This is a genomic window from Pseudomonas sp. B15(2017) (genome assembly GCF_002113215.1).
Taxonomy (GTDB): domain Bacteria; phylum Pseudomonadota; class Gammaproteobacteria; order Pseudomonadales; family Pseudomonadaceae; genus Aquipseudomonas.
This window is the reverse complement of record NZ_NEJZ01000022.1, coordinates 1-57,148: the sequence shown is the minus strand read 5'-3', so window position 1 is coordinate 57,148 and position 57,148 is coordinate 1. Positions and strand designations below refer to the sequence as shown.

51 protein-coding genes (1 of these 51 cut by a window edge) are annotated in these 57,148 nt (G+C 62.4%); 16 read left to right on the top strand and 35 right to left on the bottom strand.

The genetic code is table 11. The features are described 5' to 3' along the window. From CAF73_RS26550 to CAF73_RS26535, 4 genes are all read left to right on the top strand, one after another. Positions 1 to 371 carry the 3' portion of a GNAT family N-acetyltransferase gene (locus tag CAF73_RS26550; RefSeq protein ID WP_085698906.1) on the top strand. It extends 319 nt beyond the left edge of the window, so 371 of the gene's 690 nt are visible here — the last part of the coding sequence; its start codon lies off the left edge, out of view; it ends in the stop codon at positions 369 to 371. Positions 372 to 375: 4 nt separating this feature from the next. Continuing rightward, complete coding sequence (locus CAF73_RS26545; RefSeq protein WP_085704869.1) at positions 376 to 1,563, top strand: GNAT family N-acetyltransferase; 1,188 nt, start codon at positions 376 to 378, stop codon at positions 1,561 to 1,563. Continuing rightward, complete coding sequence (locus tag CAF73_RS26540; protein WP_085704867.1) at positions 1,535 to 2,323, top strand: ChbG/HpnK family deacetylase; 789 nt, start codon at positions 1,535 to 1,537, stop codon at positions 2,321 to 2,323. The genes CAF73_RS26545 and CAF73_RS26540 overlap by 29 nt, the downstream gene beginning before the upstream one ends. Positions 2,324 to 2,441: 118 nt before the next feature. Further along, entirely contained in the window at positions 2,442 to 3,134 is a 693-nt protein-coding gene (locus CAF73_RS26535; RefSeq protein WP_085698904.1) for a GNAT family N-acetyltransferase, read from the top strand. A 163-nt stretch (positions 3,135 to 3,297) separates the two neighbouring features. On the opposite strand, the gene CAF73_RS26530 is transcribed toward CAF73_RS26535, so the two are convergent. Beyond that, positions 3,298 to 4,104 carry a class I SAM-dependent methyltransferase gene (locus CAF73_RS26530; RefSeq protein ID WP_085704865.1) on the bottom strand — a complete coding sequence of 269 codons (807 nt, stop codon included), beginning with the start codon at positions 4,102 to 4,104 and terminating at the stop codon, positions 3,298 to 3,300. Between the two features lie 163 nt (positions 4,105 to 4,267). On the opposite strand from CAF73_RS26530, the gene CAF73_RS26525 reads away from it, so the two are divergent. Then, positions 4,268 to 4,636 (top strand): hypothetical protein, encoded by a 369-nt coding sequence (locus tag CAF73_RS26525; protein WP_085698607.1) that lies wholly within the window; start codon positions 4,268 to 4,270, stop codon positions 4,634 to 4,636. Here CAF73_RS26525 and CAF73_RS26520 read toward each other — a convergent pair. The 5 genes from CAF73_RS26520 to CAF73_RS26500 all read right to left on the bottom strand — a co-directional run bounded on the left by CAF73_RS26520 (position 4,627) and on the right by CAF73_RS26500 (position 13,127). After that, entirely contained in the window at positions 4,627 to 6,057 is a 1,431-nt protein-coding gene (locus CAF73_RS26520; RefSeq protein ID WP_085698606.1) for a sigma-54 dependent transcriptional regulator, read from the bottom strand. The genes CAF73_RS26525 and CAF73_RS26520 overlap by 10 nt on opposite strands. Further along, complete coding sequence (locus CAF73_RS26515) at positions 6,026 to 7,519, bottom strand: ATP-binding protein (RefSeq protein ID WP_085704863.1); 1,494 nt, start codon at positions 7,517 to 7,519, stop codon at positions 6,026 to 6,028. Before CAF73_RS26515 ends, CAF73_RS26520 begins: the two co-directional genes overlap by 32 nt. A 104-nt stretch (positions 7,520 to 7,623) precedes the next feature. Then, on the bottom strand, positions 7,624 to 8,694 hold the full coding sequence (locus tag CAF73_RS26510; RefSeq protein ID WP_371918984.1) for an SCO family protein: 1,071 nt from the start codon (positions 8,692 to 8,694) through the stop codon (positions 7,624 to 7,626). A gap of 17 nt (positions 8,695 to 8,711) precedes the next feature. After that, complete coding sequence (locus CAF73_RS26505) at positions 8,712 to 11,519, bottom strand: multicopper oxidase domain-containing protein (protein ID WP_085698603.1); 2,808 nt, start codon at positions 11,517 to 11,519, stop codon at positions 8,712 to 8,714. 159 nt (positions 11,520 to 11,678) lie between these two features. Next, a complete protein-coding gene (locus CAF73_RS26500; protein ID WP_085698602.1) occupies positions 11,679 to 13,127 on the bottom strand; it encodes a sensor histidine kinase in 1,449 nt (482 codons plus the stop codon). Positions 13,128 to 13,414: 287 nt separating this feature from the next. Here CAF73_RS26500 and CAF73_RS26495 point away from each other — a divergent pair, with 287 nt between their 5' ends. The 6 genes from CAF73_RS26495 to CAF73_RS26470 all read left to right on the top strand — a co-directional run bounded on the left by CAF73_RS26495 (position 13,415) and on the right by CAF73_RS26470 (position 19,819). After that, positions 13,415 to 14,761 carry a hypothetical protein gene (locus CAF73_RS26495; protein WP_085698601.1) on the top strand — a complete coding sequence of 449 codons (1,347 nt, stop codon included), beginning with the start codon at positions 13,415 to 13,417 and terminating at the stop codon, positions 14,759 to 14,761. A 35-nt stretch (positions 14,762 to 14,796) separates the two neighbouring features. Further along, on the top strand, positions 14,797 to 17,031 hold the full coding sequence (locus tag CAF73_RS26490) for an Ig-like domain-containing protein (RefSeq protein ID WP_085704859.1): 2,235 nt from the start codon (positions 14,797 to 14,799) through the stop codon (positions 17,029 to 17,031). A gap of 93 nt (positions 17,032 to 17,124) precedes the next feature. Then, positions 17,125 to 17,589, top strand: coding sequence for a curlin (locus CAF73_RS26485; RefSeq protein ID WP_064595177.1), 465 nt, complete (start codon positions 17,125 to 17,127; stop codon positions 17,587 to 17,589). 26 nt (positions 17,590 to 17,615) lie between these two features. Continuing rightward, positions 17,616 to 19,067 (top strand): curlin, encoded by a 1,452-nt coding sequence (locus tag CAF73_RS26480; protein ID WP_085704857.1) that lies wholly within the window; start codon positions 17,616 to 17,618, stop codon positions 19,065 to 19,067. 271 nt (positions 19,068 to 19,338) lie between these two features. Continuing rightward, positions 19,339 to 19,545 (top strand): hypothetical protein, encoded by a 207-nt coding sequence (locus tag CAF73_RS26475; RefSeq protein ID WP_039767856.1) that lies wholly within the window; start codon positions 19,339 to 19,341, stop codon positions 19,543 to 19,545. Then, positions 19,535 to 19,819 (top strand): type II toxin-antitoxin system RelE/ParE family toxin, encoded by a 285-nt coding sequence (locus tag CAF73_RS26470; RefSeq protein ID WP_080770598.1) that lies wholly within the window; start codon positions 19,535 to 19,537, stop codon positions 19,817 to 19,819. Before CAF73_RS26475 ends, CAF73_RS26470 begins: the two co-directional genes overlap by 11 nt. A 140-nt stretch (positions 19,820 to 19,959) precedes the next feature. On the opposite strand, the gene CAF73_RS26465 is transcribed toward CAF73_RS26470, so the two are convergent. From CAF73_RS26465 to CAF73_RS26360, 22 genes are all read right to left on the bottom strand, one after another. Continuing rightward, a complete protein-coding gene (locus CAF73_RS26465) occupies positions 19,960 to 20,151 on the bottom strand; it encodes an antitoxin (protein WP_085698598.1) in 192 nt (63 codons plus the stop codon). A 73-nt stretch (positions 20,152 to 20,224) separates the two neighbouring features. Further along, positions 20,225 to 20,605 (bottom strand): DUF6124 family protein, encoded by a 381-nt coding sequence (locus tag CAF73_RS26460; protein ID WP_085704922.1) that lies wholly within the window; start codon positions 20,603 to 20,605, stop codon positions 20,225 to 20,227. An 884-nt stretch (positions 20,606 to 21,489) separates the two neighbouring features. Further along, on the bottom strand, positions 21,490 to 22,350 hold the full coding sequence (locus CAF73_RS26455) for a CsgG/HfaB family protein (RefSeq protein ID WP_085704855.1): 861 nt from the start codon (positions 22,348 to 22,350) through the stop codon (positions 21,490 to 21,492). A 29-nt stretch (positions 22,351 to 22,379) separates the two neighbouring features. Then, positions 22,380 to 22,811 carry a curli assembly protein CsgF gene (locus CAF73_RS26450; RefSeq protein ID WP_007956141.1) on the bottom strand — a complete coding sequence of 144 codons (432 nt, stop codon included), beginning with the start codon at positions 22,809 to 22,811 and terminating at the stop codon, positions 22,380 to 22,382. Beyond that, a complete protein-coding gene (gene csgE / locus CAF73_RS26445) occupies positions 22,808 to 23,200 on the bottom strand; it encodes a curli production assembly/transport protein CsgE (protein WP_085698595.1) in 393 nt (130 codons plus the stop codon). Before csgE ends, CAF73_RS26450 begins: the two co-directional genes overlap by 4 nt. Further along, positions 23,197 to 23,748: a type II secretion system protein gene (locus CAF73_RS26440; protein WP_085704853.1), complete on the bottom strand. Its 552-nt coding sequence runs from the start codon at positions 23,746 to 23,748 to the stop codon at positions 23,197 to 23,199. Before CAF73_RS26440 ends, csgE begins: the two co-directional genes overlap by 4 nt. Next, on the bottom strand, positions 23,723 to 24,097 hold the full coding sequence (locus tag CAF73_RS26435; RefSeq protein WP_011333435.1) for a type II secretion system protein: 375 nt from the start codon (positions 24,095 to 24,097) through the stop codon (positions 23,723 to 23,725). Before CAF73_RS26435 ends, CAF73_RS26440 begins: the two co-directional genes overlap by 26 nt. Before the next feature lie 5 nt (positions 24,098 to 24,102). Further along, a complete protein-coding gene (locus tag CAF73_RS26430; RefSeq protein ID WP_007956136.1) occupies positions 24,103 to 24,576 on the bottom strand; it encodes a type II secretion system protein in 474 nt (157 codons plus the stop codon). A gap of 2 nt (positions 24,577 to 24,578) precedes the next feature. Beyond that, positions 24,579 to 26,426 (bottom strand): secretin N-terminal domain-containing protein, encoded by a 1,848-nt coding sequence (locus CAF73_RS26425; RefSeq protein ID WP_085704851.1) that lies wholly within the window; start codon positions 26,424 to 26,426, stop codon positions 24,579 to 24,581. Next, positions 26,423 to 26,941, bottom strand: coding sequence for a hypothetical protein (locus CAF73_RS26420; protein WP_085704849.1), 519 nt, complete (start codon positions 26,939 to 26,941; stop codon positions 26,423 to 26,425). Before CAF73_RS26420 ends, CAF73_RS26425 begins: the two co-directional genes overlap by 4 nt. Further along, on the bottom strand, positions 26,941 to 27,489 hold the full coding sequence (locus CAF73_RS26415; protein ID WP_085698590.1) for a GspMb/PilO family protein: 549 nt from the start codon (positions 27,487 to 27,489) through the stop codon (positions 26,941 to 26,943). The genes CAF73_RS26420 and CAF73_RS26415 overlap by 1 nt, the downstream gene beginning before the upstream one ends. Beyond that, positions 27,476 to 28,021 carry a PilN domain-containing protein gene (locus tag CAF73_RS26410; RefSeq protein WP_085704847.1) on the bottom strand — a complete coding sequence of 182 codons (546 nt, stop codon included), beginning with the start codon at positions 28,019 to 28,021 and terminating at the stop codon, positions 27,476 to 27,478. Before CAF73_RS26410 ends, CAF73_RS26415 begins: the two co-directional genes overlap by 14 nt. A gap of 1 nt (position 28,022) precedes the next feature. Then, positions 28,023 to 28,826 (bottom strand): hypothetical protein, encoded by an 804-nt coding sequence (locus CAF73_RS26405; protein ID WP_085704845.1) that lies wholly within the window; start codon positions 28,824 to 28,826, stop codon positions 28,023 to 28,025. Next, complete coding sequence (locus CAF73_RS26400) at positions 28,807 to 30,528, bottom strand: GspE/PulE family protein (protein WP_085704843.1); 1,722 nt, start codon at positions 30,526 to 30,528, stop codon at positions 28,807 to 28,809. The genes CAF73_RS26405 and CAF73_RS26400 overlap by 20 nt, the downstream gene beginning before the upstream one ends. Before the next feature lie 83 nt (positions 30,529 to 30,611). Further along, on the bottom strand, positions 30,612 to 31,145 hold the full coding sequence (locus CAF73_RS26395) for a response regulator (protein WP_085698586.1): 534 nt from the start codon (positions 31,143 to 31,145) through the stop codon (positions 30,612 to 30,614). 236 nt (positions 31,146 to 31,381) lie between these two features. After that, entirely contained in the window at positions 31,382 to 32,335 is a 954-nt protein-coding gene (locus tag CAF73_RS26390) for a peptidylprolyl isomerase (RefSeq protein WP_085698585.1), read from the bottom strand. A gap of 15 nt (positions 32,336 to 32,350) precedes the next feature. Then, positions 32,351 to 33,901, bottom strand: coding sequence for an ABC transporter substrate-binding protein (locus CAF73_RS26385; protein WP_085704841.1), 1,551 nt, complete (start codon positions 33,899 to 33,901; stop codon positions 32,351 to 32,353). A 9-nt stretch (positions 33,902 to 33,910) separates the two neighbouring features. Further along, complete coding sequence (locus CAF73_RS26380; protein WP_085704839.1) at positions 33,911 to 34,537, bottom strand: SCO family protein; 627 nt, start codon at positions 34,535 to 34,537, stop codon at positions 33,911 to 33,913. Continuing rightward, on the bottom strand, positions 34,534 to 35,184 hold the full coding sequence (locus CAF73_RS26375) for an SCO family protein (RefSeq protein ID WP_085704838.1): 651 nt from the start codon (positions 35,182 to 35,184) through the stop codon (positions 34,534 to 34,536). Before CAF73_RS26375 ends, CAF73_RS26380 begins: the two co-directional genes overlap by 4 nt. A 13-nt stretch (positions 35,185 to 35,197) precedes the next feature. Continuing rightward, positions 35,198 to 37,120 carry a cytochrome D1 domain-containing protein gene (locus tag CAF73_RS26370; RefSeq protein WP_085704836.1) on the bottom strand — a complete coding sequence of 641 codons (1,923 nt, stop codon included), beginning with the start codon at positions 37,118 to 37,120 and terminating at the stop codon, positions 35,198 to 35,200. Positions 37,121 to 37,294: 174 nt separating this feature from the next. Further along, positions 37,295 to 43,138, bottom strand: coding sequence for a manganese-oxidizing multicopper oxidase MnxG (gene mnxG, locus CAF73_RS26365; RefSeq protein WP_085704834.1), 5,844 nt, complete (start codon positions 43,136 to 43,138; stop codon positions 37,295 to 37,297). Between the two features lie 202 nt (positions 43,139 to 43,340). Then, positions 43,341 to 43,952, bottom strand: a complete 612-nt coding sequence (locus tag CAF73_RS26360) for a lytic transglycosylase domain-containing protein (RefSeq protein WP_085704832.1) — start codon at positions 43,950 to 43,952, stop codon at positions 43,341 to 43,343. A 203-nt stretch (positions 43,953 to 44,155) separates the two neighbouring features. Here CAF73_RS26360 and gspG point away from each other — a divergent pair, with 203 nt between their 5' ends. The 3 genes from gspG (at position 44,156) to CAF73_RS30605 (ending at position 46,504) form a co-directional block, all read left to right on the top strand. Beyond that, positions 44,156 to 44,584 (top strand): type II secretion system major pseudopilin GspG, encoded by a 429-nt coding sequence (gene gspG, locus CAF73_RS26355; protein WP_085698578.1) that lies wholly within the window; start codon positions 44,156 to 44,158, stop codon positions 44,582 to 44,584. A 14-nt stretch (positions 44,585 to 44,598) separates the two neighbouring features. After that, complete coding sequence (locus CAF73_RS26350; RefSeq protein ID WP_085704830.1) at positions 44,599 to 45,786, top strand: type II secretion system F family protein; 1,188 nt, start codon at positions 44,599 to 44,601, stop codon at positions 45,784 to 45,786. Between the two features lie 79 nt (positions 45,787 to 45,865). Then, the gene (locus tag CAF73_RS30605) at positions 45,866 to 46,504 is read left to right on the top strand and encodes a hypothetical protein (RefSeq protein ID WP_085704828.1); all 639 of its coding nucleotides are present in this window, start codon (positions 45,866 to 45,868) and stop codon (positions 46,502 to 46,504) included. Positions 46,505 to 46,656: 152 nt separating this feature from the next. Here the strand turns inward: CAF73_RS30605 and CAF73_RS26340 are convergent, their stop codons facing one another. Beyond that, positions 46,657 to 47,556, bottom strand: a complete 900-nt coding sequence (locus CAF73_RS26340; protein ID WP_085704826.1) for a LysR family transcriptional regulator — start codon at positions 47,554 to 47,556, stop codon at positions 46,657 to 46,659. 162 nt (positions 47,557 to 47,718) lie between these two features. Here CAF73_RS26340 and CAF73_RS26335 point away from each other — a divergent pair, with 162 nt between their 5' ends. Next, positions 47,719 to 48,735: an alpha/beta hydrolase gene (locus tag CAF73_RS26335; protein WP_085704824.1), complete on the top strand. Its 1,017-nt coding sequence runs from the start codon at positions 47,719 to 47,721 to the stop codon at positions 48,733 to 48,735. A 63-nt stretch (positions 48,736 to 48,798) separates the two neighbouring features. Continuing rightward, a complete protein-coding gene (locus tag CAF73_RS26330) occupies positions 48,799 to 50,226 on the top strand; it encodes a mechanosensitive ion channel family protein (protein WP_085704822.1) in 1,428 nt (475 codons plus the stop codon). Between the two features lie 58 nt (positions 50,227 to 50,284). Here CAF73_RS26330 and ycaC read toward each other — a convergent pair whose 3' ends face one another. The 6 genes from ycaC to CAF73_RS30290 form a co-directional block, all read right to left on the bottom strand. Then, entirely contained in the window at positions 50,285 to 50,911 is a 627-nt protein-coding gene (gene ycaC / locus CAF73_RS26325) for an isochorismate family cysteine hydrolase YcaC (RefSeq protein WP_011333417.1), read from the bottom strand. A 66-nt stretch (positions 50,912 to 50,977) separates the two neighbouring features. Next, positions 50,978 to 52,816: an amidohydrolase gene (locus CAF73_RS26320; protein ID WP_085698572.1), complete on the bottom strand. Its 1,839-nt coding sequence runs from the start codon at positions 52,814 to 52,816 to the stop codon at positions 50,978 to 50,980. Positions 52,817 to 52,861: 45 nt separating this feature from the next. Beyond that, positions 52,862 to 53,488: an antibiotic biosynthesis monooxygenase gene (locus CAF73_RS26315; protein ID WP_085704820.1), complete on the bottom strand. Its 627-nt coding sequence runs from the start codon at positions 53,486 to 53,488 to the stop codon at positions 52,862 to 52,864. After that, positions 53,481 to 53,897 carry a DoxX family protein gene (locus tag CAF73_RS26310; protein WP_085698570.1) on the bottom strand — a complete coding sequence of 139 codons (417 nt, stop codon included), beginning with the start codon at positions 53,895 to 53,897 and terminating at the stop codon, positions 53,481 to 53,483. Before CAF73_RS26310 ends, CAF73_RS26315 begins: the two co-directional genes overlap by 8 nt. A 260-nt stretch (positions 53,898 to 54,157) precedes the next feature. Next, positions 54,158 to 54,535, bottom strand: a complete 378-nt coding sequence (locus CAF73_RS30295) for a DUF6124 family protein (RefSeq protein ID WP_085704818.1) — start codon at positions 54,533 to 54,535, stop codon at positions 54,158 to 54,160. A gap of 488 nt (positions 54,536 to 55,023) precedes the next feature. Next, a partial coding sequence (locus tag CAF73_RS30290; RefSeq protein ID WP_218191836.1) for an Ig-like domain-containing protein occupies positions 55,024 to 57,148 on the bottom strand: 2,125 nt, incomplete at its 5' end.

The window sequence follows — 57,148 nt, the reverse complement described above, 5'->3', positions numbered from 1 at the left end:
CCGCCCGGGACTATTTCGACCGCCACTATTACGGCTGCCTGTTCCCGGTGAAACCCGGTGAATTCTTCGAGTTCGGCGGCGAACTGGCCCGCTCGTATTGGGGCACCGAACTGTCGGTGGACCTGCAACTGCAACTGTGGAAAGCCATGGCCGCCCAGGGCTGCGACAAGGTTGTGGACGTCTGCGAGTTCCACAACATTCCGGCGCTCAAGCTGCACCTGCGCATGGGCTATACCGAACAGGGCCGGATCATGAATGTGTATGAGTTGTTCGGTCGCTGGCGCTTCTATCGCGAAACCCGCTACAGCGGATCGCGTCTGGACGCGCTGCGCAAACCTTCCCGTCCACCTGTCACAGCAACGGCGACCTGAGCCTATGGCGCAATTCGAATGGCGCACCTCGTTGTGCGCACCTGACTTCCCGGCGGCGGCTCATGAAGCGCTGCGCCTGCGGGTGACGGATCACACGCCGTTCAACAGCCTCGACTGGCTGCGTGCGGCAGAGCAGGCGCTCGACGCGCACGAGCGGCTGCATGTATTGCTGGGCTGGGAAGCGGACGAATTGCGCTTTTGCCTGCCGCTGGTGGCCAGCCGTGAACGGTTTTTCGGTTTGCCGTTTCGGGTGGTGCACCACCTGGGTTATCCGCTGGCCGATCGCCTGGCGTTGTTATCACGGCTGAATGCCGAAGACATGCGCCAGGCCTTGCGGCTGATTCGCCAGCGAGTGCCCCACGCCCTGTTGCAACTCAACGAAATCGCCGAGCCGGTCGGCGACGAAAGCCTGCTCACCGAATGGATGGCCCACAGCTCCACCGGCGAACGTCGCTTGAGCTGCCGGGTGCCGGTGCACCTGATCAGCGACGCCGATCGCCAGGAAGTCTCCGGCGACCCGCGCTATAAGCTGCGCCGGGCGCGCAAACGGATTGCCGCGTGCGGCGCCGAAGTCCGGCGGATCATTCCTGACGCGACCAGCATGGGCCCGTTGCTGCAGGCCATCAGTGAAGTCGAAGCGGTCAGTTGGAAAGGCGACGAAGGCGTCGGAATCTTTGCCAGCGAGCGCAGCCGCCGCTGCATGGAAAACGCCTTCACCGCCCTCGCCGCTTCGGATCGGGTCCGCGTGGTGATGCTGGAGTTGGACGGACGTTGCATCAGCTATCGGCTCGGCCTGTTCGAACAGGGCCGGCTCTACGACTACAACCTCGCCTTCCTGCCGCAATACGCCGATCTGGGCAGCGGCCGGGTGTTGCTGGAGGAATGGATTCGCTGGGGGCTGGACGACAATTGGCGCTGGATCGATGCCTCGCGGGTCAGCCTGGAAAACTCCAGCCATCAACTGCACGAACGCATGACCGGGCAACTGGAACACTGGCGCTGGAGCTTCTATTCGTGGCGCCCGAGCGGTCTGTTGCTGGGGCTGGGGCTGCGCGTCTGGCACCGGCTCAAGCCTGCGTTGCAACAATGGCGGGCGAAGCGTGCGGCGGCCAAAGCGGCGGCCATTGCGACAGCTGTGATCAACCCGACCAAGGAGGGCGAACATGCCTCGCCAAGTCATAGTCAACGCTGACGATTTCGGCCTGAGCCCGAACGAAAACGCGGTGATTCTCGGTGCGTTCCAGGCCGGGGTCATCAGTTCCGCCACCGCCATGGCCAACATGCCGGCGTTCGAAGCGGCCTGCGCCTTGGCCCGGCTGCCGCTGCTGGAAGGCCGGATCGGCCTGCACTTCAACCTGACCTACGGCCGACCCTTGAGCCGGGCGATTCTCGAGCGTCGCACTTTCTGCGACAGCCACGGCGTGTTCGACCTCAACCTGCCTCGCCACAGCCTGTGGCTGAGCCGGGAAGATCGCGAGGCGGTGCAGGAAGAATTGCAGGCGCAGTGGCAGCGCTGCGTCGATCACGGGGTGCGTCCCAGCCACCTCGATTCACATCAGCACGTGCACAACATCTGGCCGATCGGCGAGATCGTCGCGCGCTTCGCCGCCCATCAAGGGGTGCCGGTGCGCCTGGCGCGCAACCTGGGGCAAAACCTCAGCCTGCCCAAACGCGTGTTCAAGGGTTTGCTCAACCGTCGGTTGCAAGGTCTGGCCGGGGTTACGGCGGATTACGTCTGCACACCGGTGGACCTGCGCAACGCGCCCGCGCCGACCGACGGTGTGCTGGAAATAGTCGCCCATCCAAACCAGCTCGGGGCGGACTTCGGTGATGCCTATCTGCAACCCGGAGAGTCTCTGAGCCTTGTGCTAGAGCAGCGGCTGGCGGGCGTTCCACGGGTTTCCTATGCCGACTTGAACAGGGATTTCCTACGCGGTGCCGCGGCACTCTGAACGGTTACATAACTTGCAATAAATTCAAAGCTGGCGCTTTGACATGAACTGGCAAGGCTTGATCTATACCCACAAAAGCGACATCCACAACACCCGGGCTTCGGCCACGGAGGGCATCATGAGCGTCATTCAAAAGCTGCGCGAACGTATCAAGCAAAAAGGCCTGAGCCGCACCTTCGGCACGTTGTGGAAACGCTACGTGTTCTTCCATTGGGAACTGTTGTGGATGGAGCGCGACCTGGTCAGCCCGGTACCGCCGCACAAGCTGCGCCCCTACGACGGCCTGCGCAAAGTCGACATCACCGCCGAGAATGCCGGCGCGTTCGCCAAACACTTCGGTGACCGCGTGCAGACCATGGCCGAACTGGCCAACGAGGGCCACACCGGGCACATGTACCTGGACGCCGACGGCCATGCGGTGGCGTTCATCTGGGGCAGCATTCGCGACTACCACGACCGCCACTATTACGGCTGCACCTTCCCGGTCAAACCCGGCGAGTTCTTCGAATTCGGCGGCGAAATGACCCGCGCCTACTTCGGCAGCAGCCTGTCAGTGGACGTCCAGGTCGCCCTCTGGGAGGCCATGGCCGCTCAGGGCTGCCACAAAGTGGTGGATGTCTGCGAAACCCACAACATCCCGGCGCTGAAACTGCACATCCGCATGGGCTACCACGAACAGGGCCGCGTCACCCACGTCTATTGCCTGTTCGGCAAATGGCGGTTCTTCCGCGAAACCCGCTACGCCGGCTCACGCCTGGACCCGCTGCGCAAACCGGGACGGCCGGTGGTGACGGCGGCTGCGCAGGCTTGATCCAGTTTTGAGATTTGCGGCGTTCTCTCTATCGCTTTCGCGAGCAAGCTCGCTCCCACAGTAATTCTCGGTGAACTACATATTTGTGTACGCCGCAAACACTGTGGGAGCGAGCTTGCTCGCGAAGGGGCTCGTAAGCTCAACACACCGGTTCGCCAGAACTTCAGCTTTTAATGACTACCAACGTAAAACACATCGGCATCTGCGCCTCGCGGTTCTGGTACTGGTCATACACGTCTTCCCGGTTCGAGTGCGGGTATTCCTTGAAGTGCGTGATGTTCAGGCCGGCCTCGATGGCGGCGGTGAAGATTGCGCCGAGGCTGTGCACGAACCAGTAGGACTTCGCCGCCGGCTGTTCGACCTTGCCGACGTAGACGATCGGCTTTTCCAGCACGAAAGGTTCTTGGCGGAAATACGAGGTGGCGAGGCGAAACGGGTCTTCGGCCTCGGGGTCGACCATTTCCAGGAATGGGTGGGTTTCGTAGATCACCAGCCGTCCGCCCGGCTTGAGGGTCGAGGCGACGTGGCGGAAGAATTCGCCGATGTCGGGCATCCAGCCAAAGACGCCGATGGTGATCAGCGCGACGTCGAAACGGGCGCGCAGCGCTTCAGGCAAATGATGAATATCGGCTTCGATGAATTCGGCATTGTGCGGCGAACGCTTGTTCAGTTCGCGGGCCTGTTCGAGAAACGCGCTCGACTGATCGATACCGATCACGCTCCGTGCGCCGAGGGCGAACAGTGACAGGCTCTCGCGGCCGTTGTTGCAACACAGCTGAACGACGTCTTTGCCATCGACACCGACCTGCTCGAGCAAGCCGCGAAGGGTGTCGTCGAGGCAGGAAAAGTCAGCCTGCGTGACTTCGGTCAGCAAGGCCTGCCAGTCGGGCGAATCCTGATGATGACGGGCGGAATCATTCCACGCCTGACGATTGCTCTCGACGGCATTTTTATTGTTTGGCACTTCCATGGCGCACTCCGGGCGATGCTCACAATCGAGCGGCCCGAGTCTAGTTCAGCCTCGCGCTACAGGTTGTTGCGAACTTGTAAGCCGACAACACTTGCACCAACGCCTGCATCACGGACAGCTATAGTTAATAGCCTTGGGGAAATCCGCTTCCACAGGTGCTGCCATGGGAATGTTCAGTCGATTGCTGCTGTCCGTTTGTCTACTCGCCGCCACTCAGGCTCAGGCGCTGGACAGCAACTTCAATTACTACGGTTCCGACCAGCCTTTCGCCCACCCCGCTCCGCCGTCGCTGTCCGCTCAGCCACCCCGGCCGTTCGATGACACGCCGCCGCAGGATTTCATCGTCATCCCGGATCGCCACGTGTTCCATGACTCGCAACTGCCCACAGTGGCCGATGCGACGGTGCGGGTGTTCATCCGCACCTACGATGCCGAGCGCGGCATTTACGTCAACGACGAAGTGCTGGACCCGACGTGCGTGCTCGAATGCCTGAGCCCGCCGAATCCACGCAGCAACGCCGTTTACCACTGACGCTTGTCCGGACGGGCCAGGCCGAGTTTTTCGATGCGGTAGCGCAGCATGTCGCGGCTCAGGCCCAACAGGCGCGCCGATTTGGTGACGTTCCAGTCGGTCTTGTCGAGCATCTTGCGCACCATGTCGCGTTCGACTTCCGGCAGGTTCATCGACTCGGTGTTGCTCGCCGGACGTGGTTCGAAATGCTGCACTTCGTGCTGATGCTGCGGTGGCAGGTCATCGCACAGACTCATGCAGACATTCAGTTGATGCGCGGCGATGGTGTCGTTCGGCGCCAGCAACACGGTCTGTTCGAGCATGTTGCGCAATTCGCGCACATTGCCCGGCCAGGTGTAACTGAGCAGCAGTTGCTCGGCCTGATCGCTGAAATGCAGGTTCGGTTTGCCGTAGCGCTTGCCGTGGCTGGCGAGGAAGTGCCGGGCCAGCAGCAGGATGTCTTCGCCACGGGCATACAGACGCGGCACCTTGATCGAGATGATCCGCAAACGGAAAAACAGATCACGGCGAAACTTGCCCTGCTGGACCATCTGCTCAAGGTTGCAATTGGTGGCGCTGATCACCCGCAGGTTGACCTTGCGCTCCTTCACCGAGCCGACCCGGCGGATGGTCCGATCCTCGAGCAGTTTGAGCAGCTTGGCCTGCAACAGCAGGTCCATTTCGCCGATCTCGTCAAGGAACAAGGTGCCGCCGTCCGCCGCTTCCACCAGTCCGACCCGGCGATCCTTGGCGTCGGTGAATGCGCCTTTCTCGTGGCCGAACAGTTCTGACTCCACCAGGTTGGACGGAATCGACGCACAGTTGAATTCAACGAACGGGCCCTTGCTGCGCGGACCGTCGAAGTGCAGCGCGCGGGCCACCAGTTCCTTGCCGGTACCGGTCTCACCTTCCACCAGTACCGGCGGCAGGTCGGTGTTGGCCATGCGCCGCTCGGCGTCGAGCAACTGGCCGATGGTGTTTTTCAGGTACTGCATCGGCGACGACTCGCCGATCAGCGCCTGCACGCCGGATTTCTGCGCTTCGCGCTCCTGGTAGAACGACAGCGTGCGCTCCATCCGTTCGGTGGCCAGGGCCTTGTCCAGCAGCAGTTTGAGTTCCGGCAGCGCGACCGGTTTTGTGACGTAATGAAAGGCGCCCTCCTTCATGGCGACCACCGCGTCTTCGACGTTGCCGTAACCGGTCATCATGATCACTTTCAGTTCCGGCGCGCTGATGCGCAGCTTCTGGATCAGATCGTGACCGCTCATGCCCGGCAGCGAGTTGTCGGTCAGGACGATGTCCGGCATGAAACTTTCCAGCTGCGTCAGCGCGTCCTCGGCCGAGTGGCAGACCGTCACCTCGAAGTCTTTGCGCTCCAGGTAGGTCTGAATATTCTCGGCCAGCAGTTCGTCATCCTCGACCAGCAGAATGCTGTGTTCCATATTCCCCTCCCGATGCCACTCTAAAGTTGAGACTGACGCGGGTTCCTTCCTGCTCCCGGCTGGTCAGCACGACCGAACCCTGAAACCGCTCCATGATTCTTTTGACCAGCGCCAGGCCGACCCCGAGGCCGCCCTGTTTGGTGGTGAAAAACGGTTTGAACACCAGTTGTTGCTGCTGCGCGCTCATGCCTCTGCCGGTGTCGCTCAGGGTCATGCGCACATGACCGGTGTGCGGTGTTTCAATCTCGACACTCAGTACGCCCCCCTTGGGCATCGCTTCCAGGGCGTTGGCAAACAGGCTATTGAGAATTTGCGTCAGCAGCACCTTTTGGCTGATGACCGGCGGGCAATTTTGTGGCGTGAATCGCACTTCGACGCCATTGCGCCGGATCAACGCGTCAAACGCCCCCAGGGTGTCCTCGACCGCCGCCAGCAGTTCCACCGCCTCGCCGTCGTCACTCATCGGACGCAACGACACCAACAGCTCGCGCACCCAGCGCGACATGCGGTCGACCTGGCTGATGATGTCGCCGATATTGCGCTGCGCACCGGGGCTGGCGACTTCCTGGGCCAGTTCGGCGCTGGAGCGAATGGTCGCCAGCGGATTGCGCAAACTGTGGGCCACCGCCGAGGACATCTCGCCCAGGGCGACAAAGGTTTCGTTACTGATCAGTTGCCGTTGCTGGCTCTGCAGCAGGGTCGAGGCGCGCCGCACGATCCAGAACAGCCCCAGGTAAATCACCGCGCCGCCGAGGAGGGTCGCGGCCCAGATCGAAGCGAACCCTCGATCGATGCGGTCCACCAGATCCGCCGGTTCCTTGTAGATTTCCACCATGGCGACCACTTTGCTTTTGTCGGCGTTGAACATCGGAATGTAGTTTTCGATGAACAGGTATTTCGGTTCCCGCGACAGCCGCTGCTCGGGTTTTTCATCGTCGATCTTGTGATAGCTGGAAGACACCGGGACTTTCATCTCGAACGACTCATCCAGTTCGTCGTCGTCTTCAAACTTGACGTTGATCAGCTCGGGGTTGGTCGACCAGATGACCGTGCGATCCAGGGCATACACCGTGGCCAGCAACACGTCGGGCAGGTGTTCGACATGATCGAGAAACTCCGCGCGGGCCGCGGCATGGGCCAATTGATCGACGTCGGGGTAATTCTGATCCTGGCGCGGGTCGAGCATTTCGCCCATGGTCCGTTGCGGCGTGATGTTGGCGTGGCGCATTTCCGCATCGCCGATGGCCTGCACGAACTGCGCGGTGAGCAGTGCATCGCGCTCCACGCTTTCGGTAACCACGAAGCGCGTGGAGATATAACCCAGCCCCAGCGCCACGGCCGCGATGATGAAAAAACTGGCCAGCGAGAACCAGCGCAGGAGGTTGAACTGTCTGCCCCAACTCTTGATGGCTGCCAACGCCACGTTCGGCGCTGCTGTTTTTTGTTCTTCCAGTCGCTGCATGGGAATGCCCTGGCGTTTTTGTGTCGAGCCCGTTACAGCCGCCTTCTCGAATGAGTGTAGGTGGCAATGACCGTGGCATACGGTTCAATGATGCTATTTAGCCGCTACTGCATACGACTCACCGCTTCGCTGGCAGAGCCCGGTTTTACTGGCGTCAACGCCCCGTCGGCCAAGGGTTGCACGGACGGATGCTGACGCTCGGTTTCGGCACTCAGAAAGTCGATGATCGACTGCGCCGAAGCCTCGTCCAGACGCAGATTCGGCATCGGGATGCGCTCGTATTGCTCGAACAGTTGCAGTGCGATCGGGTCTTTCTCCGCCAGCACGCGATCCGGTTCGCGGATCCAGCGATTGAGCCAGGCCGGGTCAAGCTGGCGGGTCACGCCGATCAGGTCCGGGCCGATGTTGCGCATGCCGATGCCCTCGCCGTCCTGCGGGCCGAGGCTGTGACACGAAGCGCAACGGGTGCGGAACAGTTCTTCGCCATTGCTCGGCGGACGGATCTGCGGGGCGTCGGCATAGCTTTCTTCAGTGCTGGCCTGTTTCCAGTTCTGCAAGGTATTGGCGAGCTGATCGGCGAGGATCCACGGGTTCTCGAACGGCGAGGCTTTCATCCAGCGCCCGGTGCTCTGGTTACCGACAATCAGGCTCAGGTTGTGATCCTTGGTGCGGCCGTTGTCGACGCCTTCGATGAACAGCCCGAGCTTCTTGCGCAGCTCGGTGACGTCTTCGAATTCACCCGTGAGGAATTTCCAGCCAGGAGCGACCTTGAAGCGTTGCGAATAGGCCTTGAGCACTTGGGGGGTGTCGCTCAGCGGATCGATGGTGATCGAGTAGAAGAAAATGTCTTTGCCGACCCGGTCCCCCAGCAGCTTCTGCACCTGGCGCAGGCGCGCGGTTTCCAGCGGGCAGGAGTCGCTGCACGAGGTGAAGATGAAGTTGATCACCACCACTTTGTCTTTGATCAGGTCATCGAAAAAACGCACCTGCCGACCGTCCTGATCGGTCAGCAGGGTGTTGGGGAAATAGTCGCCACCCCACGGGGTGGCGGATTCGCTGGCGCCGTCGGGCTGCGACTGATGGGCGATGAGCACCTGACTGCCAAGCAGGCAGGTGACCAGCACCAGAATCAGGTGCATGCCCAGGGCGCGGGAGCGCGGCGTTGGCTGGGTCATGTCGGCTCCCTCCCTGCTCATGGTTTCACGGTCACTTGCGGGCCGAAGCCGTCGCCGGTGCGGAAGGTCGGCAGCGCGGCGGAGTTGACGTAGCGCACGCCATCCCAGCTCGGTAGCGGCGTCGGCATCAACTGCAGTTGCCCGGGTTTTTCCAGGTCCCAGCGCAGCAGCATCGAGTTGTCCTCATGCTGGGTGTTGTGACAGTGCTCCATGTAGGTCCCGGCAAACTCGCGGAAGTTGATCGCCATCTCGACGTTATCCAGCCCGTCGGCTTCCGAACCGATCCGGTAGACGTCCTTGCGGGCCCATTTTTCCCACTCAGGCGGAGCCTTGCCGCCACGGCTGAGGATGATGCCTTCCTCAAAGTGCACGTGCACCGGATGGCTCCAGCCCTTGCCGCCGGCCTTGATACTCCACACCTCCAGGGTGCCGATACCGCTGACCCCGGCGTCGGTCGGGCCGCTGGCCAGTTTGGTCGAGGCATTCAACCGGCGCGGGTCCATGTGAAAGCCGAAACCGCCATCGGTCTTGATCGTCCACGGCGCTTCGTCGGTGCCGTCGGCGCGACCGAAGATGAAGGTCCGGTGCAGTGCCCTGGCGAGCAAGGCCTTGTCGGCAGCGTTGTCGCGGTGGATCTTCAGCGGAATCATTACCATGCCTTCGGCCTTGCCCGGTTTGGCCGGCTCGTAGGCCGCCGGGTCCATGGCCAGGTCCTGACCGGTGTAGGCCTTGACGTTGAGTTGCAGGACTTTGCCCACCACCGGGTCACCCCTGTCCCACTGCGGCCCCTTGCTGGTCTGCTTGATCACCGGCAGGTATTTCTCCGAGAGCACGTCGGCCAGCGGGATCACTTCTTTCGGGCCTTTGCCGTCGTCCTGGGCTTGCAGGTTGACGAAGAACAGCTTGTCACCCGGCTTGATGCCGTTTTTCGCGAAGTTGACGATGATGTCGAACCGCTCGGCGATGCCCTGGGTCGGCAGAATCGCATTGTGGTTCTGTTTGTCGCCGTCGGCATCAAGGTCCATCGAACCGTCGAACGGCACGCTGTGTTCCATGATGTTGCCGTCGTTGGCGATCATGTGGAACGGCACACGGCTGTACGACACACCGGCGTTTTTCGGCCCCGGGAATTCGCCGCCGTTGCCTTTGACTTCACGCACCAGCGCGAACTTGAAGTAGCGCGATACCGAACCGTTGAGGATGCGGAAGCGATAGCTGCGCGCCCTCACATCGAGGGTCGGTTTCCATTGCCAGTTGACCAGCACCTGGTCGCCGATGAAGCCATCGGTGTTGAACGGGTTGAACCACAACTGACCTTGCTGATCCCAGGCCTTGTCGGCGAACACCAGGTTGACGTCGTAGTCGCGGTTGCCCCACGGCAACGCGCTACCGCTGGGGAAACGCAGGTTGACGCCGTCGTTCACCGATTCATTGCCGCGATCCAGGGCGCTGTAGTAGTTCATCATCGCCGCGTTGCCCTTGTAGACGTTCTGCGCGGTGAAATCGAGCATGTGGTCGTGGAACCAGTGGGTGCTCATGGTTTCGCGCCAGTCGCCACGAATCTTGATGGTGCCGTGGTCGCAGGTCTTTTTCGCAGGCTGCACGTCGTTGACCCACAGGGTTTCACCCGGCGCGCACGGGAATGCCGCGCGTGGGTCTTCAGCCTTGGTGTTGATGCTGTCGTAACCGGCGAGCTGGATCGGCCAGCGATAGTCGTAGTACTGGCCGGGAAAGAAGAACGCGTTGGCATAACCATCGCTTTCTGCCGGCGCGTGGCCGTTATGCTCGTGGGTGGTGATGGTGTGCAGACCGAAACCGCGGTTGGCGGAAGGGTCGATCGGCAAGCCGTTGTAGTGACGCATCAGCACCGGTTGGCCGTAGCGCACCATCAACAGTTTCGGTGGCAGCGTGCCGTCAAAGGTCCACACCGAATTATGGTCCTGCACCGGCATCGCCGGGTGGAAGCGCGCATCGACACCCTTGGCCGTGCCATCGGTCGCAGGCACACCCGCGACGTTATGGTACAGACCACCGGGGCCGAACTCGCCAACCGCATAACCGTGCATTTGCCGACTGTCACGCAGGCCGCCGTTCAGCCGCGCACCGGTCTGCACGGTCTTGTAGGCGACTTGCGGGTAGAACTCGTTCCAGCGCTGGTGGGCCCAGCCTTTTCCCGGTGGCCGGCCTTCGGCAGAAGAGCCGATATGACGGTTGAGGAACAGTTCGATCTGCGCCTGCCACGGGTTGCGGTCAACCACGTTGGCAAACTGGCTCGGGAATGGCGTGAGCCCCGGCTGACGCAAAAACGCGTCCAGCGCGGTGCCGGGAGGCGCACTGCGGGCGATGTTGTTCGGGTCCTGCGCCGGTGCCGGGCCGATGGCCGCTGGCGGGAAACTCAAGGGTGCTGCCGGTGTGGTGGGGTCGAGTTTTTCCGGGCCGAATTCTTCGAACAGCACCAGTTGCTGAGTGAACGGCTGGGCACCGTACAGTGGGCTCGGCTTGCCGTTGGTGGGGTAATTGAAACTGGTCTGGACAGCGGGCGGCAGGATGTTTTCCGTGCGCGTCGTGTTGCGCGTGCCTTTGACCCCATCGGGCAGATCGAAGGAGTCTTCGTTGGCCTCGGGCATCGTCAGGATGGCGTTGAGTGCCGCCGGTTCATCGGCCGGCTCGTCGTAGTACGCCGACGGGTCGGACGCTTCCGGCTGGTTTTCGTCGTCGATCGGACTCGCTCGAACCCCGGACATATTACCGAGGGTCAACATCAGAACGACGCTCAGTGGCGTCAACAGGAATAGCTTTTTGGGGTCACGCGTTGTTCTGTCCATCACCAACCGCCTCATCTAAGGAAGGGGTGATGATGTTTTGCAATTACCTCGCCAAAAAATCTTTTCCAGTTGTAACAGTGGCTTGCGCGCGCTGTTGCATTCCCCACTCCCCGGTGACCGGGGCCTGACACCCACTGCTGGGGGAAAGTTCACCCCAACTTACTGAATGAGCTGAAACGCCAGACGAACGGTGGTGCCTTCGCCTTCGCGGCTGTCCAGACTCACACCGCCGCCGAAGCGCTCCATGATCCGTTTGACCAGCACCAGCCCAACGCCAAGGCCGCCCTGTTTGGTGGTGAAGAACGGCCGGAACGCCATGCTGCGCTGTTCTTCGTTCATGCCTTTGCCGGTGTCGCTGAGCATGACGATCACGCCACGGCTGTCGCCCGGTTCGAGGGTGATAGTCAGCGTGCCGCCCTTGTCCATCGCTTCCAGCGCGTTCGCCAGCAGGCTGTTGAGGATCTGTGCGAGCTGCACCGGCTGACTCAGCACCATCGGCGTCTGCTGGGGATGAAACACCACGTGCACGCCGGCCTTGGCGATCTGCTGCTCGAACGCCATCAGGCTGTCGTGCAGCGCCGCCACCAGATTCACCGGTTCCGGGTCATCATTGAGCGGTCGCAACGATTGCAGCAGCTCGCGCACCCACTTCGACATGCGATCGACCTGGCCGATGATGTCCTTGATGTTTTTCTGCGCAGGTCCCGCATCGAACTCCAGCGCCAGCTCGGCACTGGAACGGATGGTCGCCAGCGGGTTGCGCAGGCTGTGAGCCACCGCCGAAGACATCTCACCCAGGGCGACAAACGTTTCGTTGGCGATCAGTTGTTTTTGCTGGGCTGCCAGCAGGATTGCCGCCCGGCGCACGATCCAGTACAGCCCCAGATAAATCAGTCCGCCGCCCAGCGCGGTGGCCAGCCAGATCAGTGCCAACCCGCGCTCCATGCGGGCGATCAAGTCTTTGGGCTCTTTATAGATCTCGACCATCGCCGTGACGTTCTTGCCCTCGGCGTCGAACAGCGGGATGTAGTTTTCGATGAAGATGTATTCCGGCGGCACCACGAATTTCTGCTCTTCACGGGCCTTGTCTACATCGTGATAGCTGGCCGACACCGGAATCCTTTGATCGAACGCCCGGTCGAGGTCTTCGTCGGCATGAATGCGGGTGTTGACCAGTGCGGGATTGGTCGACCAGATCACGGTTCGATCCGGCGCATAAACGTTGGCAAGGATCACATCCGGCAAATGTTCGATGTGATCAAGAAATTCGCCCCGCGCGCTGGCCCTGGCTTGCGGGTTCACATCGGGAAAGTCGTTGTCCTGACGAGGGTCAAGCAGCTCCCCCATGGTGCGGATATTGGGGATCGAGACGTGGCGCACTTCGGCCGAGGCGATGGCCTGAATGAACTGCGCGGTCAGCAAGGCATCGCGCTGCACGCTTTCCTCGATCACGAACCGTGTCGACACCGCCCCCAGCGCTACTGCCACAGTGCCGATCACCGCCATGCTGATCAGTGAAAACCAGCGCAACAGGTTGAACGACTGTTTGGGCGAGCTCAGCCGCTGGCTGCCCTGCTCGACCGGTAGCGATGTTGACTGCATGTTCATGGCGGCGACTTCCCGATACGTCCCTATAGGGTTATAGCCCACGGTTGGGTGTTTGCCCGGATGCGGGTCCCCACAAGCCCCCGGATAACCAGCGCCCTCCCCACAATCCCCAATGCTGGGGAAAGTCGCCCTGTCCGGGCGGGCGTCCCTGTCCCCCACGGCAAGCCGCGAACCCTTGCGCCACGGGCCTTTGCCGCCAGCTGGCGCGTCGTTGGTATGGAAGTTGTAAAGCCCTCTGCAACTGACCCATCCCCAAGGGGCAGGTACTTTGATAGAGGGATTAACTCATGCACCCTTTACTGTCCAAAACCGCGACCGTCCTGGTCGTAAGCGCCTTGGCCCAGGGCATTGCCCAGGCCGCTCTGTTCGCCGTCGACCCGGGTCCCTACACACCGGCCAATGGCGGTTTCGCCAGCTGGTATCAGGACACCCACGGTCGCACCCTGGATCTGTGCCTGTCCAAAGCGCTCAGCTCCCGCGTGCCAAGCACACCGGGCGCCCCGTCGTACATGTGCTCGCTGTTGCCGACCCCCGGCGTGTTCGATGACACGCAACCGCTCGTATTCCCCACCAACTTCCCCGATGAAGCATTCTGGTTCACCGGCGATACTTCCATCGTCGATGCGGCACGCGGCATCGACCTGACTTACGTCAGCGCCGTCGAGGCCGCGTTCGGGGGCGGCGACCCTGCGGAAGGCGACCAGATCAGCTTCGCGCGGATCCGCATCCGGGTCGACGTGCCCACCGCCGGCACCTACGTCATCACCCACCCCTACGGCGTCGATGTGTTCACCGTCGACACCCCCGGTCGCCGCGCGATCAACATGACTCGCGACATCGGCATCGGCACCCCGCAAACCTACGACGGCGCGCTCAAGGGTGACATCGGTCCATTCCTGCGCAGCGTCAACGGGCCTTACACCGAGACCAACCCATTGACCGGTGCGGCCGAGCAGTTTGTCGGCGACCCGAACCTCAACGAAGCGGTGACCGGCAGCCCGTTCAACACCAACTACGTGCGGATCGAAGGCCCGGGGGGCATAGACCTGCGCACCACGACCTTCGCCGTGTCCGGCAAGTTGTCGACGGTGGTGCGGCCAACCCCGCTGATTGCGCAGCGCAGCACCTACTCGCGCAAACCCGGCGACAGTGCGCCGGTGGCCCAGCAAGACGTATTTGTCCAGGCGCCGCCAGCGCCCGGTACCGCCGCCATCACCAGCAGCACACCCGTGGTGAACATGACAGAAGCCGACAGCACCGGCAGCTGGTACGCGCAATCGGCGGTCAACCCGGCCTTGCCGACCGTGCTGCAAGTGACCGCCGACAACCACCTGGCGATCGCCACCAGTTCACCGACCACCCTGCCCATGACCCTGACCGACCTGGTGGTGATCCAGCGCGCCGAGTACAGCCTCAGTTCCGGGCAATTGACTGTGGAGGCTTCGACCAGTGACGAAACTTCGCCACCGGTACTCACCGCGACCTCCGGCACCGGCGCCACCATCGGTGCGCTGGGCGGTGATGGCGCGGTGAAAACCCTGTCCACCGGGATCACGCCGATTCCACCGGCCAGGGTTCGGGTGACGTCGTCCAACGGCGGCAGCGATACCGAAGAAGTGGTCATCGTGCAATGAACGCTCACATGCCCAGATCCGCATCAGGAGGCATCATGAACAAGTGGCCACGTTTCGCGCTCAACGCGCTCGGGCTGACAATCTCGCTGACCGGCAGTGCGTTCGCGCAACTGGCCGCCGTCGATCCCGGCCCCTACACCTTCGCCACCGGGAAATTCCCGATGTGGTACCAGGACAACAATCAACTGTCGATGGAGCTCTGCCAGTCCCGCGCCGCCAGTTCGCGGGTGCCGGTCAGCACCCCGCCGGCGTACATGTGCACCCTGCTGCCGGAACCGGGCGTGTTCGATGACACCTTGCCGATGGTGTTTCCCGACAACTGGCCACCGGAAGCCTTCTGGTTCCTGGCGGAAACCAACATCCCGAACAACGGCGCCGGTTTCGGTGTGGATGCCTACGTGGCCGGTATCGAAGCGGCGTTCGCCTCGGGAAATCCGGTCGATGGCGATCAGCAAAGCTTCGCGCGGATCCGCATCCGGGTGAACGTCCCGGTGGCCGGCACCTACACCATCACCCACCCGTACGGTGTTGAAACCGTCAATGTCACCACGCCGGGCCGGCGGGCAATCAACATCACCAAAGACATCGGTATCGGCGCCCCGGGCAACTTCAGCGGTGCGCTCAACGGGGCCATCGGCCCATTTCTGCGCAGCATCAACGGCCCGTACACCGAAGTGAACCCGGACACCGGCGGCATCGAAACCTTTGTCGGCGACCCGAACCTCACCGAAGCGGTGACCGGCAGCCCGTTCAACACCAACTTTCTGCGGATCGATGGTCCGTCGGGTGCCGGCTCGATTCAGACCAACCTGTTCACGGTCGCCGGCAAGGTCCTCGACAACCGGCAACAGACCCATGTCGCCGTCGACCGCGCCACTTATCGCCGTACTTCGGCCGGTGTGCGCGCCGAGGTGTTCGCCGAGGCCGACAGCAGCTCGACCCTGTGCTTCCGTGAAACGTTGGCGTTGCTGCCCGGCCCACCGCCGACGCCTTGCCAGACCAGCCTGCTGGGTGACAACAACGGGCTGTTCTTCGGCCAGCGTCTGGGCACCGGTACCCTGCCGTCGGTGGTGGTCGTGACCGCGACCAACCCGGCCGGCACGACCCGTCCGACCGCCGTTTCGGCCAAGCTCACCGACGTGGTGAAAATCCAGACCGCCCGCTACAGCTGGGCCGACCACAGCCTGTTGATCGAAGCCACCTCGACCGATGAAGTCGCGGTGCCGGACATGGTCGCGCAAGGTTACGGACGCCTTTCGAAATCCGGGACTTTGCAAAAAATCACCGTGGCCGACCTGACCCAGCCTCCGGCCACCGTCACGGTCAAGTCCGCCGCCGGCGGCAGCGACACCGAGCCAGTGGTGGTGGTCGGTACCGCACCGGACACCGGCGAGAACCAGGCACCGCTAGCCGTTGCAGACACCGGCAGCACCAGCTTCGGCGTGCCGATCACCCTCAGCCTGTTGACCAACGACAGCGACCCGGACAACAACGTGCCGCTGACCATTACCGCGCTGACGCAACCGGCCGCAGGCCAGGGCACCGTCGCGCTGAGCGGCACCACCTCGGTGGTCTACACCCCGCCAGCCGTGGTCAACACTCCGCTGACCACCACCTTCACCTACAAGGCCCAGGACAGCAAAGGCCTGGCCTCGGCCAACCCGGCGACCGTGACGATCTCCGTCGCGCCCAACCGGCCACCGACCGCCGTCGCCGACAGCGTTGCCACGCTGGGTGTCGCAATCCCGATCAACGTCCTGGCCAACGACACCGATCCGGAAGGCAACACACCGCTGGGCGTCGCCAGCCTGACCCAACCGCCGGCAGGACGCGGCACGGTCAGCACCGACGGTACGGTGATCACCTACACCCCACCGGCCACCGTGACCACAGCCTTCACCACGACCTTCACCTACATCGCCCGGGACAGCTTCGGCGCCCAGTCGACGCCGGCGACCGTCACGGTGCAAGTGTCGCCACGGCCAGCGGCGGAAACCTTCACGATCACCACCTCGACCGTGCAGGCCCGCTCCGGCGGACGCTTCAACTGGGACTTCGCCGGGACCTCCTCGGTGACCACCGGCAACACCATCACCGTGCAGGTCACCACCCCGACCGGGTTGGTAACGCTGGGTAGCACCACGGTACCGGTGACCGGACGCTGGCGGCTGACGCTGAACAACACGCTGGTCGTGCCGTCAGCCAACCCGACCGCCACCATCCGTTCGTCCCAGGGCACCGTTCGCACCGTATCGGTGACCACGCTCTGAGCCCGTGCCCCACCCACCCCACACCGTTCAATGCGCAGTGGGTGGGGCCCGCTCAGCCCGGATTTCGGATTCAGGAAAACACAGGACAACGCCATGAACACGCCGACCGCCGCCCTGCTTTGCCTGCTCGCCCTGTGCGTCAGTGCGGGCGTGCGCGCCGACGACCTGATGGAAAACGATGACCTGGCGCCCAACAGCGCCGATCTCGGCGAACTGCCGCCCCCCGTGGGCCAGCAAGCCCTGATCGACCAGAACGGCCAGGTCAACCTTGCCCTGCTCTCGCAGAACGGTCAGTCGCTGCTGGGCAGAATCGTGCAGTCGGGCAGCAATCAGGAGGCGTACATCCTGCAACAAGGCAGCGACCTGATGGCCTTGATCACCCAAAACGGCTCCGGCAACGCCGCGTCCATCACGCAAACCGGCAGCCACAACCGTGCGCAGATTTCGCAAAACGGCAACAACAACGACGCCAGCATCGAGCAGGCGGGCACGGGGCTGCAAAGCGCCGTGACCCAGTCGGGCAACGGCATGAGCGTTTCGGTCAAGCAATATCGCTAAGCACTGCAATCATCGGAGAGTTCATCATGTTCAAACTGACGCCCCTCACCGCCGCCATCCTGGTCATGATCAGTGCCCAGGCCATGGCCGACGACAGCATTTCCACCCAGAGCCAGCTCGGCACCGCCAACATCGCTGATGTGAAGCAGACCCAGGCCCCGTTCAGCACCGCGACCCAGACCCAACTGGGCCAGGGCAACAACGCCGCCGCCGTGCAAGATACCGCCACCAGCGTCATCACCCAGGACGCGGTCGGCGACTACAACGCCGGTTACGCCGAACAGCTGTATGAAGACAACAGCACCATCACCCAACAACAGACCGGCGCCTTCAACACCGCCCACGCCAGCCAGTCCCTCGGTTTCGGCGCCGGCAACCAGGCCCTGCAACAACAGCAAGGCACCGGCAACTTCTCGTTCGTCTACCAGGACTCGCAGAACGGCAGCGAAGGCAAGACCTTCCAGTTCGGCGACAGCAACGAAGCCAACATCGAGCAACTGTACGAAGGCACCGGCAACAGCTCGGTGATTACCCAATACGGCACCGCCAACTACGGCACCGCCGAACAAGTACTGCACAACGGCGGCCAGATCGGCATCAACCAGGCCGGTGAAACCAACTACGCCTATGGCGACCAGCGCAACGGCACCGGCGGCAACATCACCATCAACCAGTTCGGCAACCTCAACGGCAGCGAAATCTGGCAAGACTCGCAACTGGCCAGCCAAGCCACCGTCAACCAGTACGGCGACAGCAACGAAACCGTGGTCGACCAGAGCTATGGCGAAAACAACACCGCCGCCGTCACCCAGGTCGGCAACACCAACGCCATCTATGCCGACCAGTTCGAGTCGGTCAACTCGACCCTGGCGCTCTATCAAGTCGGCAACGGCAACGTGCATTACACCTACCAGAACGGCGACAGCCACACCCTCAACGCCACCTCGGTGGGCAACGACAACAAGGTCTACGCCAGCAACTGGAAAGGCCCGCAACACGGCGGCCAGTTCGGCAGCAACCAGCGTGCGACGGTCAATCAGGCCGGCAACGGCAACATCGCCAGCTTCACCCAGGACGGCGTCGGCCACATCATGACCACCAACCAGACCGGGACCGGCAACAAAACCACGGTCAGCCAGGCGGACTCCTACAACGAGCTGTACTTCGACCAGAACGGCAGCGACAACATCCTCATCGCCGACCAGCGCGGCACCACCAACCTGGTTCAGGGCTCGTCGAACGGCTCGGGCAACAGCGCCGAATTCGATCAATCCGGCACTGGCAACCAGGCCTACACCGCGCAGCTGTACGGCAGCGACAACATGATCACGGTCAAACAGGCTGACACCATGAACGTGGCGTACGTGACCCAGGGCGGGACCGGGAACATTGCCAATGTGGATCAGAGCGGGATGACGCAGACCGCGAATATTCAACAGTTCGGGTCGGCTAACCAGGCGACAGTGTTGCAGCAGTAAGGGTTGGGTGTTGAAAAACCGCGACCTGTTGAGGGTCGCGGTTTTTTTTTGCGCTGACGCTTGAGTGGCGTCCTACGGAAAACATACCGTTTTCAGAAAATCGGGGACTTTTCTGACGAATTCTGGCGGTTGGCCGTCGGAAGTGCAGGCTCTAGGATTTGCCGGGACAACTTGATCCTCATGGAGCTTGGCCAACATGCAATTCATCCAGACAGCGACGACAGCGATACCGTTAGCGAATAGACTTCCAGGCACCCAATCCGGAGGTTCCATGATCGACCCGTCTTTGATCGACCCACTGTGCCCGGTTGTTTCGGATCTTGCTCCTGAGGAACAGGCTGCGAGTTATGACCGTTGGTTTCGGGCCGAAGTACAGGCCTCTCTCGATGATCCGCGTCCGAGTATTCCCCATGAGCAAGTGATGGCGGAAATAAACGCCTTGATGGAATCAATGCGCAAAAGCGCTGATGCAGATTAAGTGGCGACCCAAGGCTCGGGTCGAACTCTCGAAAATACTGAAGTACATTGGCGAGCGAAATTTTGTAGCGGCGACAGCACTTCACAAGTCAGTCGTAAAAACTACATCTGCGCTTCCTTGGCATCCACACCTGTATCGCAAAGGTCGCTCTCCCGGCACTCGGGAGATTGTGGTAAGCCCGAACTATCTCGTCGTTTATCAAGTGGCGGACCGAATTGAGATTGTGAGCATCTTGCATGCGCGTCAGGAATACCCTCGACGCGACCCCAGTTAAGATCGCGTCCTCGTATCAACACGAAAAACCGTGCTTCCCGTGGAAGTACGGTTTTTTTGTATCTCAGTACTCAGCTAATTGAGATGAAATATGCGATTTATAGCGGCTCGAGCCTTCTTGCCGTCAGCAACGCAAAGCACTTATATCGCCTCAAGCTTTCTTCGTTTTTCCTCCATCAGGGCCGACATTTCAGCAATCACCTGCTCATTCGGAATGCTGGGTCGTGGGTCATCGATTGAAGCCTGTACTTTGGCAATCAACCAGCGGTCGTAGCTGGCGGCCTGCTCTTCGCTTTCGAAGTCCGCAACGACTTCTGAAATCAGGGGATTCATGGTGGCTCCAGTTTGAATGTGAAAAACGCGACCCATTACTGGGCCGCGTTTTTTTTATTGGGGATGTGATGGATCAGCCCTTCAGTTCGACGTGATCCAAGGCCTGATTCACGGCCAGTTCACCCAGCATGAGGATCTGCGCGATGCCCAGGGCGGTCTTGCGGTGGGCCGGGTCGAGGGTAGCGGCGAAGTTGTTGAGCATTTCGCTGGCCGAGCCCAGGGATTCACTGGCGTTGGCGAGCAGGGATTCGGTGTTGTAGGCCGGGTTGGCGAGGTACATCGGGGCGGGTTCGTTGACGCTGCCCATGATGTGGGCGCCGGGGCAGAGGTAATGATCGAGGGCGCGTTCGGCGGCTTCGTGGAGTTTTTTCGAGTTGATGGAGGTGTATGGGGAGGTTGGGTCGGTTTCGAGGTTGGATTGGGTTTCGGGTGGGTTTGGCGTTGGTTTTTTCATGGTCATTTCGTCCTCATTGATGATTGCAGCCGGCCCAATCGACTTCCAGGAAGAATGGGTGGCAGCTGTACGCGGGCTGGAAATCCGGGGGAGAACGCGACCCGGCAGACATAAATGTCTCCCGCGCACAGCCGCCATAACAGCGTGCACACAATGAAGGTGCGCAAGCATACGTTATGAACAGCGTTTTCGCCTTCTCACATTCCCGGGTTTCCAGGCCCGGCCGCTGAATTGGCAGCGACCGAAACAGGCTAGAGCCCGCGCTTCCGACGGACAACCTGAAAACCTTGTGGGAAGGATCGCTGAAACAGACACAACTTTTAAACATTCGAGAATGGAACGCGGAGCGTCCCGGGCTGCATTCCCACGCGGAGCGTGGGAACGATCAATCGAGTGCGGACGCTCGCTACCGCACCAGTCTCACGTACAGCCGAAAGTGATCTGTCGTCTGTCAGGCCGCCCTCGCGAGCAAGCTCGCTCCCACAGAAAAGCAGGAGCCAAACAACCCGGCTCCAGCTTTTGCTTCTCACCACTCAACACAATGAGCGTTAGCTCGAGTACCGCTTTTGACGTACCGGCCCCTTCGGCAGGCTGAGTGGAGGGATTTATCCGGGGGTGGGAGCGCAGCGACCGTGCGGCGAAGCCGCATGCATCGAGAGGAGGTGCAGCGAAGCAAACCGTAGGCGATGCCCCCGGATGAATCCCGGAGCGAAGGAACCCCGAGCCCCAGCGAGGGGCCGAACGCCGGGGCCCAGACCTTTGGTTACTTTGGGGCGTTTGCCAAAGTGACCCGCCGTAAGGGCGGAACCGTCAGCGGCCGCACCCAAAGAAACGGATATTCACACCCCCCCAAAGGAACCTGGTCGGCCCAAAGGCCGCCACGTTCACTCCGCATCCGGATCAATCTTGTTCTGAGTCAGGTACCGATTCAAAACATCATCCTGCGAAGGCGTAGAAGCATCCCCCGCCACCTGCCACAACCGCCGCTCAATCCCCTGCGCCAGCAAATGCCCCACCGCCGCCTCGATCGCCGACAACACACAAAGCTGAGCCGGCTCATTGGTCGTGTACCCCGCCTCAGCCTCAAGCAACTTCTTGAACTCGATAAACTTGAACACCCCGGCACTGCGTGCCACCGAATAAATCGTCTTGCTGGTCATCACATTCGCCAACACCTGCCCGCTGCGCACATCCACCGCGCGCAAATTCACAGTCACCTGATCCACCCGATACTCCCGGGTCAGATCAATCCCCAGATACCGCGCGCCTTCCCCACCGCTGCGCACGTTGGTGTCGTAAGCGATGATCCCGCCCTCGAGCATCATGTTCGCCGCCTGCAACGGTGGCAGCTCACCCTGAATATTCACCGGCGTATTCGGCTTCTTCTGCGACGCCCGAATGATCTTGCGTTCCGTCAGCAGGTTCTGCAGCCCTTCCCGCTCAAGCACCACAAACCAGCCACTGGCCTGCATCGCGTCCATCAGCATCGACGCCGCGCCCTGGGTCACGCTGGTGGAAAACGAACTCGCCGGCGTCGGTTTGTACTGCCCGGTCTGGTCACGGAAGCCGTACACCACCGCCATCAGCCGGCCCTTGGGTCGCGGCATTTTCAGCAAGTCGTAATAAGTCGAGGCCCTGGGGGTCAGGGTCGGGGTCTCGGTGTCCTGCTCGGCCGGCATCGGCTCGCGCAGACTGCACCCTTGTAATGCTGCCAACATCAGCCCTAGCGCGATTATTTTGTTCATGTCCATCACTCCCCGGAACCATCATCCCGTCATGGATTGAGGCCGTTCACCTGAATTTCGGAAACTTCGCCACTCGCTCGGTCGGTCACTTCAATCGTGAGTGCCCCCGAGTCATCAACGACGTTGACGATAAAAGCGTCGGTAGACAGGCTCCCCGTGTTGCCGGTGGAGATGTTGTCCAGCAGTTGCCCCAGCAACCGCGACTGCAATTGACTGGTGAAACGTTCGAGTGCCGAGGTGCCGGCCACCGTCGAGCGCTTCTTGAGATCCGGATCGTCGTGGTCGTTTTGTGCCTGGGCGTTGTTGAGCAGCCAGGTGCCGTTGAGCGGGTTGCCGCCGAACGACGGGTTGACCGGCGTGTAGACCAGTTCGGTGGCCTGGACGGCAGCGGCGCTGGCAAGCCCGATCAACAACCCCGAGATCCAGAATCCGCTGCGCCGTGAGAACGTTGTCGTGTTCATAGTTCGTCCTTCTCAAGGTCGGTGGTGTCCTGCAACAGGGCTTCCAGCTTGCGCCGGACGACCTCCAGGCGAACCGAGTCGGCGGCCTCGTAGGCCTCGTCCTTCAGTTCCACGGTGTTCGGCGGCAGGAAGCGCCGATACACCAGGCGTTGTTGATATTCGACGGTCACAAGGCTGCCCCAGCGCGCGTCGGGGCGCTCGCGCACCACCAGGTTGAAGTCCATGCGGCTGGTGTCGCGCAGGCGTTCGCTGAACGAGTAGTAAAAGTCGTGGCCGATGTGCGAGATCGTGTCGTCGACGATGAAGCCCATCATTTCGTCTTCCTCGCTGGCGATGGCGCAGGCCGCCGCTAGCGAGAGGATCAACGCGCACCACCCTTTTGCGTTCATGGCTGCAACGCCTGCGGCAGGGCCGACTGGCCTTTGGCCGGGCCCCCGCTGCCGGAGCCGGCGCCATCGAGAAAGGCTTTCTCGGCCACGAACTGCCAGTCCGAATAACGCTGCATGCCCTCGAAATCCGACCACTGCGACGGGAAGTCCGCCTGCTTCAACGGCACCTCGGTGGAGGCACTATTGATGCCGGTGATGCGCCCGTCGAAGCCGCGTTGCAGTGCCCACTCGCCGCCACCGATCGGGTCTGGATAGAGTTGGCGGATATGGTGACGCGCCTCGGGAAAACGCTCGTCATCGAGCAGGTCCACCAGTTCTTTCGGGTACTGCGCCAGCCCCGGCGAACTGCGGTAGTAGCTGCGCAGCGCCTGGGCGTATTGGGTGCCGACCCACAGCAGTTGCTTCTCGCGATCGCGGCGCGACACGGTCGACCACAACTCGCCGGCACTGGCCAGGCCCATGCCCATGATCACGATCAGGAACAGCACGCCCAGGTAGGTGAACCCACCCTGCTCCGCGTGCTTACCACTCGGAATACTGGCTGCCATCGCGCGCCCTCCCGGTAGCTCCGCTCTTGATGTCGGCAACGCCGCCCGCCACGCCGTCCGGTGGAGCGATCAGCACCCATTGGTCATTGCGTTCGGTGATCGGGTCCAGCGGCGCGTTGCGCAGGTAACGCATCTCCACCAGTTGCTCAATGGAGTCGGGATAGCGCCCGGTGTCGCCGTAGTAGTGATCCAGCGCCTCGCGCATGGCCGACAGGCTCTGGTGCAATGTGGTCTCTTTCGAGGCCTCAAGGCTGTTGAAGTAGCGCGGCAAGGCGATGGTCATCAGGGTCGCGATGATCGCCATCACCACCATCAGCTCGAGCAAGGTAAACCCCTTTTCCCGGCGCATGAGAGTCACCACTCGCGGTACGCGATACCGTTGAGACCCTTGCCCCGGGCATGGGAGTAGACGTCGAACACGTCTTCGCCATCGCGCGGGTTCTGGGCCGAACTGTTGTAGGCCCGCAGGCCCCAACCGCCGTTGTCGTCACGCTTGGCCGGCACCAGCGGATCCCGCGGTATCCGGCGCAGAAAATAGAACTTCGCCCCCTTGGCGCTGCGCACGTCGCGCACGCCTTCGACCAGCACTTTCAGGTTCGGCGGATAGCCGCTGCTGTTCAGGGATTTCTCGATGTAGCCGGCATCGAAGGCACGCTTGTAGGCGTCGATGCCATCGCGGATCTGATACAGCGCGGTACGCAGTTCCTGCTCCTTGCCACGCCGTACCAGGGTTTCGGTCAGCGGCGCGGCCATGCCGGCCAGCAGGCCGATCAGGGCCAGCGTCACCACGACTTCGATCAAGGTAAAACCGCGCTGGGAGGCGTTCATGATCAAGGCTTCTCGACGGTTACACGGGTGGTGGCCACGGCCGCTTCACCGACTGCACGAGGCTGCGCGGCAGGCGCTGGCATCGAGTAGCTTTGCGAGCGATCCGGCGCCTGGATGTGCATGCTGGTTTCGGTGCCGGTGGGGAATTCCATGTCCGACGGGCTCTGGTACGGCAGGTTGCGCACGATCCGTGGGGTGATCGAGAGCACCAGTTCCGATTTGCCGATCGTGTCCTTGTTGCTGCCGAACAGCCGGCCCAGACCGGGAATGTCGCCGAGGCCCGGAATCTTGTTGCCGGTGGCGCCGTGGTCGTTGCGCATCAGGCCGGCGAGGATCTGGGTTTCGCCGTCATGCAGGCGCAGCGAGGTCTGGGCATTGCGGGTATCGACCTGCACCGGAATCGTCCCTTGGCGGGTCGGCTCCAGCGGCGTGGCGTTACTCACTTCCAGGGCGATCTTGATCGCCACTTCATTGTTCAGGTGCACGGTCGGCTGCACTTCGAGCTTCAGACCGACGTCGAGGTAGGTCACGCTTTCGGTGATCACCGGGCCTTGAGTCGAAGGCACCGAGGTGGCGCTGATGATCGGCACGCGCTGACCGATGTGGATGCGCGCCTGTTCGCGGTTGCTGACGCGGATCACCGGGCTGGCCAGGGTGTTGATGTCGTTGTCCTGGGCATTGATCTTTGCTTGCGGCGACGGCGAGATCGAAATCCGGCTGGAGTTGATGCCTTTCAGTTGATCGAGAATGGTCACCGCCGAACCGTCGCTGTTGACCACCCCGAAGGTGTTCGGCCATTGCAGGCCGAGGTCGAGAATGCGCTGGGTGGCAACTTCCATCACTTCCACTTCCAGCACCACTTCGGGGTTGGACTGGTCTTGCGACTGCAGGAGTTTCTCGGCCATGCGCACCGCGTCTTCGGTGTCACGCATGGTCAGGGTGTTGAGGCGTTCGTCGACGAACACGTCGCGGGTCTTGAGCATGGTTTTGATCATGTTCAGCGCGGTGTTGGCGTCGATGCTGGTCAGGTAGAAGGTGCGCATCACCAGCTCTTGATAGTCCTTCAGCTTCTGCGGCGAGTCCGGAAAGATCAGCAAGGTGTTTTCGTTCACCACTTTCTGGTGCAACTGGTTCTGTTGCAGCAGCAGTTGCACGGCGTCTTCGATGCGCACGTCACGCACGAAGATCGTGGCTTTCATGTCCGGGCGCAGGTCCTTGTCGAAGATGAAGTTCAGGCCGGCGACCTGCGACAGCACTTCGAAAATGGTCTTGAGGTTGGCGTCGCGAAATTCCAGGGTCACCGGGCGGTCGAGCCGGGTGCGCAGTTGCGGGTACTGGACCACGTTGCGGCTCTGCACCAGACGAATATTGCCTTGCAGCTCCAGCGCGCCTTCGTTGGTCGGGTCGAGTTCGAGTACCTGTTTCACCTGGCGGTCGGCGCCGTAAATGTCACCCCGGCGCAGGTCGCCACGGGCCAGTTCGATCTTTTCGTCCATGCTGCGCAAGTATTCGAGCTGGCGCAGTGCGTCCTGGGCGCGGCGGTTGTTGGGCTCGATGGTCAGCACGCGGTTGTAGGCGGTACGCGCCGAAGCGAAATCGCGGCGGGCGCGGTCGGTGTCGCCGGAGGTCAACAGCGCAGTGATTGCCTTGGCCCGGCCGCTGTTGAGCAGCAGGTGCAACTCGGTGTCGCGCGGATTTTCCCGCAAGCCTTCCTCGATCCGGGCCAGGCCCGCCTCGTACTGCCCCTGATCGATCAGGTCGGCGGCTTCCTTGTTGGCGACCTGCGCGGAACTGCACGCGGCCAGCCCGGCACACAGGCCCAGGCTCATCAGCAAACGGGATCTGTTCATTGCGTACTCCCCACAGACAAGGTCTGCGACAAATGCAAAGGCAGGTAGACCAGGCTCAGTTCCAGATCGGAAATCGCCGCAATCTTCCAGGTGTCGTCGATCACATCCCCGCTGCGCACGACGTAGATTTTCTCGCCGTCCTGCAAAAACACCTGCAGGTCGCTGCGGTCATGCAGCCTGCCGACGAACTGGAACGGCACCGGTGGCAGGCTCGGGGCTTGCACCACCGGGGTCGGGTTGATCGCTTGTTCGGTGACCGTCGCCAAAGTCGGCGCGGCCTTCCAGGATTTGCTCGCAAACAGATCGCCGGCCGGGCTCAGGTCCTTGATCGGCGCCGCATCCGCCTTGGCGCTGCTGGCGGGCAACGCGCCACGGGCAGTGGTTTTCGCCGGGCTGGCCACGGCAACCTCGGTCGAATCCGCCTCGTCGCTCGGCGAGAAATATTCCGGCAACCAGGCCAGCGCCGCCGCCACGCCGAAGAATGCCACCCAGCCGGTTATGCGTTTGCTGTCCATCACGACCTCGACAGATAGAGGGTCATACGGATCCGGCCGCTGAGGTCGGTGTCGGCGATTTTCTTGCGCTGAAACTCGACGTCCTCCACCACCACCGCCGGCAACTGGCCGAGCAAGGCATGCAGGAAGCGGCGCAGTTGCGGGTAGCTGCCGCGCACCGGCAACAGGATCTGGTAGCGCGCCAGATGCGTCTTGGGATCGACGCCGAGGGCGTATTCACCGCGCGCCAGGGTGATGTGTTCCTGAGCGGCCAGGGCGTAGATGCGGTCGATGGCGACTGTGGCTTGCGGCTGGGCCGGCAGCTTGTTGCGAAAATCGTCGAGCTGACGTTGCGGCACCACGGGCGGCGCGATGCTGCCGTCCTCGACTCTGGCCAGGTATTCGCTGGCCTCTTGGGTTTGCTGGCTGAGCTGTTGCAGCGATTGCCAGCCCGGCAGCAAACCGCCGAGTGCCCAGGCAACCGTGACCAGCAGCAGCGCCAGTCCGGCCAGGCCTGGAACACCGAGACCTTGCAGGTACTCGTGAACGATCAGTCTAGGGATTCGCATCGCCCATCTCCCAAGTCGCCGACAGGTTGAATTGCACCGGTTGCTCCGGCGATTTGACGACGATTTCGTGGCTTAGCAGCGACACGTCGGACAGCTCGTCACTGGCTTCCAGCCGTTTGTGAAAATCCAGCATCGCTTGCAGATCCCGCGCCTCGGCGCTGATCCGCACCTGGCCCTTGCGTGCATCCGGAGTCAGGGTCAGCAAGGCGATGTCATCGCGGGGCATGGCTTCGAGCATGGCGAACAGGCGCTCCCAGGGGCGGCGCAGTTGCTGCGAGACCTTGCGCATTTCGGCGAGGTTCTGCGCCTGCTCGCGGGTTTCTGCCGGGCTCAGCGTGGTCTTGGCGCCGCTGTCGCCGGTGAGCTGGCGCTGGGTGTGTTGCAAGTGACCTTGCTGTTGTTCGGCCTGATCGTCGAGGTGCTGCTGCACGCCGAAGCACGCCAGCGCAAGGAATACGCCGCCGCCGAACAGGCTCCAGCCCAACGGGCTGGAACGCGGACGAGGCTGGAAGTCGAGGTTCAAGGCGCGCATGTCAGGCCACCGCCCGGGACATGACGTACAAGGCGTCACGCACGGTCATCGATTCGTCTTCGAGGGTGCGCAGGTGCACCCCCGCCACAGCCGGTTGCGCATCGAGGCGTGCCGGGGCGTGCAGGTAAACGTTGAAGGCGCGCTCGCTGGTGGAAGCTTGCAATTGCCGTTCGCGACCGATCAGCGCGCTGAGTGCCGCGTCGCTGTCGCTGCCGCCCACCGAGCGCACCGACGACCAGCGCCCTTCCCTTGCCAGCAGCAACACGCTGCGTTGCGGTTCGGCGACGATGAACAGGAAGTCACCGGCGTCGAGGCTTTTGTCGAAGCGGTTGAACGCGGTCATCAGGTACGGCTGCACCGAGCGCAGACGAAGGCCGCGACCCGTGACCAGCGTGCGCAGGCGTTCCAGCAAATCCTGTGGCAAGGCGCTGGCGATCCGGTCATGCCCGGCCGGCTCGGCCGACAACACCAGACTCCACGGTTGGGTCGGTGCGCCGAACAGGTCTTCGAAGCACAACCGGGCGAAGCCGCGCAGTTCTTCAGGGCTGCTGATCTGTTCGCTCCAGGGCACCAGGCAAAAGCGGCTGAAATGGCCGGAGATCACCACGCTCAGCTCGGCACCGGCACGGGTGTGTTCGCCGAGCAGACGGTCGAGGGTATCCAGCGCCACCGCGTAGCTCTGGAAGCCTTCGTCGATGTAGCCGACGCTGCCCAGCCACAGGGTGTCGCTGCCCCGGCGCTGGCCGAGGCCGACACCGCTGGCGCCGAGCACGGCGATAAACTGATCACGCGATAAAAGTGACACGATTGATCTCCTCCAGCGTGGTCCGACCGTGCTCCACCAGCTCCAGCGCCGATTCGCGCAACAGGCGCAAACCACGGGCGCAGGCCAGGGCTTTGATCTGGGTGATGGGTTGGCGCTCGACGATCATCTGCCGCAGTTCGTCGTCCAGATGCAGCAGCTCGGCAATCGCCGTCCGACCGCGATAGCCGCTGCCGCGGCAGTGGCCGCAGCCTTTGCCGTGGACGAAGTGGTAGTGATCGACTTGCTGTGGATCGAGGCCCGAGGCACGCAGCTCTTCATCGCTCGGGTTGACCGGTGTGCTGCAACTGCTGCACACCAGCCGGATCAGGCGCTGGGCGAGAATCGCGTTGAGCGCCGACACCAGACTGTAGGGGTCGATTTCCATCTGGGTAAAACGACCGATCACGTCGAACACGTTGTTGGCGTGAATGGTGGTGAACACCAGGTGCCCGGTGAGTGCCGATTGCACGGCGATCTGCGCGGTGTCCGGGTCGCGGATCTCGCCGACCATGATCTTGTCCGGGTCGTGACGCAGGATCGAGCGCAGGCCACGGGCGAAGGTCAGGCCCTTCTTCTCGTTGACCGGAATTTGCAACACCCCCGGCAGCTGATATTCCACCGGGTCTTCGATGGTGATGATCTTGTCCACACCGTGGTTGATCTCGGTGATCATCGCGTACAGCGTGGTGGTCTTGCCGCTGCCGGTGGGGCCGGTCACCAGCACCATGCCGTAGGGTTCGGCAGCCAGACGGCGCAATTGACGCAGGGTTTCGTCTTCAAAGCCCAGCGCCTGAAGTTGTACGCCGCAGACCTTGTCGGCCAGGTCCTGTTTGTCCAGCACCCGCAGCACCGCGTCTTCGCCGAAGATGCTCGGCATGATCGACACCCGGAAGTCGATCTGCCGGCCGCTGATGCCGATCTTGAAGCGACCGTCCTGGGGCACGCGTTTTTCGCCGATGTCCAGTTCGGCCATGACCTTGACCCGCGAGATCACCTGCTCGGCGAACTCGCTGCCCTGGATCTTGCCGATGTTGTTCAGCACGCCGTCGATCCGGTACTTGATCACCAGGCCATGGCCGGTGGTGCCGAGGTGGATGTCGCTGGCGTGCATTTTCAGCGCGTCGTACAGGGTCGAGTTGACCAGTTTCACCACCACGCTCGAGTCTTCGCTGATGCTGGTCAGCGACAGGCTTTGCAGGGTGTCGGTCTCGCTGCCGGCATCGGCCTGGGCGTTGAGCGATTCGACGGCGTGGAAGCTTTCTTCGTGGCGGGCCAGATAGGCCTTGAGGTCGTCGGCGTGCACCAGGTACAGCGGCGCGCCGTGCAGGCATTCGTCGATCCAGGCCAGGCGCGACGTGTCGAAGGGGTCGGCGAAGACGCCGATGACTTCGTCGTTGTGGCGCAGCAGGATGAATTCACGTTTGAGGCATTGCGCGAGGGTGACCCGGTCGAACACCGGGGTCGCCAGAAACAGCGTGTCGGTGTCGAGCACCGGGTAATGCAGGGTGGCGCCAAGGCTGGCAATGAACGGCATCGGCGCCAGCTCACAGAGCACGGCCAGCGCATCGAGCACCCGTTCCCCGGAAGTGCTGGCCCGTGCCCGGGCCTGGGCCAGTTGCTCACTGGAAAAGCGGGGCGGGGTCTGTGCCTCCTGTGGAGGAGTGACCGACAGCGGTTCGACGACAACGGACAGACGATCCATGGCTTGCTCTCCAACACCCGGGGCTTGAGGCCCTGACGGCGCGGGAGGCGGGTTCGGCGAGTGCCGGAACGTCTATCGCGCCATTACTCCCCGGTGAGCATTTGATCGTCGTCCGGTGCCATGGCCTCCGACCGGTTTCGTCGGCGGTCCGCCAGCACCCAACTGCCATCGTACAACTGCAACGGGAAGCTCTCGGTCCTGCTCTGGCGTCGTTCGACGAAGCCTTCGGATGGGCTCGCACCGGGTTTCTCTTCGCGCTGGATCCCCAGAAGGTCACAGACAGCTCGGGCCAGTTCCGCCAGTGGAAACGGTTTGAACAGGATGTGACTGACCCCCAGTTGCCGCGCCCGCTCACAGACTTCAGCGGTCGGGTGACCCGTTATCAGCACGAAATGACACGTCCTGTTCTGGCGGACCGCGTCGAGCACCTCGAACCCTTCCATATCGGGCAAGCGGTAATCGAACACCAGCACGTCGGGGGCGAAAGTCTCGGCCAGGCCGATTCCCTCTGCGCCGTCATGTGCAATCCGGACTTCCAGCCCTTGCGCCGACAGATAATCCTGAAGGTTCTGTGCAAGCAGCTGTTCGTCTTCGACAACCAGTACTTTGTTAACCAAGGTGGACTCCCTGAAACCTCAAGTGCCGGCAATTGAAATTCAATGACCCGAACCTGCTGGAGTGCGCCTCACAAGAGGTAACGCACACTTCATGCCAGGCTGAGTGCCGGTAATTTTTTGTCTTCATGTCCTTGAATTGAATGGAAATGCCCGCTCGTCCCGGTACCCCGTTCCCCAGAAACGGGGAAGCACCTGAATGGGCATCGAAGCCATTCCCCACTTTTGGGGGGGAACCTTCAGTCGTCGTCAATTCGTTCGATCCTGTTCTCTGCCCGCAACTGCGCGAGCACCTGACGACGAGCCTGGGTCTGTTGCTGTCGGGCGAGGTACGCCCTGACTGTTTCCAGCCCTTGCTCCTCTGGGACATCGGCCGCCTCCTTGTGGTTCTCGACAAAGATCAAATGCCAGCCGAACGGTGTACGCACCGCCTCGCTGACTTCGCCAGGCTTGAGGGCAAACGCCGCCGTTTCGAAGGCCGGCACCATTTGCCCACGGGCGAAATACCCCAGGTCCCCGCCCTGGCGGGCGGTGACATCTTCCGATCCCGATTGGGCGACGCTAGCAAAGGTTTGCCCCTCAGCGATAGCCGCCCGCATTTGCATCAAGCGTAGCCGCGCCGCTTCAACCGTGGCGGCGTCGGCATCGCCGGCAACCTTGATCAGAATGTGCCGGGCCTGCACCTGCTCCGGCGCGCCCATTTCAGCGCGGTGTTCTTCAAAGAAAGCCCGCACCGTTTGCTCGTCCGGGGCCTGGACCCGGGTCAGCTCGGCGAACATCCGCTGCGCCGCCAGTTCGCGGTGGGTGTACTCGGTGAACGAGGTCTCGTCGAAACCGGCGTCTTGCAAACGCTGGAGGAATTTATCGGTGCCACCGATCGCGGTACGGGTCTGCTCGACCTGATCGCGCACCGTTTGCTCATCGATCCTGACCCCGCGCTTGCGCGATTCCTGCCAGAGCAGTTCCTTGTCGATCAACGCATCCAGCGCGGCCTGCCGCAGTTGTTTATAGGCCTTCGGGTTGCGGATGCTCGCCACCGCGCGGCCTTGATCTTCCAGGTACTCGGCGAAATAGCGTTCCAGGCGAAACCCGGAAATCGCCTCGCCGTTGACCCGGGCGGCCACCGGTTCATCGTTCGCCAGCGCCACCGACAACCAGCCTGTCAGCAGCAAACACAGGGTTTTGAGCTTCATGATCAGGGCCTCCGGTCAGGGCGTGGCAATAATCGGTTTGTAGGGAGCGACCAGGTAAAAACGCTGGTCGGGCAAGTCAACGGTGACCACGTGCGCCCCGCTCAGGCCCGATCGTCGGCCGGGGCCGAAGCTCAGGCGCGGGGTCAGGCCGGTGTCGAAGTCGTGCAGGCCTTCGAGCGCCGCCACCAGTTTTTCGCGGCTGGCGTCGCGGCCGGCTTGCTTCATGCCTTCGCTGAACAACAGCATCGAGGCGTAAGCGCCGACTTGCAGCACCGCGTGCTGGGCGCCGAGGCCCTGATGTTCGCGCAACAGCGTCAGCGCCATGCGCCCGGCCTGGGTCCAGTCGCTGGGCACGAACGGATACGCCAGAAACACTCGCCGGGAAAATCCCTCCGGCACTTGCAGCAGATCCTCCGCCACCTGGCTCGATGCGGCAAACAGATAAGGCACCTGCCCGGCATTCTGCAATCCGGTCGCCAGCCGACTGAAACCACCACCGCTGCCCAGGTAAAACACCGAGCGTGAGCCCAGCGGCAAGCTGTCCGCCGCCGGGTCGTAAGCCTGCAGATGGACTTTTTGCCAGCCGTGTTCCTGCAGATAGCGACCGAGGGTCTGTGCCGCCAGCACTTGCGCCGGATCATCGGGATAGGCAATCAGCGTCGGCCCTTGCAGCACTCGCAGGCTGGCGGTGGCGTAGTCGGCCAGCGCGATCAGCTGCTCGCGCAATCCCGGCAGCGGTTCGAAAATCTGCGGGCTGGCCTGCACCGGACCGAGCAGCGACATGGCCCCGATCAACGGCACGCCGGACTGTTCCAGGCGCGGCGCCAGTTCGCTGTCCAGTGCCGGGGCCAGCGGTGCGATCAGGGCGAAAACTTTCTCCTCCTCGATCAGCCGTTGCAGGGCCCGTTCAGCACTCGCGCGATCCGGGCCGGGATCGGCCACGGTCAGGCGCAACTGCCGGCCGTGAATGCCGCCGGCCTGATTGATCCGCGCCACGCTGCCGTTGAGCACCGCCGCGATGGTTGCGCCCTCCTCGGCCAGCGGCCCCTGGCTGGGCAGCAAGGTGCCCAGGTGCAAGGTCTGGTCATCAAGCCCCGGATCGCGGTCATCGGCCAGGCGTTTGAGGTAGGCGGTGAGGTTGCGCTGATCCTTCATCGACAGCAGAAAGCGCGGCATGCTCGGGTCGAGGCGATTGTTGCCGGGGTCGCGGCCCTGCTGGATCACCTGCGCCAGACTGCTCTCGGTGTAAGCCGGGTAATGGCGGCCATTGATTTGTTGCTGACCGTGGACGCTGGTCAGCCGCGACCAGTTGAGTTCCGGCGGACGCACCCCGCCTTCGGGCCGACCGAGACCGTCGGCGCCGTGGCAGTTGGCGCACGGCAGGCTGGTGGCCGGCAGCAACACATCCGCCGCGCCGACCCGCGCCATGATCGGTTCGCCGCTGGCGGACAAACCTTCGCGGTACAGGCGCTTGCCGGCGCTTTCTTCATCGGTCAGCGGCAACGCGGCCGCGCCGAAGCTGACGCCAGCGAGCAGGATCAGGGCGAGGACGCGGCCGAGGTTCATGGCGCGGACTCAGCGGCCGGCCACGGGCATTGTCAGCAGCTGCAAGCGCTGGGCAATGGCGGCGGCCGGGGCGTCGGGACGGATTTTGCTCCAGCGTTTGTTGGCGACATCGCCGACGATTAACTGGGTCGAGTGCTGCTCGGGCGTCGGCACGATCTGCCCGATGCGGCCCAGCACCAGGTCCATCTGCGCCTTGTCGCCGGTGAGGAAAAGCCAGTGAGGGTCATCGGCACCCTGCTTCAAGGTGTAAGCCTTGAGCACCACCGGCGTGTCGCGCAGCGGATCACTGGTAAGGGAAATGAAGGTGATGCCGTCGGCCTTGTCGCCCAGCAGCTCGCGGACTTCCTTGAGCTTGCGGGTGATCAGCGGGCAGGCGTCATTGCAACGGGTGAAGATCACGTTGAGCAGCACCACGCGGTTGTGCAGCGCGTCGCTGTAGAAACGCTGGACGTCACCGTTCTGATCCAGCAGCGGCGTGTCGGTGAACCAGGTTTTCGCGTCGTGGGTGCCTTTGGCCGGTGCCGGCGCAGCGCTGGCCGTTGTCGGTGCAGGTTGTTCGTGGCCTTCGTGGGCCAGGGCCATGGCGCTGAAAATCCAGAAACACAGCGTCAGGGTGATCCAGTCCAGGGTTCTCATGGTTGTTGCTCCATGGCAATCGCGGTGTGTTTGGCGTGGGTGCGCAGGCCGCTGAGTTTCTCGACTTCCCTGGCCAGCAATGCCGGGTCGGTGAAGCCGTAATAGCGCGTCCAGTGGCGGCTGTTGCCGTCACCGACGAGGATCAGCGGCTGGTGATTCTTGAAGTCGCCGCTGAAACTGCCGAGGCCCTTGAGGGTGGCGGTGATCGATTGCGGCGAACCGGTGAGCCAGCTCCAGCCCGGGCCTTTCTGGAAGGTGCGGGCGTAATCCTGCAAACGTTTCGGGTCATCGCGCTGCGGGTCGATGCTGATCGACACCAGTTGCACTTCGGTGCCGACCCGGGCACCGAGCTGTTTCTGCACCTTGCCCATGATCGACGAGACCACCGGGCACACCGTCGTGCAGCTGGTGTAGATGAAACTCATGACCACGATTTTGTTGTGTACCAGATCCTGCTCCAGGTGCACGGTCTTGCCGTTCTGGTCGAGCAGCGGCACGTCGGCGAATTTGACCTGGGCATGCTCCTGGCTGTTGGCGGCTGGGGCCGTGTGCCCGGCGTGCTCGTCCGCCGAGTGGGCGCTGGCCTGCTGGATACCGACGGTCAACAGGCACAGGGTCAGCAGGCCACGGGATGCAAATCGGTTCATGGTCGTTTCCTCGTCACTGGGTCTGGCCGGGCAGCACCCGGACACTGGCAAATGTCTTGTCGTCGAAACCGGCGCCCAGCGAGGCCGCGCGCACATGCAGGTACCAGGCGCCGCTGCGGTCGAGGGTCACCGGCGCTTCGTACACGCCGTCGGCGACTTCCTGTGCCGCCACTTCGCGAGGGCGCGAGGTCGGCGCGAGGAAGTAGCGCAACTGCACGTCGGTCACGCCGCTGCGCTGGATCTTCTGTTTGCCCTGGACGATGCGAAAACGCACCACATACGGGTCGTTGAGGGCCACGGCGGTCTTGTCCAGCAGGAACTCGACTTTGGGCAGGCCCAGATGTTTTTCAGGCGCGCCGTCGGACGCTATCTGCGCGGTGAAGCAATGAATGATGTTTGGCTGGTTGAGCAGGAACGCCACGTCGAAGCGCCCCGCCGCCGGCAGCTTGACCCGTGCGCTGTAGAGCCCCGGCGACACCTCGCGCAGGCTGCGGTCGATCACCAGCGCGGCACGGGCGATCTGACCCCGGTTGGGGTAACCGGACATCGGCGCGTTCATGCCTTCGGCGTAGAAATAGGTGGTGTTGTCCACCGGGTTGACCACGAACACCGCGTTGTCATCGCGCGATACCGCGAGGCTCGACGCCAGCGGCAGATCCCCGGCCAGCCGTGGCGGCTGCGGCCCGGCTTCAAAACCTTGAGTAATCGGCTGACGCCCGTCGCCCAGCGAAGACAGGTTGATCATGGTGACTTTCGGCGAGGCCAGTCCGCGCACGTAGGCATAGGCCTGGGTGAACACCACTTGATAGGGTTCGGCTGAAACCTCCAGGTCATGGATCGCCGAATCGTTGGCCGCGTCGATCACCGTGGCGCGGTTCTCCACCGTGTTCAGCACCACGCCAAAACGGCCGTCGGCGCTGAAACCCATCGGGCCGAGGCCCTGTTGCAGCTTGATTACCCGCCTTACTGCGCGGCTGTTGCTGTCGATCACGGTGACGGTGCCGTCCTTGCCATCGGCCACGTACACCGCGCCGGACAGCGGCGAGTACGCCACCGACAGCGGGCTGGAACCGGTCTTGACCTGTTGCACCAGGCTCAGGCTGGCGACGTCGATGACGCTGAGGGTGCCGTCGTCGCGGTTGCTGACGAAGGCGAAACGGCTGTCCTTGCTGAAGGTGATTTCGTGGTGGCCGCGACCGGTCATCAGGTGTTTCAGCGGTTTGAGGCTCTGGGTGTCGATCACCGTGACGCCTGACGCTTCAGCCTTGCTTGCGTTGTTGCCGACCCACAGCAGGCGCTCGTCCGGTTGCAGCGCGACTCGCACTGGCTGGCTGCCGGCGGCCACCGAGTCGATGACCTTGAACTGCTCGCTGTCGATCACCGCCACTTCTCCCGCCGCCGGCATCGACACGAAGACCTTTTTGTTGTCCTTGGGCGTGACCCAATCCATCGGCGATTGCTTGAGTTCGATCCGCGCCAGCGTGCTGGTGATGCCGCCGACCGAGACAGAGGGATCGACCACCGAAACGCTGGCATCGCGGTTCATCACCAACAGGAAATAGCTGTTGAGATCGAGCAATGGCCGCGCGCCGATGTTGGATTTGAGGAACGTGCCGACCCGCGACTTGCAGCTCTGATCGCGGCCCTGGGCCTGATCGGCGGCAACGGTTTGCGGATCGATCCACGCCCCCGGCGCCACACCGGACAACGGCTGGCCGGACACGCCGTCGGTGACGCGAAACTGCACGTCGGCGAACTCGCCCTCACGCAACTGGCCGTCGCTGGCCAGCGGCTTCAGATCGAAGGCGATCGACACGCCGTCGCGGGTCAGCACCTGCCCGGCGCCGGTTTGCGCCAGGGCTATCTCGCTCAGCGTCAGCAGCGCGCCGGCCATCGCCAGCAGGCAGATGCCGATAATGTTGATGATCCTGTTCATGTCGCTCTCCCCTGACACATTGTCCGAAACACCACCGCCCTGTGGGAGCGAGCTTGGTCCGGGCGGCGTTCCGACGAAGGCGTCAGACGCCTCACCCCTCGAAACCGAGTTGCTTTCATTCGCGAGCAAGCTCGCTCCCACAGTTTTTGCATCCACCGATCCATCGCATTCCAGCTACTGAGCAGGCGGCGCCGGCTCCGGCTCATTGGTCACCCGCAGCAATCCCCACAGCCCCGAGGTATTGCCGTAGGCGGCGTAATCGCGGAACAGGTAGTCCCCCGGTATCGCGTTGCTGCCCCCGGCGCTCGGGATCATGAAGCTGAAGTGCGCCGCCGGCAGAACGCTCTCGTGAGCGCCGATGTACATCGACATCGGGTTGTAGCCGAAGCGCACCGAGCCCACACCCGGCGTGCCCATCGGGTAGCCACCGGTGTCGCTCTTCTCAGCCTGGAACGGGTTGAGCGACCAGACATGTCCGTCGAGCTGGAACGTCGTGCCGCGACTGCCGCCGCTCGGCATCAGGATGTGCGTACGCAACGGCTGCCCCGGTTTGGCATACAGCACCGGCGTCTGCGGATCGCCCCCCACCAGCGCATTGCTGTAGGCCATGTGCGCGTTGGTCATGTCGCCGTAACCGGCGCCATCGGCATGGCCGAACGGCGCATCCGGAGCGAGGCCGAAGCGATACCACAGCGGCTCGGTCTTGTAGTTGATGGCCATGCTCGAGTTGTCCTGCGGATCGGTCGGCACACCGAAGCCCTCGGCAGCGATGCCTTCGACCGGCCGGCCATTGGCCCAGCGGGTGTTCAGCGCCTTGTGCCAGACCATCGCGAAGTCGCGGTAAGTCGTCTGCCCCGGTGCGGTGACCGTGGCGTTGACCTTGCGCGCATCGTCGACCCAGGTCGCGCCGATCGGCAGGATGCTCATCGCACCCCCCAGACCTTTTTGCGGTTGCTTGATCACATCCGCCGGGGTGATGTTCAAGCCACCGAATTCCACGGCCGTGGCGTTGATGTTGTCGACACTGCGCCCCAGTTGAGTCACCGGTTTGCCTTCACGCTCCAGGTGCCCGGCGTAGTACTGATAGGTACGGGTCGGGTAGGCGCCGCTGCTGCCAACCCGTGGCGGCACGGTCTGGATCGGGTTGGCGCCGACATTGGCACCGTCGGATTTGGTGATGTCGTAGGCCAGCAGTTGGGCGTGCAGCCCCACGTGGCTGGACGGCCGCATCAGGTTGTTGCTGAAAGTGGTCGAGCCCAGGCCGCTGTTGCGGTCGCGCTTGACGATGCCTTGCATCACCGCGGTCTGGGTCAGGTCCGGCATCACGCTCGGCAGACGGTTTTCCAGGGTGATGTTGATGCAGTCCCCCGCCGCTGCGCGCAGTACCAGCGGTTCGACCGGAATGCCGGGTTTGAGCTTGCCGCTGACCGGATCGAGGTCGGATTTGCGCACGTACAGGATCGCCGTCGGATCATGCAGCGGCCCGCTCTGGCCACCGATGGTGATGGTCTCGCCGTCCTCCGGATCAGTCACGGTCACTTGCGGGATGCTCACCGTGCGCGAGTTCAGCACCAGGGTACCGCCCGCCGGATTCAGTGGCCCGCCGACATGCTGACCGAGCCCGGCAGAATCGCCGATGCTCAGGCCCAGCGAATTGCCGAGGATGTCGTTGGCCAGCGCCGCCACCACTTCATAGTTGCGCTGCACCGTCGGCCGGGTGCCGATGCCGTTGGGGTTGGCGCTGATCCGTGGGCAGCTGCCTTCAAACGCCACGGTGTTGCGCATGCCGGCCGGGTTCGGGTTGTTGGGGATGGCGAACAGGTCATTGCGTTTGGCCGTGTAGTTGCGCATCACGCCCCAGATCCCGCTCCAGTAGCCTTCGATCGAAGCGTCCATCGAGTACAGATAGTCACCGGTGGTCGCGGCGGAACTGGACAGCATCGACACGGGTGCGATGAAGCCCATCTGTTCAGAGATGCCGATCATCTGCGAGGCGCGCCAGCCAGAGTTGGAGCTGTTGCCGAAACCGGAACCGCTCTGCAGCCATTTCACGCCGTGCAGGGTGACGTTGTGCTCTTCCTCGTGGCCGCCGGCATGGACCCGCAGACGCACGTTGTCGCCGGTGTAGGTACGCAGCATCGGGGTGAACGGATCGCCCGGCTCGCTGCCGCCCTTGTTGATGTGCGGCGGGAACAGCGTGGTGCCGCCGGTCGGGCCGGTGGCAGCCGTCACCAGATTCGGCGCCAGGTTCATCGCCGGGATCGCCCGGTCGGTTCGGCTTTGCATGGCGTACGCCAGATCGCCGCCGAGGCCGTCGGCCTGCATGCCGCGCTTGCCGTCCGGGCCGACCTTGTTCGGGTCGTAGACCCGCAGGGCCAGCGGCTCGTTGCGATAGTTGACGACGAACATGCCCGGATCATCCACGGAGATCGCTTGCGGGCAAGGCCGGCTCGGGCAGCCCGGCACCTGACCGCCCTGCATTTCCAGCACGCCCTCGAGCAAGGAGCTGGCGTTGCTGCGCACCGGCGGGTTGATCGCGTAGCGGAAGCTGTCGGCGGTGGCCGGGAACGCTTGCGGATTCGGCACGCCGTTGGGGCCGGCACCCACGTACACACCGGCTTCATAGGCGTGCTGGAAGTCGCTGTATTCGAGGAAGAACTCACGGAAGCTGTCGTTCTTGCCGTCGCCGTCGAGGTCGCCGGTGTTGATCACCGCCTGCCACGAGGTCGGCCCGCCGTCCTGGCGCGCGCCGCTGTACAGAGGCTCGCCGGTTTCGGCGTGGAACCAGGTGGAACCGGCCGGCTCCGCCAGCACCGTGGCATACAGCCCGATCTGCTGGTGAGTCGATGGGCCGAGGTGGTCGTGGGTGAAAATCGTGCCCAGCCCCCGGTCCACGCCCTTGGCGTTGACCACCGGATCAACGAACCAGCGTTGCATGGCCGTGCGTGCGCCCATCCAGTCGCTGCGCCCGAACTGGCCGAAGAATGGATGCGCCTTGGCTTTCGGGCACGCCTGGGTGCCGTCGCGCGGGTCGCCGCCCTCGCACCGGTTGAACTCGCGGATCGCGTGAATGCGTTCCTGAACAGCGCCTGGGGAGAGCACGCCGTCCTCGTAGTTCCAGCCGTTGGAGGAACCGTCGGCGGACGTCAGGTCCCACTTCGGCAGGTGGATGTGCTGGCCGATCACGTCGGTCGGGGTGCGCACCTGATAGTCGTCCATCTCGTAGGTGGCGGGCACCAGGTTGGTTTGCTGGTATTGCACACAGTCGAAGGTGTTCATGCGCATCACCAGCGGCTCTGGCGGACGCTGTTTGGTGATCACCGGCCAGGCGTCTTCCCACAGCGCCAGAATCCGGGCTTGCGGGAAGTGATAACCGACCTTGTTGTAGACCGCATCGAACTGGATGTTGGCGGCCTTGTAGATCCGTGGCCGGTCGGCGGTGAAGGTCGAGGCGCCGACGAAGGACATGCCGTCCAGCCGGTCGCCGCTGGCGAATTCACCGCTGCCGGCGCTGCTGGTCAGGCGTTTTTGCCGGTCGTCCATGCACGGTTCGTAGTACGGCGCGCCGGCCATCGGCAAGGCGCCGTTGGTGCGGAAGGCCTTGGCCACGATTTGATTGCCAGGCAGCAAGGCAAAGCTTGGGTGGTCTTTTTTCGCGTGGAACGCCATCGCGGCCTGTTCCACTTCCGTGCCCTCTTCGGGCAGGTAAATCGGTTTGGCGCGGGTGACTTCCTTGGAGAAGTCCAGCGAAGTGGTCACGGTGTGCGCCTCGCCTCCGGCCGCCACTCCGTCGAGCGCGTGCCGCTGCAAGCCGCCATCCCAGCCGCCGGACTGGTTCGGGTCGAGGTTGGCCCACAGCGCCTTGCCGCTGGCTTTCAACGATTGCGCGGTGGCGGCGTCGAGCATGTCCAGCGGTGGGGTTGGCGGACGCTGACCCACCGAACTTTCCATGCCGCCGATCCAGAATGGATAGCCGGGGTTTTTCAGGCTGCCGTCGGCGTTGCGGTTGGCTTCGCTGCGATCGACCAATGCCAGGGAACCGATGGCTTGCGATCCGCCGTTGCCGCCATGGTGTTCGCCATCGTCATCGCCCTCTTCTTCCTCATCGTCGTCATCGTGGCCGGCGACCAGGGTTTCACCGATTTTCGGCACGACCACCACTTTGCCCGGCATCGGGGCCATGGCTTTGCCGGGCAGCGGCACGACGGCCGGAATCGGCGTGCCGGCAATGATCTCGCCATCCGGCAAGGCGCGGGCACCGGCAGCCGGTTTACCGCTGCGCAGTGCGTAAGGTTCGCTGTGATAACCATCGGCGCCCTGTTGCGACACTTCCAGCCGGGTGCCTTCTTCGAACACATCGTGCACCCGCCACATCGACCACATGCCCTGAGCGAAATGCGGATAGAAGTGACAGTGATAGATCGCATCGCCGGCCACCCGGTTGCGGTTGCCGGAGCCGCCGTTGGCGATTTCGTAGGTATAGCCGGCGCCCGGACCAATGCCTTGGGCATCGACATAATCGGAGTTGTCATCATTGGGGTTGAACAGCCACTGGTGACCGTGCAGGTGAAAGATGTGCTGCTCGTGGCCGTTGTGGGTGTTGCGGAATTTGACAAAATCACCGATGTAGCTGTGGTTGACGTTCGACGGCTCCGACGGATAAAGGGCCATGGTGGCCTTGACGCCGACCTGGTCGGCGCTGGGTGTCTGGCCGGGGGCGATGTTCTCGAGCCCGGTGTTGGCCGGCACATCCACCAGCATCGCCACATCACCGACGGTGTGCGAGCTGAGGAAGAATTCTTCGTAGGCGCAGGACAGGCAATCGTGCATCGGCCCCACGCCGAGACGGTTGGCGACCACTTCAGCGCCCATGCCGCCGGAACCGTAGTTGATCATGAACGAGTCGCGGGTCGGCTCCAGCACATGGGCCATGACCGGGTCGGCCCAGTAGGCGGGGAATGCCTGGGTGGCGGCAGTTTCATCCTGGAACTGCGAGGCGAAATCGCGAAATGGTTCGAGGCGGTTGGGGATCGCCGGGTTGCGTTTGCCCATCGATTCCAACGGATAGGTGCTGGGCGCAAAACTGCCATCGGCATTGCTGCCCATGACAATCGCATCGCTTTCGCTGGAGATGATTTCGTTGCCGTCGACCATGCTGATGATCGGCGTACCAGCCTTGCCTTCGCGCAGCCATGGTTCGCGCTGCGGGTAGCGAGCCTGGTAATCGACGATGGGTTGACCGGCCGGTGTGCGACCGGTGGTGGCCAGACGCATTTCTTCTTCAGTGAGAGTGTTGCGATAGGTGCGGCCCGACTTCGGCACCACCACGACCTGGCCGAACAGACCATTGGCGGTATTCCCGGCCGCGCCCTCGCCACCGAATGTCGCGCCGCGACTGCTGACGGCAAACGCTCCTTCGCGCTCGGCGTACAGCACATACGAACGGCTCGCGCCCGGCGGCACCAGGGTATTGGCGTTACGCCCGGTATAGGAGGAAATGTCGTCGATGCTGTTCACCGCTTGCAGGCCGTTGACCTGGAAACCGACATGGCGGTCGGCGACCTGCTCGTCGACTTTGAAAGCATCGGCGCCGTTGGCGTTCTCGGTGCCCTCCTCGCCTTCTTCGCCTTCAGGGCCTTCGAAATGCTTGTTCGGGTTGGCCTGATAATCGAGCAGGTTCTGCAGGTTGATCGTCAGGCAATCACCGGCGGCCACCCGCAGCACCAGCGGCCGCGGACGTTTGTCCGCACGCAGCGACACTTTGCCCGGCACCGCGCTGCCACCATAGGCCAGCGAGACATCATGGTCATCAACCACATCGCGGCGCAGCGCGTACATCATCCCGTTGGCATTCTGCGCACCGAGGCGGTTGAACATCAGCGGTTGATCGAAGGCGACGACGTTGGCCACCAGATTGCGCTCACAGCGCACGGTGGCGCTGGCCAGTTCGACACTGAGCATCGAGACCAGCAACAGCAGCCAGTTCAACAGGGACGGTGCGTGGTGAATGCCAACCATGATCGGAAACCTCGTAGTGGGTGCTCACAGGGAACGATTCTCGATAAACCCCTTGGAGCAATCCGCATGCCACAAAAAATTGCTTTCCATCTCAATCAGTTACATAAGCCATTTGAGAATCCGGGGGATATTCCCCACCCGTTTCCCCACTTTTCCGGCCCCTCGGATTTGCCCCGAAAGTGGGGGAAATCCGTGTCCGGACCTACAACGGCGCGTCCACTGCCAGCCCTTGCAGACGCCGGTACTGGCGCAAGACGCTGGGTACATAACGTTGGGTTTCGGCGAACGGCGGGATCACCCGGCCGCGGCTGAGCACCGCGTCAGGTCCGGCGTTGTAAGCCGCCACGGCCAGGGCGATGTCGTTGTCGAACAGGGTCATCAGGCGCTTGAGGTATTTGGCCCCGCCCTGGATGTTGGCCTTGGGGTCGTAGACGTCTTTCACCCCCAGCTCGCGGGCGGTGTCGGGCATCAATTGCATCAGTCCGCCGGCCCCCTTGGGCGAGGTGGCGCCGGGGTTGTAATTGGATTCGGACTTGATCACCGCGTGCAGCAAGGCTTCAGGCAGCTGATTGGCGCTGGCCGCCGCTGACACCAGCTCGGCATAGGGCTGGTTGGCGATCAATTGTGGTTGCCGGTCAAGGCTGATCAGCGGCGCATCGGCTTCGCGGATCACCCGCTCGTAAGTGCGTCCGGGACGGTGGACGTTGGACAGCACGTAGCTGCCCTTGGCGTCCACGGATACGAAGACATCGGCTTGCGCGACACCGACTGACAGCACGCAGCCGAGCAGTCCTGCAGTGAATGAACGGATCATTGGGCCTCCCCTGACAGGCCCCGAAAAATTGGGGGAAATGCCCCACTGACCCGTCGTCATCCAGCCCTACGCAAGCACTGTGCCGAATCTTGAAAAGCCCGTAATACAAGGGCTACAGCCCGACAGCCGAATTTATCGGGGGCTGAGCATGGCAATTGCATAAGCCCTAGTGGCGACACGGCTGCCACTCACGGGAGGTCATCATGAAGCTGCATTTTCGTCCGCATGCCCAACGCGGTTTCACCCTGCTCGAATTGCTCGTGGTGCTGGTGGTGCTTGGCCTGCTGGCCGGGATCGTCGCGCCCAAATATTTCGCCCAGCTGGGGCGTTCCGAAGTGAAGGTCGCCAAGGCGCAGATCGAAGGCCTGAGCAAGGCGCTGGATCTGTATCGGCTGGAAGTCGGCCACTACCCCTCCACCGAACAAGGCTTGCAGGCGCTGGTGACCGCACCGAGCGACGAAGCCAAATGGACCGGCCCGTACTTGCAGAAAAAACTGCCGCAGGATCCGTGGGGGCGTAACTACACCTACCGCTATCCCGGCGAAAACGCCGAGTACGACCTGCTCTCGATGGGCAAGGACGGCCAGCCCGGCGGCGAAGGCGAAAACGCCGAAGTCACCAACTGGCAATGAGCGGAGCACAGCGCATGCGTTTTCATTTGAAGGCAGTGGGCAAGGCCGGGGTGGTGTCGCTGAGCGTCGAGGCGCCCGGCCAGAGCGAAGCGCGGCGCATCGCCGAGGATCAAGGCTTGCGCGTGGTCAGCCTGCACGCCGAGCGCCACTGGTGTTCGTTGCGCCTGAGCAAGCGCGAGACCTTCAACCTGGTGCTGTTCAGCCAGGAACTGACCACCCTGCTCAACGCCGGTCTGCCGCTGATTGATGCACTGGAAAGCCTGGCCGAAAAAGAAACCGCCCCCGCCGCCCGAAAAACCTTGAGCGAGCTGGTGCGGCTGCTGTACGAAGGCAAATCCTTCTCCCAGGCACTGGGCCAGTTGTCGGCGGTTTTCCCGCCGTTGTACGTGGCGTTGGTACAGTCCAGCGAGAAGACCGGTGCGGTCGGCGATGCGCTGGGCCGCTACGTGAGCTATCGCCAGCGCATGGACGAGGTGCGGCAGAAGATCGTCAGCGCCTCGATCTACCCGCTGTTGTTGCTGGTGGTCGGCGGTGGCGTGGTGCTGTTTTTGATGGGCTACGTGGTGCCGCGCTTCAGCCTGGTGTTCGAAGGGCTGGGCTCGAACCTGCCGTGGCTGTCGCAGATCCTGATGAGCAGCGGCATGTTTCTGCACGCCCATCAGGGTGAGTTTTTCGGCCTGTTGGCGACAATCGTCATCGCCCTCGCCGTGCTGCAGAAACAACCGGCGTTTCGCCGTGGGCTGGATCGGCTGGTGGAGAAACTGCCCGCCGTGCACCAGCGGATTTTCATGTATGAGCTGGCGCGGTTTTACCGGTCGCTGGGGATTCTGCTGCAAGGCGGGATTCCGCTGGTGACGGCCATGGGCATGGTGCGCGGCCTGCTCACCGTAGCTTCGCGGGCGCGGCTGGATCAGGCCTGCGAGCGGGTGCGCGAGGGACAATCGCTGTCCACCGCGCTTGAGCTCAACCGACTGGTGACACCCGTGTCCCTGCGCCTGCTGCGCGCCGGCGAACAGTCCGGCAACCTCGGGCAAATGATGGAACGCAGCGCCGATTTCTACGATGAGGAAATCAGCCGCTGGATCGAGTGGTTCGTGCGTCTGTTCGAACCGCTGCTCATGACCTTCATCGGCCTGTTGATCGGGGTGATCGTGATCCTGATGTACATCCCGATCTTCGAACTGGCTTCGAGTATCCACTGACCTCGGGAACGGGTCGGATCACACGCAAAAACAAGGCACATCCACGTTCCCAATCAAGACAACAAAGACGGAGAACGATATGCACATTAAAAAGCTAGTGCTCGCAATGGCCATCGGCGCAGTCCTGTCGGCGTCTACCGTACTGATTCCGGACAACCTGTCCGGGATGTCGAGTGTTCAGGCCAAGGAAGGGGGTAGCGGTGGCGGCGGCGGTGGAGGTAGTGGCGGTGGCGGCGGCGGTGGACACGGCGGTGGTGGAGGCGGTGGTGGAGGCGGTAACGGCGGTGGTGGCAGCGGAGGCGGTGGTGGCGGTAATGGAGGTGGCGGCGGTGGCAATGGTGGTGGTCACGGCGGCAGCGGCAGTGGCAATGGTGGTGGTCACGGCGGCAGCGGCAGTGGTGGCAACAGTGGCAGTGGCGGCGGAGGCAACAGTGGCCACAGCGGCAGTGACCACGGTTCGGGCCATTCCGGCAGCACGGCGTCATCGGGTCGCAGCGGAACGCATTCGGAACCCGGCGATGACCACGGTGTGCATCGCGCGGGCGAAGTCGGCGACGACCATGGCGTACACCGCGCCGGCGAAGTCGGCGATGACCATGGCGTACACCGTGCCGGTGAAATCGGCGATGACCGGGGCCAGCATGCGGCGGGCGAACCCGGTGATGATCGCGGCGTACATGTCGGCGGTGAACCTGGCGATGACAAGCGGGCCAACTGACTCACGTTGAAACACACCACCTGTGGGAGCGAGCTTGCTCGCGAAGGCGTCGGCACACACAACCTCTTCGCAGGCAGACAGAGAGCTTTCGTCGGAACGCCGCCCGGAGCAAGCTCGCTCCCACAGTTATCGGCTACTGAATCTTTGAGCGGCTACAAAATCGCTTGTGCCTTATCCAGCCGCTCACGCAAAAACTCGATCAACGCCTGCACCGGCCGTGACGCCTGACGATGTTGCGGATACACCGCCGACAACGTCAGCGGTTCGGGCCGAAACTCGTCCAGCACCGGCACCAGCCGCCCATCCTTCAGCGCCGCGCCGACAATGAACGTCGGCAGATAGGTAATCCCCATCCCCGCCACCGCCGCATCCCGCAGCAATTCACCGTTGTTGACGCGCATCCGCCCGGTGACATTCACCAGCAGCGGCTTGCCCTGCCCCGCGTTGAACCGCCACTGCACCGAACGCCCGTGGCCGTAAGGCAGGCAGTCGTGGCCGAGCAGATCTTCCGGTTTGACCGGTGTACCGCGCTCGGCCAAATACTCCGGACTGGCGCAGTAAACCCGCTCGATTGATGCGATGCGGCGGGCGATCAGGGTCGAGTCTTCCAGCACACCGATACGCAGCGCCAGATCGTAACCCTCGCCCAGCAGATCCACCGGCCGATCACTCAGGTCCACTTCCACCGTGACCTCGCGATAACGCTGCAGAAACGGCGGCAGCAGGCAGCCCAAATGCGCCAGTGCAAACGACAGCGGTGCGCTCACGCGAATCGCCCCGCGCGGCTCGGCGGTCTGCCCGGCGATGCTCTGCTCCACCGATTCCACTTCGCCGAGCAAACGCAGCGCCGACTCGTAATAACTCTGGCCCAGCGGCGTCACGTCCAGGCGCCGGGTCGAGCGGTTGAGCAATCGCACGCCGAGGCGTTCTTCCAGCTGCATCAACCGACGGCTGACGAACTGCTTGGACAGGCCCAATTGATCGGCCGCCGCCGTGAAGCTGCCGGAGTCCATCACCTGGCAAAAAATACGCATGTCTTCGAACGGGTTCATTGTCACTCTCTGGTTGACAGTTAAACGCTTTATAGCCGCTTTTTCACTTTCCGGCACCTCATTAATCTGTGCTCACGGTGTTGCTGAGGCCTGAAGCCCAGCGCCACAGCAGCCCGATCCCAAGGCATACAAAAACTCAAACGACTTAAAAAGGAATTACACATGAACATCAAGAAAACCCTCGCCGCTTCCCTCCTCGCCCTGTCCATCGGCAACGCATTCGCCGCCCAGAACACTGGCGTCGAACAAAACACCCAGGCGTTCCTCGATGCCCTCGCCGCCGGTGGTGGCAAACCGCTTGAGCAACTGAGCCCGAAAGACGCCCGTGCGGTGCTGACCGGTGCCCAGGCTTCGGTGAAGGTTGACCTGTCCGGCGTTGAAGTCAGCGACAAGGCGATCAAGGTCGATGGCCAGACGATCAACCTGAAAGTGGTGCGTCCGGCCAAGGTCAAGGGCGAGCTGCCGGTGTTCATGTTCTTCCACGGTGGCGGCTGGGTGCTGGGTGACTTCCCGACGCACCAACGCTTGATCCGTGATCTGGTGGTGGGCTCTGGCGCGGTTGCGGTGTATGTCGATTACACGCCGTCGCCGGAAGCGCAGTACCCGACTGCGATCAATCAGGCTTACGCGGCAACCAAATGGGTGGCCGAGCACGGCAAGGACATCGGGGTCGACGGCAAGCGTCTGGCGGTGGCCGGTAACAGCGTCGGCGGCAACATGGCGGCGGTCGTGGCGTTGATGGCCAAGGAGCAGAAAACCCCGGCCCTGCGCTTCCAGCTGCTGATGTGGCCGGTGACCAACGCCGGGTTCGATAACGGCTCGTACCAGCAATTCGCCGAGGGCCACTTCCTGACCAAAGGCATGATGCAGTGGTTCTGGGACAACTACACCACCAACCCGGCCGAGCGCGCGCAGATCCATGCCTCGCCACTCAACGCCAGCGCCGAACAGCTCAAGGGCCTGCCCGCCGCGCTGGTGCAGACCGCCGAGTTCGACGTGTTGCGTGACGAAGGCGAAGGCTACGCCCGCCACCTCGACGCGGCGGGTGTGCCGGTGACCTCGGTACGCTACAACGGGATGATTCACGACTTCGGTCTGCTCAACCCGCTGAACGGCATCCCCGAGGTGAAAGCCGCCGTGCGCCAGGCAGCGGCAGAACTCAAGACCCACCTGAACTGAGTGCAACCCCTCGCCACACCTTCGGGTGTGGCGTTTTCTTTTGTGCCCGCCGGAGTTCACCTCATGAGCCTTTTTTCTGCCCATCTGCTGTCCTGGAGTGCCCTGCTGCTGGTGCTCGACGCGCTGATCTGGCACCTCGCGCCGTTCAAGCATCGCGCGCAACGGGTCGCTGTGCGACTGGTGCTGTTTCTGGCCTTCAACGCACTGGTCATCAACGCCGGCGTCAGCCCGTTGCAGGTGCCCATGTTCGCCGATGACCCGGTGGCGCAACTCGGGGCGACGGCCCTGGGGATTCTCTGGTGGCTTTACGCCGCGCGGGTGCTCACCGAAGTCATCGGCCTGATCCTGATGCGCCGCATCGGCCACAGCGGCCGTCTGTTGCAGGACGTGATCGGTGCGCTGGTGTTTCTGGCGGCCATCGTCGCGGCAGCCGGTTATGTGCTGGATCTGCCGGTCAAAGGTCTGCTCGCGACCTCCGGCGTGGTGGCGATCGTCATCGGTCTGGCGCTGCAAAGCACCTTGGCCGACGTGTTTTCCGGCATCGTGCTCAACACCACCAAGCCGTATCAGGTGGATGATCTGGTGGTCATCGACGGCGTCGAAGGCAAAGTGCTCGACATCAACTGGCGCGCCACGCACCTGCTGACCAGCACCGGCACCCTGGCCGTGGTGCCGAACTCGGTGGCGGCCAAGGCCAAGATCGTCAACCTCAGCCGCCCGAACAACCTGCACGGCGTGTCGATCAGCATCAAGGTGCCGAACCACATACGCCCGCGCCGGGTACTCGACGCCCTCGACCGCACGCTGCAGGGCAGCAGCAGTCTGTTGCTGTCGCCTGCACCGAAAGCGGTGCTGAAAGAGGCCGGCGAAGAAATGTCCGAGTACGTGGCCAGCGGATTCATCGCCGAACTGGGCAAGAAAAGCGACGTGCGCAATCAACTGTTCGACCTCGCCCACCGCCACCTCGAAGCGGCCGGTATTTCGCGCCACCCCGACGGCGTGATCGAACCTTCGACCCGCGCCCGTGCCTTGCTCGATGAAGTGAAAATCTTCCGCTCGCTGAGCCATGAGGAACGCGATCGTCTTGCCGAATCGATGGTCGCGCAGCAGTACAGCGCCGGGCAGGTGGTGCTCAATCTGGAGGAAGTCCCGGACAGTCTGTTCGTGATCGCTACCGGCGTGGTCAGCGCCAGCGTGCCCGACGGCAACGGATTCACCGAGGCCGGGCGTATGGGGCCAAGTGAGGTCATGGGTGAACAGAGCATCCTCGCGGATACGCCCTCGCAGGCGACGTTTACGGCGCTGACGTCTTCGATCATTTATCGCCTCGACAAAAACCTGACTCGCCAGTGCATGGAGCAGCGCAGTGAAGTGGGTCGGGCATTGAATAAACTGCAGGCGGTACGGCAACAGAATAGCCGGTTGGCGTTGATGGCCAAGCCTGCGCCAGTGAGGAAAGGTGGATTCCTGGGCTGGTTGCAAAAACGCTGAGCCCTTTTCAGAAGACAAAAAGAGGCCCGCCACTTTGGCGGGCCTCTTCGTTACAAGCTTACTTGGCAGTGAACTTGGTATAGCTGTTGATCAGGTTGCGATAGTTAGGCAGGCGCTGGGACAGCAGATTCGCCAGACCTTCCATGTCGTTGCGCCAGTCACCCTGCAGCTCACACGCCACAGCAAACCAGTTCAGCAGGTGTGCACCCGCCGCCGACATGCGCGCCCAGGCCGCTTGCTGCACAGTGGTGTTGAAAGTGCCGGAAGCGTCAGTCACCACAAACACTTCAAAACCTTCAGCGATGGCCGACAGAGTCGGGAACGCCACGCACACGTCAGTCACCACACCGGCGATGATCAGTTGCTTGCGGCCGGTGGCCTTGATGGCCTTGACGAAGTCTTCGTTGTCCCAGGCGTTGATCTGGCCAGGGCGGGCGATGAACGGCGCATCCGGGAATTGCTCTTTCAGTTCAGGCACGATCGGGCCGTTCGGGCCGCTGTCGAAACTGGTGGTGAGGATGGTCGGCAGGTTGAAGAACTTGGCGATGTCACCCAGCGCCAGCACGTTGTTCTTGAACTCGTTCGGCGAAAAATCCTGCACCAGCGAGATCAGACCGGTCTGGTGGTCGACCAGCAGGACCACGGCGTCGTCTTTGTTCAGGCGTTTGTAAGGAACGTTGCTCATGTGAAACTCCTCGGGGATGGGTGATGCGGCAAGCGCCGGCCACGAAGACCGGCGCCGTTTACGGAATCAGAAAGCGAAGCAGGAGCAACCGAACGCGCCCCAGAAACCGGCAAAATCGCTGACCGGTGCATTCGACATCCGCGCTTTTTCATGGCTGTGGGTATGCACCGCGCACGGGCCGCTGCATTGGTGGACCTGGGCCTGCAATGGCGAATTCGGGCGCCAGTGGCCCGGGACTTTCACCACTGGCGACCAGTCCGGCAGCACCGGCAAGGCACGCGGGCCGAGGTCTTCGAAGTCGCCGGCGGAATAAACGATCTTGCCGCCGACCACGGTCAGCACCGACTCGATCCACTTGATCGCTTCTTCCTCGACACTGAAGAAGTCCGCGCTCAACGCTGCCAGATCCGCCAGTTGCCCGACCTTGATCTGGCCCTTCTTGCCCTGCTCGGACGAGAACCAGGCGCTGCCATGGGTGAACAGTTCCAGCGCGGTGCTGCGTGGCAGACCTTCTTCGTACAGCGCCAGACCGCCGACGGTGCGACCGCTGACCATCCAGTACAGCGAAGTCCACGGGTTGTAGCTCGACACCCGCGTGGCATCGGTGCCCGCGCCGACCGGCACGCCTTCGGCAAGCATGCGCTTGATCGGCGGCGTGGCTTCGGCGGCTTGCTTGCCATAACGGTCAACGAAATATTCGCCCTGGAACGCCATGCGATCCTGAATCGCGATGCCGCCGCCCAACGCTTTCACCCGCTCGATGTTCTGCGGGGTGATGGTTTCGGCGTGGTCGAAGAACCATGGCAAGCCGTTGAACGGAATGTCGCGGTTGACCTTCTCGAACACATCCAGCATGCGGCTGATCGATTCGTTGTAGGTCGCGTGCAGACGGAACGGCCAGCGTTGTTCGACCAGGTGGCGCACCACCGGCTCCAGCTCCTGTTCCATGGTCTGCGGCAGGTCCGGGCGCGGTTCGAGGAAGTCTTCGAAGTCCGCCGCCGAGAACACCAGCATTTCGCCGGCGCCGTTGTGACGCAGGAAGTCGTCGCCCTGATGCAACTTGACGCTGCCGGTCCAGTTCTGGAAATCGGTCAGTTCTTCCTTGGGCTTCTGGGTGAACAGGTTGTAGGCGATGCGCACGGTCAACTGGTCGTCTTTGGCCAGTTGCTCGATCACCTGATAATCGTCCGGGTAGTTCTGGAAACCGCCGCCGGCATCGATGGCGCTGGTCAGGCCGAGGCGATTGAGTTCGCGCATGAACTGACGGGTCGAGTTGACCTGATATTCCAGCGGCAGCTTCGGCCCCTTGGCCAGCGTCGAGTACAGAATCATCGCGTTCGGCCGCGCCACCAGCATGCCGGTCGGGTTGCCATTGGCATCGCGCACGATCTCGCCGCCCGGCGGGTTCGGCGTGTCGCGGGTGTAGCCGGCGACGCGCAACGCGGCGCGGTTGAGCAGCGCGCGGTCATACAGGTGCAAGATGAAAACCGGGGTGTCCGGGGCCGCCTGGTTGATCTCTTCAAGGGTCGGCATGCGTTTTTCAGCGAACTGGAATTCGTTCCAGCCACCGACCACGCGTACCCATTGCGGAGTCGGCGTACGGTCGGCCTGATCCTTGAGCATGCGCAGCGCATCGGCCAGCGACGGCACGCCTTCCCAGCGCAGTTCGAGGTTGTAGTTCAAGCCACCACGGATCAGGTGCAAGTGCGAGTCGTTGAGGCCGGGGATCACGCAGCGGCCCTTGAGGTCGACCACTTGAGTGCCAGCACCTTTGAGCGCCATCGCCTCGGCATCGTTACCGACGGCGACGAAGCGCCCGTCCTTGATCGCCACGGCGCTGGCGAGGGGTTTTTCGCGGTCTACCGTATGAAATTGGCCATTGAACAGAATCAGATCGGCGTTCATCGCAGTTCCTTCGAGATAAGTGAAACGGAGCCCGGACCCACCACTTCAGCGCGGCGGATTGGCATTGGATTCGAGGTGTTTGTGTGACTGACCGGCTTCCAGCCACGGCGCGAACAGACGGGTCACCGGCGGCATGAACACGTAGACCACCGACAACACGATGGTCAGGGTGATCAGGAATGTGGCGACCACGTAGTTGGAGAGGAAGGCATTGAGCTGCAGCAGCGGCCCCCAGATCAGCGGCACCAGCAAGGTGTGCGGCAGGATGACCAGCAGCGTGACCACGGCCTGCTTCCAGCGCGGTGGCGGCGAACCGGCCTCGTCGGTCGGCGTGAACCAGAATTCGCTGGCGGTATTGACTTCGGTCTGGTCGCCGTCGGCGAGCATCGGTGCCGCTTCGTCGATCAGCTTCTGACGCTGCGGAGAATCGAGCCAGCGCTGCATCGCGTCGGTCGAGCAATAACGCAGCACGCAGGTGAACAGCGCGAGCCCGCCCTGCTGGCTGCGCATCACATCCACGCCCAGATGCCCTTCTTCGCGCCCCGCCACACTGACGATATTGCGCAGCCAGGCTTCGTACGGCTGCTCAAAACCGGCCTTGACCCGGTGCTTGACGATCAGCGTCACGGTTTCTTCGGGCCCCGGTTTTTTCGGGGTCTGGGCATCAGGCATAACGGAGTACTCCGGGCAAACGAACATTGAGCGCCAGCCGTCCGGGCCCGGCGATCAGAACAGTGGTGAACAGGATCAACAGCAACCAGCCAAACTGCCCTTCGGCCACACTCCATTGCGGATGTACAAGCAGCAGCGCCACCAGCAACACAAACAGAATAGGCAAGCACGCCAGACGCGCCAGCACCCCGGCGACGATCAGTAGCGGACAGAGGACTTCGGCGAAGATCGCCAGAATCAAAGTGAGGTGGGCACCGAGGTGGAACGGATCTTCGATCAGTTGCAGCTGCGCAGTGAAGTCCAGCAGCTTGGGCAAGCCGTGGACGAACAGCAGAAACAACCCGCCAGTGACCCGCAGGAACAGCAGGCCGAGGTTTTGCGCCTGGTCATTGCGTTGTACAGCGTTCATGGGCCCATCCTTGATCAATCATTGCAGGCATGGTGCAACGATTGATCGGGGGGAAATTGGATGGGTGTGCTCTCTTTGGCGTGTTCAGGGCCGGAACCGTGATCGTTCCCACGCTCTGCGTGGGAATGCAGCCCGGGACGCTCCGCGTCCCAAAGAGCGGACGCAGAGCGTCCAATGAGGTATTCCCACGCGGACGGTTCGACGCCTCGACGTGGGAACGATCAGTGGAAACGATCAGTGGAAACGATCAGTGGAAACGATCAGGCTATAGCGGGCGCCTCAGCCTTCACCTCCATATTATCCAGCACCCGATTCACCGCCAGTTCCCCCAGCATGATCAGTTGCGCAATCCCCAACAGCACATGCCGCTGCGGGCCGTCCACCAGTCCGGCGAAGTCATTGGCCATGACCTTGGCCGAGGTCAGGGTTTCGCAGGCGTCGGCCAGCAGTTCTTCGCTGTCGATGCCGGGGGCGATGAGGTAGCGAGTGTTGGGTTTGAGCAGCGGTTTGCGGGGGAGCAGCGGATTGAGATAGTGATCGAGGGCGCGTTCGGCGGCTTCGTGGAGTTTCTTGGAATCGAGGGTTTCGTAGGGGGAAGTCGAATCGGCTTTCGGTGGGTTTGGCGTGGGTTTGATCATGGCGAATCTCCGTGATTGGACTGAGCCGCCACGACTCATCGCTAAACAAGTAAAGGTGGCGGCTGTACGCAGGTTAGCGATCCGGGTCACAGAAACCCCGGGTAGACCCGAAGGTCTCCCACGCACAGCCACCATTACGCCAAGCGCAGAGAAAAGACTGCAATTGGTATTGGGCGTTGTTGCGTCTGTAGGGAGCCGGATCGCTAAACCCGATCGCTGCTTTTCAGCGACCGCCAAACAATAGAACCCGCCCCCTAGGCGCACAAGCCGGCGGATTCTGGCGGATGCGTAGGCAAAGGCGCAAGGTTATGTAGCTTTGCGGACATAAGTTTCAACACTCTTCAACGAGGGTTTCCGAAGGCTCGGAAACGACAAAACCCGCGCTCCCCGTTGAAAGGAAGTGCGGGTTTTCATAGTGGGGACTGATAAATAAATGCGCCCCCTTTTATTCTCTTTTATTCTTAGTTTTGATTTCTCCACTTTTAGTTCTATTGATTCAATATAGCAATGCTCTCAAATATATTGTCATTCCCTGGAGATCCAGGTCCCGGACTCCGTCCCTTAGATTGATGCATGACGTAATAGCGGCTGCTGCTTTGTAATTCAGTTGATGCATTCAGAAGGTCTGAAAACGAGTTGAGAACAATAAATTTGATTTCAAGTATTATCGAGTCACCGAGCATTTGTGCGTATGATGCATACGGGGTTGCGTTTTTTTCTCTTGCCCATTGCAGGTATTGAGAGTGAGAAATAGTTGAGCTACTTTGAATGTGTACGTATCTTTTTACATTGCTGCAAGTAACCTTATAACTTTTTACTTGGCCTGTTTTATCCTCCACTGTGATGTCGGCCGTTCCGTTCCCCTCACTGCACACAACTCCATCATCATCAACCGAGGCAATCAAGCTGTTAGAGGTTTTATATATGTATGGACCGATTCCGCCTGTTGCTTGGCGCGTCGCACTAGTTCCGGGAGGATTGCCGACTTTCTCCCACTTGAGCGAAGTACCCGCGATTGAGACATTGGCTCCATTCAAATTCATCTGAGATGGATCAATCCATAGAGGACTTAATACGGTGAAGCTCCGCGCTGCCGACGTCTGGCCGGAACCATACAACGCCCTGGCGGTGAAGCTGTGAGGCGCGACGGTCAGGTCGGTCACTGTCAGCGTCCAGATCCCGGTCCCCGGATCGGCGGGAGGCTGCCCTTTGGATGTCGTGCCATCGAATACCTCGACCTTATGATTTTTGGCGGCGGCGCCGGTCAGGATCACGCTGGTTTCGACGGTGGTGCCGCCGTTGGAGATGTCCTGATTGCTTGGCAAGCCCTTGACCGAGGTGATGGTCGGCGCCGTGGCGGGGGTTACGGTCAACGTCCACGCTGCCGACGTCTGGCCGGAACCATACAACGCCTTGGCGGTGAAGCTGTGAGGCGCTACGGTCAGGTCGGTCACTGTCAGCGTCCAGATCCCGGTCCCCGGATCGGCGGGAGGCTGCCCTTTGGATGTCGTGCCATCGAATACCTCGACTTTCTGACCCTTGGCGGCGATGCCGGACAGGATCACGCTGGTTTCGACAGTAGTATCTCCGTTGGAAATTTCTTTATTGCTTGGCAAGCCCTTGACCGAGGTGATGGTCGGCGCCGTGGCGGGGGTTACGGTCAACGTCCACGCTGCCGACGTCTGGCCGGAACCATACAAAGCCTTGGCGGTGAAGCTGTGGGGCGCTACGGTCAGGTCGGTCACTGTCAGCGTCCAGATCCCGGTCGTCGGATCGGCGGGAGGCTGCCCTTTAGATGTCGTGCCATCGAATACCTCGACCTTCTGGTTCTCGGCGGCCGTGCCGATGAGCGTCACGCTGGTTTCTACAATGGTGCCGCCGTCGGGGATTTCGAAGCCTTCGGAATCCTCCGCTCGGGTGATGACCGGTTTCACATCCTCCACGGCCTTGATGGTGTAAGTCCGCACCGGAAAGGTCACCGCATCGCTTTCCTGCAGACTGCCACTCAACCCGGCCTTGAATTCGATCGTGAATGACGAGCCATCCTTGAGCGCCTGTATCTCGGTCTTCAACACCGTTGAGTCGTAGTAGCCACGGTCGATCCAGCCCTGGTTTGTCCCAGCGTTTCCACCATTCCAGATGGTTTTCGCATAAGGCGTGTTGTCATTGTTCGTACCGGACAGGCGCATCCACACTCTCTGCCCCAACGCAATGAACGGCCAGACCATGGCGCGCAAGATTGCATTGCCGGTCAGGGCCGCGACGTCCAGCTCCGGCCCGTCACCGTGGTTGGCCGCCTGAACGATCTTCGGCACGTTGGAAAAATCCAGCACCAGCGACTGTACCGCCAAAGTACGGGTAGTCGAAGGCAGTGGTGTCGCATTCCCGCGTTTCACCGTGTAGCTGACCGTCACCGGTTTGTTCAGGTTGAAAGCCACCACGCTGTTGGCCAGCGGTATCTCCTGCGGCCCGAGCACGGTGACGGTTTCTTCCGGCGCCGTGTGTGAGCCTCCCGCTGGTGTGCCCGCCGCACCGGTCCAGGTGGCAATGATTTTGTCACCGAGCTGCATGCCGGCGTAATCCACAATGGCGGTCAGGGCATCCTTGGCGTCA

Excerpts from the sequence above, each read along its gene's own strand:
- CAF73_RS26475 (WP_039767856.1), top strand. The coding sequence starts at position 19,339 with ATGATCGACCCGTCTTTGATCGACCCACTGTGCCCGGTTGTTTCGGAT.
- CAF73_RS26450 (WP_007956141.1), bottom strand. The coding sequence starts at position 22,811 with ATGAACACGACAACGTTCTCACGGCGCAGCGGATTCTGGATCTCGGGG.
- CAF73_RS30295 (WP_085704818.1), bottom strand. The coding sequence starts at position 54,535 with ATGATCAAACCCACGCCAAACCCACCGAAAGCCGATTCGACTTCCCCC.
- CAF73_RS26490 (WP_085704859.1), top strand. The coding sequence starts at position 14,797 with ATGAACAAGTGGCCACGTTTCGCGCTCAACGCGCTCGGGCTGACAATC.
- CAF73_RS26525 (WP_085698607.1), top strand. The coding sequence starts at position 4,268 with ATGGGAATGTTCAGTCGATTGCTGCTGTCCGTTTGTCTACTCGCCGCC.
- CAF73_RS26385 (WP_085704841.1), bottom strand. The coding sequence starts at position 33,901 with ATGAACCTCGGCCGCGTCCTCGCCCTGATCCTGCTCGCTGGCGTCAGC.
- CAF73_RS26310 (WP_085698570.1), bottom strand. The coding sequence starts at position 53,897 with ATGAACGCTGTACAACGCAATGACCAGGCGCAAAACCTCGGCCTGCTG.
- CAF73_RS26480 (WP_085704857.1), top strand. The coding sequence starts at position 17,616 with ATGTTCAAACTGACGCCCCTCACCGCCGCCATCCTGGTCATGATCAGT.
- CAF73_RS26430 (WP_007956136.1), bottom strand. The coding sequence starts at position 24,576 with ATGAACGCCTCCCAGCGCGGTTTTACCTTGATCGAAGTCGTGGTGACG.
- CAF73_RS26315 (WP_085704820.1), bottom strand. The coding sequence starts at position 53,488 with ATGCCTGATGCCCAGACCCCGAAAAAACCGGGGCCCGAAGAAACCGTG.
- CAF73_RS26520 (WP_085698606.1), bottom strand. The coding sequence starts at position 6,057 with ATGGAACACAGCATTCTGCTGGTCGAGGATGACGAACTGCTGGCCGAG.
- CAF73_RS26465 (WP_085698598.1), bottom strand. The coding sequence starts at position 20,151 with ATGAATCCCCTGATTTCAGAAGTCGTTGCGGACTTCGAAAGCGAAGAG.
- CAF73_RS26505 (WP_085698603.1), bottom strand. The coding sequence starts at position 11,519 with ATGGACAGAACAACGCGTGACCCCAAAAAGCTATTCCTGTTGACGCCA.
- CAF73_RS26390 (WP_085698585.1), bottom strand. The coding sequence starts at position 32,335 with ATGAAGCTCAAAACCCTGTGTTTGCTGCTGACAGGCTGGTTGTCGGTG.
- CAF73_RS26335 (WP_085704824.1), top strand. The coding sequence starts at position 47,719 with ATGAACATCAAGAAAACCCTCGCCGCTTCCCTCCTCGCCCTGTCCATC.
- CAF73_RS26420 (WP_085704849.1), bottom strand. The coding sequence starts at position 26,941 with ATGGACAGCAAACGCATAACCGGCTGGGTGGCATTCTTCGGCGTGGCG.
- CAF73_RS26440 (WP_085704853.1), bottom strand. The coding sequence starts at position 23,748 with ATGGCAGCCAGTATTCCGAGTGGTAAGCACGCGGAGCAGGGTGGGTTC.
- CAF73_RS26485 (WP_064595177.1), top strand. The coding sequence starts at position 17,125 with ATGAACACGCCGACCGCCGCCCTGCTTTGCCTGCTCGCCCTGTGCGTC.
- CAF73_RS26510 (WP_371918984.1), bottom strand. The coding sequence starts at position 8,694 with ATGACCCAGCCAACGCCGCGCTCCCGCGCCCTGGGCATGCACCTGATT.
- CAF73_RS26535 (WP_085698904.1), top strand. The coding sequence starts at position 2,442 with ATGAGCGTCATTCAAAAGCTGCGCGAACGTATCAAGCAAAAAGGCCTG.
- ycaC (WP_011333417.1), bottom strand. The coding sequence starts at position 50,911 with ATGAGCAACGTTCCTTACAAACGCCTGAACAAAGACGACGCCGTGGTC.
- CAF73_RS26380 (WP_085704839.1), bottom strand. The coding sequence starts at position 34,537 with ATGAGAACCCTGGACTGGATCACCCTGACGCTGTGTTTCTGGATTTTC.
- CAF73_RS26540 (WP_085704867.1), top strand. The coding sequence starts at position 1,535 with ATGCCTCGCCAAGTCATAGTCAACGCTGACGATTTCGGCCTGAGCCCG.
- CAF73_RS26340 (WP_085704826.1), bottom strand. The coding sequence starts at position 47,556 with ATGAACCCGTTCGAAGACATGCGTATTTTTTGCCAGGTGATGGACTCC.
- CAF73_RS26330 (WP_085704822.1), top strand. The coding sequence starts at position 48,799 with ATGAGCCTTTTTTCTGCCCATCTGCTGTCCTGGAGTGCCCTGCTGCTG.
- CAF73_RS26460 (WP_085704922.1), bottom strand. The coding sequence starts at position 20,605 with ATGAAAAAACCAACGCCAAACCCACCCGAAACCCAATCCAACCTCGAA.
- CAF73_RS26455 (WP_085704855.1), bottom strand. The coding sequence starts at position 22,350 with ATGAACAAAATAATCGCGCTAGGGCTGATGTTGGCAGCATTACAAGGG.
- CAF73_RS26545 (WP_085704869.1), top strand. The coding sequence starts at position 376 with ATGGCGCAATTCGAATGGCGCACCTCGTTGTGCGCACCTGACTTCCCG.
- gspG (WP_085698578.1), top strand. The coding sequence starts at position 44,156 with ATGAAGCTGCATTTTCGTCCGCATGCCCAACGCGGTTTCACCCTGCTC.
- CAF73_RS26415 (WP_085698590.1), bottom strand. The coding sequence starts at position 27,489 with ATGCGAATCCCTAGACTGATCGTTCACGAGTACCTGCAAGGTCTCGGT.
- CAF73_RS26360 (WP_085704832.1), bottom strand. The coding sequence starts at position 43,952 with ATGATCCGTTCATTCACTGCAGGACTGCTCGGCTGCGTGCTGTCAGTC.
- CAF73_RS26515 (WP_085704863.1), bottom strand. The coding sequence starts at position 7,519 with ATGCAGCGACTGGAAGAACAAAAAACAGCAGCGCCGAACGTGGCGTTG.
- CAF73_RS26350 (WP_085704830.1), top strand. The coding sequence starts at position 44,599 with ATGCGTTTTCATTTGAAGGCAGTGGGCAAGGCCGGGGTGGTGTCGCTG.
- mnxG (WP_085704834.1), bottom strand. The coding sequence starts at position 43,138 with ATGGTTGGCATTCACCACGCACCGTCCCTGTTGAACTGGCTGCTGTTG.
- CAF73_RS26500 (WP_085698602.1), bottom strand. The coding sequence starts at position 13,127 with ATGAACATGCAGTCAACATCGCTACCGGTCGAGCAGGGCAGCCAGCGG.
- csgE (WP_085698595.1), bottom strand. The coding sequence starts at position 23,200 with ATGAACGCAAAAGGGTGGTGCGCGTTGATCCTCTCGCTAGCGGCGGCC.
- CAF73_RS26425 (WP_085704851.1), bottom strand. The coding sequence starts at position 26,426 with ATGAACAGATCCCGTTTGCTGATGAGCCTGGGCCTGTGTGCCGGGCTG.
- CAF73_RS26495 (WP_085698601.1), top strand. The coding sequence starts at position 13,415 with ATGCACCCTTTACTGTCCAAAACCGCGACCGTCCTGGTCGTAAGCGCC.
- CAF73_RS26375 (WP_085704838.1), bottom strand. The coding sequence starts at position 35,184 with ATGAACCGATTTGCATCCCGTGGCCTGCTGACCCTGTGCCTGTTGACC.
- CAF73_RS26530 (WP_085704865.1), bottom strand. The coding sequence starts at position 4,104 with ATGGAAGTGCCAAACAATAAAAATGCCGTCGAGAGCAATCGTCAGGCG.
- CAF73_RS26370 (WP_085704836.1), bottom strand. The coding sequence starts at position 37,120 with ATGAACAGGATCATCAACATTATCGGCATCTGCCTGCTGGCGATGGCC.
- CAF73_RS30605 (WP_085704828.1), top strand. The coding sequence starts at position 45,866 with ATGCACATTAAAAAGCTAGTGCTCGCAATGGCCATCGGCGCAGTCCTG.
- CAF73_RS26435 (WP_011333435.1), bottom strand. The coding sequence starts at position 24,097 with ATGCGCCGGGAAAAGGGGTTTACCTTGCTCGAGCTGATGGTGGTGATG.
- CAF73_RS26400 (WP_085704843.1), bottom strand. The coding sequence starts at position 30,528 with ATGGATCGTCTGTCCGTTGTCGTCGAACCGCTGTCGGTCACTCCTCCA.
- CAF73_RS26320 (WP_085698572.1), bottom strand. The coding sequence starts at position 52,816 with ATGAACGCCGATCTGATTCTGTTCAATGGCCAATTTCATACGGTAGAC.
- CAF73_RS26470 (WP_080770598.1), top strand. The coding sequence starts at position 19,535 with ATGCAGATTAAGTGGCGACCCAAGGCTCGGGTCGAACTCTCGAAAATA.
- CAF73_RS26410 (WP_085704847.1), bottom strand. The coding sequence starts at position 28,021 with ATGCGCGCCTTGAACCTCGACTTCCAGCCTCGTCCGCGTTCCAGCCCG.